At 72.5% G+C, this 57,671-nt stretch carries 49 protein-coding genes and 2 pseudogenes (2 of these 51 cut by a window edge); 20 read left to right on the top strand and 31 right to left on the bottom strand.

From position 1 onward, the window contains the following. Both BSL84_RS30520 and BSL84_RS30525 read left to right on the top strand, forming a co-directional pair. Positions 1-391, top strand: the 3' portion of a protein-coding gene (locus BSL84_RS30520) for a phosphoketolase (protein WP_075971673.1). The gene continues 2,009 nt to the left of window position 1, outside the view; the window shows 391 of its 2,400 coding nt (coding positions 2,010-2,400); its start codon lies off the left edge, out of view; it ends in the stop codon at positions 389-391. 240 nt (positions 392-631) lie between these two features. Continuing rightward, positions 632-2,356, top strand: coding sequence for a GAF domain-containing sensor histidine kinase (locus BSL84_RS30525; RefSeq protein ID WP_030026755.1), 1,725 nt, complete (start codon positions 632-634; stop codon positions 2,354-2,356). Positions 2,357-2,525: 169 nt separating this feature from the next. Here BSL84_RS30525 and BSL84_RS30530 read toward each other — a convergent pair whose 3' ends face one another. Continuing rightward, positions 2,526-2,990 carry a pyridoxamine 5'-phosphate oxidase family protein gene (locus BSL84_RS30530; RefSeq protein ID WP_030026754.1) on the bottom strand — a complete coding sequence of 155 codons (465 nt, stop codon included), beginning with the start codon at positions 2,988-2,990 and terminating at the stop codon, positions 2,526-2,528. A 280-nt stretch (positions 2,991-3,270) separates the two neighbouring features. On the opposite strand from BSL84_RS30530, the gene BSL84_RS30535 reads away from it, so the two are divergent. Continuing rightward, entirely contained in the window at positions 3,271-3,996 is a 726-nt protein-coding gene (locus BSL84_RS30535) for a response regulator (RefSeq protein WP_030026752.1), read from the top strand. A 261-nt stretch (positions 3,997-4,257) separates the two neighbouring features. Here BSL84_RS30535 and BSL84_RS30540 read toward each other — a convergent pair whose 3' ends face one another. Further along, the gene (locus tag BSL84_RS30540; RefSeq protein WP_045321127.1) at positions 4,258-5,130 is read right to left on the bottom strand and encodes a universal stress protein; all 873 of its coding nucleotides are present in this window, start codon (positions 5,128-5,130) and stop codon (positions 4,258-4,260) included. A 279-nt stretch (positions 5,131-5,409) separates the two neighbouring features. Continuing rightward, entirely contained in the window at positions 5,410-6,054 is a 645-nt protein-coding gene (locus BSL84_RS30545; RefSeq protein WP_075971674.1) for a carbonic anhydrase, read from the bottom strand. A gap of 528 nt (positions 6,055-6,582) precedes the next feature. Between BSL84_RS30545 and BSL84_RS30550 the strand changes: the two genes are divergently transcribed. Further along, on the top strand, positions 6,583-8,208 hold the full coding sequence (locus BSL84_RS30550; protein ID WP_075971675.1) for a sigma-70 family RNA polymerase sigma factor: 1,626 nt from the start codon (positions 6,583-6,585) through the stop codon (positions 8,206-8,208). 59 nt (positions 8,209-8,267) lie between these two features. Here BSL84_RS30550 and BSL84_RS30555 read toward each other — a convergent pair whose 3' ends face one another. Both BSL84_RS30555 and BSL84_RS30560 read right to left on the bottom strand, forming a co-directional pair. Beyond that, positions 8,268-9,167: an inorganic polyphosphate kinase gene (locus tag BSL84_RS30555; RefSeq protein WP_030026747.1), complete on the bottom strand. Its 900-nt coding sequence runs from the start codon at positions 9,165-9,167 to the stop codon at positions 8,268-8,270. Continuing rightward, positions 9,164-10,177 carry an SPFH domain-containing protein gene (locus tag BSL84_RS30560; protein ID WP_045321125.1) on the bottom strand — a complete coding sequence of 338 codons (1,014 nt, stop codon included), beginning with the start codon at positions 10,175-10,177 and terminating at the stop codon, positions 9,164-9,166. The genes BSL84_RS30555 and BSL84_RS30560 overlap by 4 nt, the downstream gene beginning before the upstream one ends. A 331-nt stretch (positions 10,178-10,508) precedes the next feature. On the opposite strand from BSL84_RS30560, the gene BSL84_RS30565 reads away from it, so the two are divergent. Both BSL84_RS30565 and BSL84_RS30570 read left to right on the top strand, forming a co-directional pair. After that, positions 10,509-10,907 (top strand): cofilin family protein, encoded by a 399-nt coding sequence (locus tag BSL84_RS30565; protein WP_030037322.1) that lies wholly within the window; start codon positions 10,509-10,511, stop codon positions 10,905-10,907. Positions 10,908-11,212: 305 nt separating this feature from the next. Next, the gene (locus BSL84_RS30570; RefSeq protein WP_030037321.1) at positions 11,213-11,626 is read left to right on the top strand and encodes a CBS domain-containing protein; all 414 of its coding nucleotides are present in this window, start codon (positions 11,213-11,215) and stop codon (positions 11,624-11,626) included. Positions 11,627-11,726: 100 nt separating this feature from the next. Here the strand turns inward: BSL84_RS30570 and BSL84_RS30575 are convergent, their stop codons facing one another. The 4 genes from BSL84_RS30575 to BSL84_RS30590 all read right to left on the bottom strand — a co-directional run bounded on the left by BSL84_RS30575 (position 11,727) and on the right by BSL84_RS30590 (position 14,743). Beyond that, positions 11,727-12,251 carry a hypothetical protein gene (locus BSL84_RS30575; protein WP_045321118.1) on the bottom strand — a complete coding sequence of 175 codons (525 nt, stop codon included), beginning with the start codon at positions 12,249-12,251 and terminating at the stop codon, positions 11,727-11,729. Between the two features lie 204 nt (positions 12,252-12,455). Beyond that, on the bottom strand, positions 12,456-13,016 hold the full coding sequence (locus BSL84_RS30580; RefSeq protein WP_045321117.1) for a hemerythrin domain-containing protein: 561 nt from the start codon (positions 13,014-13,016) through the stop codon (positions 12,456-12,458). Positions 13,017-13,160: 144 nt separating this feature from the next. Then, positions 13,161-14,054, bottom strand: a complete 894-nt coding sequence (locus BSL84_RS30585) for an SDR family oxidoreductase (protein WP_045321116.1) — start codon at positions 14,052-14,054, stop codon at positions 13,161-13,163. Positions 14,055-14,266: 212 nt separating this feature from the next. Then, complete coding sequence (locus tag BSL84_RS30590) at positions 14,267-14,743, bottom strand: cupin domain-containing protein (protein WP_030037314.1); 477 nt, start codon at positions 14,741-14,743, stop codon at positions 14,267-14,269. A 258-nt stretch (positions 14,744-15,001) separates the two neighbouring features. Between BSL84_RS30590 and BSL84_RS30595 the strand changes: the two genes are divergently transcribed. Beyond that, positions 15,002-15,277: an isoamylase early set domain-containing protein gene (locus BSL84_RS30595; RefSeq protein WP_030037312.1), complete on the top strand. Its 276-nt coding sequence runs from the start codon at positions 15,002-15,004 to the stop codon at positions 15,275-15,277. 308 nt (positions 15,278-15,585) lie between these two features. Continuing rightward, on the top strand, positions 15,586-17,718 hold the full coding sequence (locus BSL84_RS30600; protein ID WP_075971676.1) for a SpoIIE family protein phosphatase: 2,133 nt from the start codon (positions 15,586-15,588) through the stop codon (positions 17,716-17,718). A 48-nt stretch (positions 17,719-17,766) separates the two neighbouring features. On the opposite strand, the gene BSL84_RS30605 is transcribed toward BSL84_RS30600, so the two are convergent. Beyond that, positions 17,767-18,252, bottom strand: a complete 486-nt coding sequence (locus BSL84_RS30605; RefSeq protein WP_030030855.1) for a hypothetical protein — start codon at positions 18,250-18,252, stop codon at positions 17,767-17,769. A 216-nt stretch (positions 18,253-18,468) separates the two neighbouring features. Here BSL84_RS30605 and BSL84_RS30610 point away from each other — a divergent pair, with 216 nt between their 5' ends. Beyond that, complete coding sequence (locus BSL84_RS30610; protein ID WP_075971677.1) at positions 18,469-19,590, top strand: hypothetical protein; 1,122 nt, start codon at positions 18,469-18,471, stop codon at positions 19,588-19,590. Between the two features lie 45 nt (positions 19,591-19,635). On the opposite strand, the gene BSL84_RS30615 is transcribed toward BSL84_RS30610, so the two are convergent. Both BSL84_RS30615 and BSL84_RS30620 read right to left on the bottom strand, forming a co-directional pair. Then, positions 19,636-20,733 carry an SPFH domain-containing protein gene (locus BSL84_RS30615; protein WP_079273356.1) on the bottom strand — a complete coding sequence of 366 codons (1,098 nt, stop codon included), beginning with the start codon at positions 20,731-20,733 and terminating at the stop codon, positions 19,636-19,638. A gap of 3 nt (positions 20,734-20,736) precedes the next feature. Further along, positions 20,737-21,168: an NfeD family protein gene (locus BSL84_RS30620; RefSeq protein WP_030032102.1), complete on the bottom strand. Its 432-nt coding sequence runs from the start codon at positions 21,166-21,168 to the stop codon at positions 20,737-20,739. A 285-nt stretch (positions 21,169-21,453) separates the two neighbouring features. Between BSL84_RS30620 and BSL84_RS30625 the strand changes: the two genes are divergently transcribed. Continuing rightward, entirely contained in the window at positions 21,454-23,427 is a 1,974-nt protein-coding gene (locus tag BSL84_RS30625; protein WP_075971678.1) for a copper resistance CopC/CopD family protein, read from the top strand. Positions 23,428-23,515: 88 nt separating this feature from the next. Here BSL84_RS30625 and BSL84_RS30630 read toward each other — a convergent pair whose 3' ends face one another. Then, complete coding sequence (locus BSL84_RS30630) at positions 23,516-24,325, bottom strand: DUF1775 domain-containing protein (protein ID WP_234363568.1); 810 nt, start codon at positions 24,323-24,325, stop codon at positions 23,516-23,518. A 152-nt stretch (positions 24,326-24,477) separates the two neighbouring features. After that, positions 24,478-25,416, bottom strand: a complete 939-nt coding sequence (locus tag BSL84_RS30635; RefSeq protein ID WP_159393593.1) for a glycoside hydrolase family 16 protein — start codon at positions 25,414-25,416, stop codon at positions 24,478-24,480. Positions 25,417-25,779: 363 nt separating this feature from the next. Between BSL84_RS30635 and BSL84_RS30640 the strand changes: the two genes are divergently transcribed. From BSL84_RS30640 to BSL84_RS30650, 3 genes are read left to right on the top strand one after another with little or no spacing between them, the layout of a single operon-like run. Further along, positions 25,780-26,280 (top strand): hypothetical protein, encoded by a 501-nt coding sequence (locus tag BSL84_RS30640; RefSeq protein WP_075971681.1) that lies wholly within the window; start codon positions 25,780-25,782, stop codon positions 26,278-26,280. Between the two features lie 30 nt (positions 26,281-26,310). Continuing rightward, on the top strand, positions 26,311-28,467 hold the full coding sequence (locus tag BSL84_RS30645) for a bifunctional polysaccharide deacetylase/glycosyltransferase family 2 protein (RefSeq protein WP_030027967.1): 2,157 nt from the start codon (positions 26,311-26,313) through the stop codon (positions 28,465-28,467). 59 nt (positions 28,468-28,526) lie between these two features. Further along, positions 28,527-29,765, top strand: coding sequence for an acyltransferase family protein (locus BSL84_RS30650; RefSeq protein WP_075972322.1), 1,239 nt, complete (start codon positions 28,527-28,529; stop codon positions 29,763-29,765). A 33-nt stretch (positions 29,766-29,798) separates the two neighbouring features. Here the strand turns inward: BSL84_RS30650 and BSL84_RS30655 are convergent, their stop codons facing one another. From BSL84_RS30655 to BSL84_RS30665, 3 genes are all read right to left on the bottom strand, one after another. Then, entirely contained in the window at positions 29,799-30,488 is a 690-nt protein-coding gene (locus tag BSL84_RS30655; protein WP_037661591.1) for an N-acetylmuramoyl-L-alanine amidase, read from the bottom strand. Positions 30,489-30,687: 199 nt separating this feature from the next. Then, on the bottom strand, positions 30,688-31,281 hold the full coding sequence (locus tag BSL84_RS30660; protein WP_045321110.1) for a DM13 domain-containing protein: 594 nt from the start codon (positions 31,279-31,281) through the stop codon (positions 30,688-30,690). Between the two features lie 115 nt (positions 31,282-31,396). Next, on the bottom strand, positions 31,397-32,347 hold the full coding sequence (locus BSL84_RS30665) for a 5'-nucleotidase (protein ID WP_030027962.1): 951 nt from the start codon (positions 32,345-32,347) through the stop codon (positions 31,397-31,399). 236 nt (positions 32,348-32,583) lie between these two features. Between BSL84_RS30665 and BSL84_RS30670 the strand changes: the two genes are divergently transcribed. Beyond that, the gene (locus BSL84_RS30670; protein WP_234363570.1) at positions 32,584-32,922 is read left to right on the top strand and encodes a hypothetical protein; all 339 of its coding nucleotides are present in this window, start codon (positions 32,584-32,586) and stop codon (positions 32,920-32,922) included. An 8-nt stretch (positions 32,923-32,930) separates the two neighbouring features. Here the strand turns inward: BSL84_RS30670 and BSL84_RS30675 are convergent, their stop codons facing one another. The 9 genes and pseudogenes from BSL84_RS30675 to BSL84_RS30715 all read right to left on the bottom strand — a co-directional run bounded on the left by BSL84_RS30675 (position 32,931) and on the right by BSL84_RS30715 (position 47,887). After that, a complete protein-coding gene (locus BSL84_RS30675; protein WP_075971682.1) occupies positions 32,931-35,828 on the bottom strand; it encodes an NHLP bacteriocin export ABC transporter permease/ATPase subunit in 2,898 nt (965 codons plus the stop codon). Between the two features lies 1 nt (position 35,829). After that, the gene (locus tag BSL84_RS30680) at positions 35,830-38,115 is read right to left on the bottom strand and encodes an NHLP family bacteriocin export ABC transporter peptidase/permease/ATPase subunit (RefSeq protein WP_199838769.1); all 2,286 of its coding nucleotides are present in this window, start codon (positions 38,113-38,115) and stop codon (positions 35,830-35,832) included. After that, on the bottom strand, positions 38,112-38,918 hold the full coding sequence (locus BSL84_RS30685; protein WP_075971684.1) for an HlyD family efflux transporter periplasmic adaptor subunit: 807 nt from the start codon (positions 38,916-38,918) through the stop codon (positions 38,112-38,114). Before BSL84_RS30685 ends, BSL84_RS30680 begins: the two co-directional genes overlap by 4 nt. A 101-nt stretch (positions 38,919-39,019) precedes the next feature. Further along, positions 39,020-39,259 (bottom strand): hypothetical protein, encoded by a 240-nt coding sequence (locus BSL84_RS30690; protein WP_030037367.1) that lies wholly within the window; start codon positions 39,257-39,259, stop codon positions 39,020-39,022. Between the two features lie 441 nt (positions 39,260-39,700). Continuing rightward, positions 39,701-41,710 (bottom strand): DNA helicase RecQ, encoded by a 2,010-nt coding sequence (gene recQ / locus BSL84_RS30695; RefSeq protein WP_075971685.1) that lies wholly within the window; start codon positions 41,708-41,710, stop codon positions 39,701-39,703. An 804-nt stretch (positions 41,711-42,514) separates the two neighbouring features. After that, a pseudogene (locus BSL84_RS37845) lies at positions 42,515-42,757 on the bottom strand (hypothetical protein); the annotation flags it as partial. A 421-nt stretch (positions 42,758-43,178) separates the two neighbouring features. Then, positions 43,179-44,030 carry a class I SAM-dependent methyltransferase gene (locus BSL84_RS30705; protein ID WP_075972324.1) on the bottom strand — a complete coding sequence of 284 codons (852 nt, stop codon included), beginning with the start codon at positions 44,028-44,030 and terminating at the stop codon, positions 43,179-43,181. Between the two features lie 52 nt (positions 44,031-44,082). After that, a complete protein-coding gene (locus BSL84_RS30710; RefSeq protein WP_075971687.1) occupies positions 44,083-46,548 on the bottom strand; it encodes an ATP-binding SpoIIE family protein phosphatase in 2,466 nt (821 codons plus the stop codon). Positions 46,549-46,711: 163 nt separating this feature from the next. Further along, on the bottom strand, positions 46,712-47,887 hold the full coding sequence (locus BSL84_RS30715) for a hypothetical protein (RefSeq protein WP_075971688.1): 1,176 nt from the start codon (positions 47,885-47,887) through the stop codon (positions 46,712-46,714). A 200-nt stretch (positions 47,888-48,087) separates the two neighbouring features. On the opposite strand from BSL84_RS30715, the pseudogene BSL84_RS30720 reads away from it, so the two are divergent. The 3 genes and pseudogenes from BSL84_RS30720 (at position 48,088) to BSL84_RS30730 (ending at position 50,731) form a co-directional block, all read left to right on the top strand. Next, positions 48,088-49,063 (top strand): annotated as a pseudogene (locus tag BSL84_RS30720) (phosphotransferase family protein). Between the two features lie 101 nt (positions 49,064-49,164). Next, positions 49,165-50,094, top strand: a complete 930-nt coding sequence (locus BSL84_RS30725; RefSeq protein ID WP_078848813.1) for a phosphatase PAP2 family protein — start codon at positions 49,165-49,167, stop codon at positions 50,092-50,094. A 184-nt stretch (positions 50,095-50,278) separates the two neighbouring features. Then, positions 50,279-50,731, top strand: coding sequence for a flavodoxin domain-containing protein (locus BSL84_RS30730; RefSeq protein ID WP_075971690.1), 453 nt, complete (start codon positions 50,279-50,281; stop codon positions 50,729-50,731). Positions 50,732-50,767: 36 nt separating this feature from the next. Here BSL84_RS30730 and BSL84_RS30735 read toward each other — a convergent pair whose 3' ends face one another. Continuing rightward, on the bottom strand, positions 50,768-51,511 hold the full coding sequence (locus tag BSL84_RS30735) for a class I SAM-dependent methyltransferase (protein WP_045321100.1): 744 nt from the start codon (positions 51,509-51,511) through the stop codon (positions 50,768-50,770). 427 nt (positions 51,512-51,938) lie between these two features. After that, the gene (locus BSL84_RS37850) at positions 51,939-52,319 is read right to left on the bottom strand and encodes a transposase (protein WP_420718805.1); all 381 of its coding nucleotides are present in this window, start codon (positions 52,317-52,319) and stop codon (positions 51,939-51,941) included. An 18-nt stretch (positions 52,320-52,337) separates the two neighbouring features. Between BSL84_RS37850 and BSL84_RS30745 the strand changes: the two genes are divergently transcribed. Beyond that, positions 52,338-53,030 (top strand): hypothetical protein, encoded by a 693-nt coding sequence (locus tag BSL84_RS30745; RefSeq protein ID WP_075971691.1) that lies wholly within the window; start codon positions 52,338-52,340, stop codon positions 53,028-53,030. 434 nt (positions 53,031-53,464) lie between these two features. Here BSL84_RS30745 and BSL84_RS30750 read toward each other — a convergent pair whose 3' ends face one another. Continuing rightward, entirely contained in the window at positions 53,465-53,704 is a 240-nt protein-coding gene (locus tag BSL84_RS30750; RefSeq protein ID WP_051873068.1) for a hypothetical protein, read from the bottom strand. Between the two features lie 816 nt (positions 53,705-54,520). Between BSL84_RS30750 and BSL84_RS30755 the strand changes: the two genes are divergently transcribed. Continuing rightward, positions 54,521-54,937: a hypothetical protein gene (locus BSL84_RS30755; protein WP_075971692.1), complete on the top strand. Its 417-nt coding sequence runs from the start codon at positions 54,521-54,523 to the stop codon at positions 54,935-54,937. A 73-nt stretch (positions 54,938-55,010) separates the two neighbouring features. Here the strand turns inward: BSL84_RS30755 and BSL84_RS37855 are convergent, their stop codons facing one another. Next, complete coding sequence (locus tag BSL84_RS37855) at positions 55,011-55,184, bottom strand: DUF6233 domain-containing protein (RefSeq protein WP_420718797.1); 174 nt, start codon at positions 55,182-55,184, stop codon at positions 55,011-55,013. Between the two features lie 402 nt (positions 55,185-55,586). Between BSL84_RS37855 and BSL84_RS30760 the strand changes: the two genes are divergently transcribed. Then, entirely contained in the window at positions 55,587-56,711 is a 1,125-nt protein-coding gene (locus tag BSL84_RS30760; RefSeq protein ID WP_079273358.1) for a hypothetical protein, read from the top strand. Positions 56,712-57,303: 592 nt separating this feature from the next. On the opposite strand, the gene BSL84_RS30765 is transcribed toward BSL84_RS30760, so the two are convergent. Beyond that, positions 57,304-57,671 carry the 3' portion of a hypothetical protein gene (locus BSL84_RS30765; protein WP_159393594.1) on the bottom strand. 79 nt of this gene lie beyond the right edge of the window, so only the last 368 of its 447 coding nucleotides appear in the window; its start codon lies off the right edge, out of view; its stop codon occupies positions 57,304-57,306.

Raw genomic sequence — 57,671 nt, forward strand, 5'->3', positions numbered from 1 at the left:
CGAGGAGCACCCGCACGGCATGACCGACCGGGAGTACGACGCCCTGTTCACCCGGGACAAGCCGGTGATCTTCGCTTACCACGGCTACCCCTGGCTCGTTCACCGTCTCGCCTACCGCCGCGCCGGCCATCCGAACCTGCACGTACGCGGCTACAAGGAGGTGGGCACCACCACGACCCCCTTCGACATGGTCGTACGCAACGACCTCGACCGCTACCGCCTCGTCATGGACGTGATCGACCGCGTGCCCGGCCTGGCTGTACGAGCTGTGGGCGTGCGCCAGGCCATGGCCGACGCCCGCACCCGCCACCACGCCTTCATCCGCGAACACGGCACCGACCTACCCGAGGTCACCGATTGGAGCTGGAACAACGGCCGGCAGTCGGCATGATCCCCTCGTCGGCGTCGTACACCACTGGATGTCTCGACAGGCCGCCGAGGCCCCCTGGCGCAGCCTCCCCCGACGCGCGGCACGTACGGGAGCCGTCGCCGCCTGCCCGCGTACAGCGCAGCAGTCCCGCCGCCAGAATCAGGCCGGGCCCCGGCCACTGCCCTTGATCTACGCTCGGGGCCGTCCGCTCGGCCGTTAGGCTGTCATGGTAAGGGCGGATGATCGACGGAGGAGGCGCAGTTGGGCGTGGAAGAGCCGCTGTCGCGGATGCCCCAGATGCGGCTCGACGAGCTGCTGGAGGAACTGCAGGCGCGCATCAACGCGGCGCGCGGCACCCGGGACCGGGTACACAGCCTGTTGGAGGCGGTCGTCTCGGTCGGCCGCGAACTGGACCTCTCCCAGGTGCTGCGGCGCATCGTGGAAGCCGCCGCGCTGCTCGTCGACGCCCAGTACGCGGCGCTTGGAGTGATCGGGCCGGACGGCCGGACCCTGTCGCAGTTCCTCACCGTCGGCCTCACCGAGGAGGAGATCGCGGAGATCGGCCCGCTGCCGGCCGGACACGGCATCCTGGGTGAACTCATCCGCAAACCCGAGCCGCTGCGCCTGACGGACCTCGGCGCCCATGAGGCGTCCTACGGTTTCCCTGCCCACCACCCGCCCATGCGCACCTTCCTGGGCGTGCCCATCCGGGTGCGCGACGAGGTCTTCGGCAATCTCTATCTGACCGACAAGCACGGGGGTGTGGACTTCGATGCCGAGGACGAGTCGGTGATCTCCACGCTGTCCGTCGCCGCCGGTGTCGCCATCGACAACGCGCGCCTGTACGAGGCGTCGCAGCGGCAGCAGCGCTGGCTCCGGGCAAGCGCGGAGATCACCAACAGCCTCCTCTCCGGCAGCCCGCGGCTGGCGGTGCTGGAGCTCATCGCCTGCCGCGCCCAGGAGATCACGGGGGCTGCGCTCGCTGACGTCTCCGTGCCCGTCGCCGGGACGGACGGCCTGATCGTGGAACTGGCCGTCGGAGCGGATGACACCACCCGCAACGGGTTGATGGTCCCGGTCGAGGGCACCCTTTCCGGCGCCGCGTACAAGTCCGGCGCGCCTGTGACCACCGTCGGCCTCGCGCAGGACGACCGGTACGCCGCCGGCCCCCGCCGCTTCGACGGGCTGGGCCCTGCGGTAGCCGTGCCCCTGGGCACAGCCGCCAAGGACACCCGCGGTGTCCTGTTGCTGGCCCGGCAGCAGGGAGACCCGGCTTTCACCGAAGCAGAGCTGGATCCGCTGCTGGCCTTCGCCGGACAGGCGGCGCTCGCCCTGGAGCTGGCCGAGCGCCGCAGCGACGCCGAGCAGCTCGCCCTTCTGGAGGACCGCGACCGCATCGCCCGTGACCTCCACGACCTGGCCATCCAGCGGCTGTTCGCGACCGGCATGACCCTGCAGAGCGCGGCGCGACTCGTGCAGCACGAGGGCGCCGCCGAACGGGTTTCGCGGGCCGTCGGGGACCTCGACGAAACCATCAAGATCATTCGCTCCACCATCTTCGGCCTGCGCACCCGCGAGGAGGACACCGGGCCGAGCCTGCGTGCACGGGTCGCCCGCACCGTCGGCGAGATGGCGACCACGCTCGGATTCCCACCCCGTTTGAGCATGGAGGGCCTGCTCGACACGGACGTACCGCCGCAGGTGGCCGATCATGTCACGGCAGCCCTGACCGAAACGCTCAGCAACGCCGCCCGCCACGCCCGCGCCACCCGGGTCGAGGTCACCCTCCAGGCCACCTCCGAAGAGGTCGTCCTCACCGTCACGGACAACGGCTGTGGCATCCCCGCCGACGGCAGGCGCAGCGGCCTGAGCAATCTTGAGGAGCGGGCGCGCAGCGTGGGCGGCGCCCTGGAGATCGTCTGCCCCGAGGAGGGAGGCAGCCGGGTGGTGTGGCGCGCGCCTCTTGTCTCCGGCCCCGCTGGGTGACCGCCGGTTCCTCAGCCGGAGCGCATCCGATCCTCCCGGGTGGGACGGCGGACGGTGGCCGGTCTGCCGCCATCCTTCTGAGGGGGCACCGTGCAGCGGGTGCCCGCAGTCCCGGTGCTCGGGGCGTGTGCCGTCGCGGAACTCGGCAATCCGCGCGACAGGCAGGCCCCTAAACGGTGAACTGCATGCCCGTCACCAGGTCCGGCCGGATGCGCAACGCGGTTGGTGTGGAGGGGTGTTGCGCCCACGGGCGCAGACGGGCGGTGAAACGCGCGAGTTCCCTCTCCTCGGTGACCCGGCGGGCATATCCGGTGACCACAACGCTCCAGCCGAGGTGCGTCTCGGGGTCGATGACGTCAGCCTCGTAGGCCACCACGACACCTGCGGCCTGGGTGGGCGTCACGATGGAGGCGAGCGTGGCGCCGCCGTGCAACTGGATGATGATGTCATCGCCGTCCATGACATGGTTGACCGGGCGGATGGCCGGCAGTGCCTGATGCGTGAAGACGATGCGCCCGAACGAGATACTGCCGAGCAGCCGCAGGGCCTCGGCACGGCCGAGCTGTCCCATTCGTCGCGGCGCCACCGCCTCACGGTGGTCGTCCACCGTGGCACGCGCGGCTTCGTCCTTCATCGTGCTCACCTTCTGCTCCGGCTCGGCCCCGGACGGCTTCGCCGCCTCCGGCCAGCGTCTCCCCTCCCACGCTCGCCCGGTAGGGCCGAACGGACCCTCTCGGCCGTGCCGGTTGCCGGCGGTTCGGAAGACCGGATCAGCCTCGACGCGCGCAACGGTCTACAGGTCCAGTCCCCGGCTGTATGAGGGCCATCCGGCCCTGGGCTACGGTCCCGCTCGCGCGGCAGGATGCGTGGGGAGCCCCCAGGGGCGGGAGAACTCGGCGAACACGGAGTGTGTGATGACGGACAGCAGCGGCACCCTCACCGAGAAGGAGCCGGTCAGGGTCTTCCTTCTCGACGACCACGAGGTGGTGCGTCGCGGCGTGCACGACCTCCTGGACGCCGAGCCCGATCTGACGGTGGTGGGTGAGGCGGGCACAGCGGAGCAGGCGCTGGTACGGGTGCCCGCACTGCGCCCGCAGGTCGCCATCCTCGACGTGCGGCTGCCGGACGGGGACGGAGTGAGCGTGTGCCGGGAGCTTCGCTCCCGTATGCCCGACCTGGCCTGTCTGATGCTGACGTCCTTCGACGACGAGGAGGCGCTGCTCGACGCGATCATGGCCGGTGCGTCCGGCTACGTCCTCAAGCAGATCACGGGCACGGATTTGGTCACTGCGGTGCGTACGGTCGCCTCCGGCCAGTCCATGCTGGACCCCGGCGCCACGGCACGGGTGATGGCCCGGCTTCGTGGCGGAGCGCCCCATGAAGAGCGGTCGCAGGGCCTGCCCGGCCTGACGGACCGGGAGCGGGAGATCCTCGCGCTGGTGGGGGAGGGACTGACCAACCGGGAGATCGGCAAGAAGCTGTACTTGGCGGAGAAGACGGTCAAGAACAACATCTCCCGGCTTCTGGCCAAGCTGGGCGTGGAGCGTAGGGTGCAGGCCGCCGTCATCGCCACCCAGGCACTGGCTGCCCGTGAGGGCCAGGGCGGTCCGGCCGAAGGGGAAGGCCGGCCACGAGGCTGACGCCGGTCCCACACACGTGGATGCGGACTCGTCAGACAGCCGCTGCCTGGTGCTCCGCCGGAGCTGAGCAGGGCCCGCGGTCGGCATCTCCCGAGGTACGAAGAACGCGAAGGGGCCCGGCAACAGGATGCCGGGTCCCTTCGCGCTACGGTTCCGGCGGCGTGTCACCCTCACGAGAATGCCTGACGGGCTTGTCTCTCACCCGGAGGGCGTCTGCTCGGCGGCCCGGGCGGTGCCGTTCGTCCCCGCCACGACGAGCTGTCAGTCGTGCGGTACCACGGCAACGGGGCAGGGGGCATGGTGCAGGGCGGCGTGGGCGACCGACCCGATGCGGGTACCGACGGGCGCGCGGCGCGTCCGTCGGCCGACCACGAGTAGCTGCGCGTCCGACAGGGTGGACAGCAGCACCTGTCCCGCGCTGCCGATCTCGACGTGCTCCGTCACCGGGACGTCGGGAAACCGTGCTCGCCACGGGGCGAGTGCCTCCGCCAGGGCCTTCTTCTCAAACGGCTCCAGCCCGCCGGCCTGGTCCACGAGGAGCAGTGAACCGGGGCTGTAGGTGAAGACCGGCGGCAGGGTCCAGGCTCGTACCGCACGCAGGGCCGCGCCGCGTGCGGCCGCCTCCTCGAAGGCGAAGCCGAGCACCGCGTCGCCGTCCTCCGGCGTGCCCTGCTGGCCGACGACGATCTCGCCGCCCTCAGCCCGGGGCGTCTGGCCGTCGACGGCGCGCACGGACACCACGGGCCGTTTTGCCGCGGCGATCACCTGCTGGCCATAGGAGCCGAGGAGGAAGCCGACGAACGCCCCGTGCCCCCGCGAACCCAGCACCAGCATCTCGGCCGCTTCGGCCTCCCTCAGCAGTACCGTGACCGCGGTGTCCTGGACCACTTCGGCGGTGACCGTGAGAGCCGGGTGGCGGTCGGCGACGTGTGTCTCGGCCGCGCGGAGCACGGCGCGGGCGGACGTGGCCTGCGTCTCCCGGTCCTGGACGACGGGGACGTCCAGGGGCTGCCACAGCCAGGCGTGCACGATACGCAGCGGCACACCGCGCAGTTCGGCTTCGCGTGCCGCCCACTCCGCAGCTGCGAGGCTTTCCGCGGAGCCGTCCACGCCTACGGTGATGGCGCTGGTCATGAGGGTGCCTCCATACGGTCGACGGGCATGGCCGCTTCGGCCGTGCTTCATGTCCTCAGCCTGCGGGAGGAGGAGGCGGTCCGCCGAGGGCCCATCGGCCCTGTCTCCCCGGCCGTTCGGCCACGGTGTCGTGGCCGGCCGGCCGGTGATGGGCCGCCGCGAGGCCTCCTGGCCCACGGCAGGGACCTCCGGCCCCCTGCGCGCACCGTCCCGGCCGATCACCGACCGGCCTCGGCGGAGGACCGATGGCCACTCCGATCTTCTGGGTGAGCGGGGCGGTCAGGACGTGGTGGGAGCCGCGACGTCGAGGCCGCGGGCGGCGACGAACTGGGCGCTGCCGTCGGCCAGGCGGTAGGACAGGCCCACCACGCCGAGGCGACCGTCAGCCACTCGCTCGGCCAGGACGCGGGAGCGTTCCAGCAGCAGGTCCACGGTGTGCTCGATGTGCTCGGCCAGGATCTCCTCGGCGCTCACGCGGCCGACGGCGCGGGCTGCCAGCACGCTTGGGGTCACCCGTTCCACGACGTCCCGGACGAAGCCGCCCGGCGTCTGTCCGTTCTCCAGGGCGGAGCAGGCGGCGGCGACGGCGCCGCACGAGTCGTGGCCGAGGACGACGACCAGCGGCGCGTTGAGGACGGCCACGCCGAACTCGATCGAGCCAAGCACCTCGGTGCCGGCGACGTGGCCGGCAGTGCGGACCACGAACAGGTCACCGAGGCCGCGGTCGAAGATGATCTCGGCGGCCAGCCGGGAGTCGGAGCATCCGAACAGCACGGCGAAGGGCTGCTGGGACGGTGCGGTTTCGGTACGGCGGGCGGCGTCCTGGTTGGGGTGTTCGGGGCCCCCGGCGACGAATCGCTGGTTGCCGGCCATGAGCAGCTCGAAGGCGTCGCGGGGCGTCGGCGTCTGGATCTTCTCGGTCATGGCGGCAGACTACGAGGCGCCAGCAGCCGTCGACCGCCTGACCCGCCCCTTACGGAGCCGGGCGATGCCGCCGGTGTACGCGCGACGCGCAGGCCTCGGGCGGCGCGGCGTCGAACGCGGGCGGTTCGTCGGGCGTGCTGCACAGCGCTCGGAGCGGACGGCGGCGATGTAGAGCCCACCCGAACTTGCCGAGGCTGCCCGCCGGGTGATGGCGCGCGTCGATGTCGGCATCCCGCGGGCCGAAGGACGGGCGGCGGATCTGGCCGGCGCGTCCGCGCCGGGGGTGAAGCGGCCCTGGGGTTGCGCTCGCGGGGGAGCAGAGGGCGGATCCTAGCGGCCCTGACCAGGGATTGTCGTGACGTTAGCGGATCCGGAGCGACAGGCTCAACTTTCTCCCCGGACGTTTGCCTGCGGCCCGGCGAGCGTGCACACTTGCGCGAATTCCGGTCGGGCGCAGCGTCGCACCCTCATGACGGATGTGCCCAGGACCGACGCCCGGGCCGTCAGCAACCCACACAGGAGTACGTGTTGAGCAGACCTGGTACCGCCCGGAGACAGGACCTCGGAGCGCTCAGCGACGGGGAGCTGTGTGCCCTGCTGCGCGGGCACACCTCGGACTCCGACAGGGCGGTCAGCGACGTGATGGACGAGGTGTTCGCCCGCCACCATGCGCCAGTGCTCGCGTACGCCCGTACGTGCTGCCGGGACCTCTCCACCGCTCAGGATCTCGTCGCCGAGGCCTTCGCCCGCACCTACCGCGCCATCGCCTGGGGTGCCGGGCCCGAGTACGCCTGGCGGCCGTACCTGCTGTCCTGTGTGCGCAGACTGGCGGCCGCCTGGGCGCGGGAGGCCTCCCGTACGCGGCTGTCGGACGATTTCGAGGAATGGGCCGCCCAGCTATCGGACGGTGAGGACGTCGAGGACGCCGTCTGCGCGGCGGAGGAGGGATCGCTGGTCCTGCAGGCCTACCGGTCGCTGCCGGAGCGCTGGCAGGCGGTGCTGTGGCACTCCGTCGTCGAGCACGAGCCGGCGGCCGAGACCGCGGCGCGCCTGGGCATATCGGCGGGAGGCGTCGGTTCCCTCGCCGCGCGGGCACGGGAGGGCCTACGGGAGGCGTACCTGCGCGCCCATCTGGACGGCAGCGCGAGCGACGAGTGCAAGCACTACGGCGGGCAGATCGCCGCCAGGCTGCGCCGGCCGGGCACACGCCTGCCCCGGGACCTCGGCCGCCACCTCCAGGGGTGCGCCGGCTGCGCGCGGGCCGAGCGGGACCTGCGCGATGTCAACGGCCGTCTGGGTGTGCTGCTGCTGGGCGGCATCCTGCTGTGGAACCCCGCCTCGTTCCTGTCGGCCCTGGGCGGGGGCGGTACGCAGCTCGCCGCCGCGGGCACGCTCAGCGGTACGCAGTTCGCCGGCGCCAAGGCGGGTGCGGTGAAGTGGGCCGCCGCGGCGGCCCTGGCGGGGGCGGCGGCCACCGTCGTCCTGCTGCCGTCCGACTCCGAGGACAGGGGGTCCGGGCCGCAGGCCGCGGCTCCCACCAGTACGGCCGCGGTACCGCGCGGCCCTCTCCCGGACGCCACACCGATCGCGGCCATCGGGTCGGCGGCCTTCGCCACCGCCCCTGCCGCAAGGCCCCCCAGGCCTTCCTCCTCGGCCTCCGCGGCGCCGCCCGCTCCGTCGCCCTCGACGGAGAACACCGCTGCCGGCGCCGCCCTCGTCAACGTGGCCTCGGGGCTTTGTGTCGGCGTGAGCGGCGGTTCGGGCGGAGACCCGGTGCGGCTTGAGCCGTGCACCGGGAAGGCCGGTCAGAAGTGGGAGCGGCTGCCCGCCTCGCAGAACGCGCACCAGCTCCGCAACGCGGGAACCGGTACCTGCCTCGACGGGACCTCCGGAGGCGGAAACTCCGTCGCGGTCACCCTGCGCGCCTGCCGGACCGGCGGGGACCGGGCGACGCAGCTCTGGCGGTTCGAGCGGGACAGGTACCCCGGCGCGTACCGCGTCTGGTTCGTGCCGAAGGTTCCGCAGAGCCACTACGCCGACCACCTGCTGGGCCCGCTGAACTGGCCGAAGGCCGACCCGCCGCGTCCGGGGTCGGCGATGGTGCAGATGCCCAACTACTACGACTCGGCCAACCTGCTCTTCGCCCTGAGGTGACCTCGCCCCCACGACTCGGGCGGCGTGTGCGGGGTGGGGCGTACGGCCGGGCGGCCGGTTCACGCCACCAGGCGCAGGGACGTCTCCGCGATGCCCAGCCGGACGCTCTGGCCCCACGTCAGTTCCAGGGCGTCGGACTCCATTCCGTCTCCGAAGACCACGATGCGGTCGGATTCCACGGTCAGCCGCAGTCCTTGTCCGCGCCCGAGCTCACCGGTGACCCTCGTCGTGCCGGTGGCGGGTGAGGGCCAGGCTTCGCGGACGAACCACAGGAGCCGTTCCTCGCAGGGCGCGGGCAGTGCCGCGGTGCTGCCGCGCTCCAGCCAGAGGGAGCGCAGCCAGCCGGTGGCGCCCGTGCCGGTGCCCACCAGCACCCCGGAGGACGCCTGCGATTCGCCCTGGTCCCGCTCGCCGTCGGAACCCAGGCGGTAGCGGGCCGTCTGGTGGCCGGGCGGGCCCAGGTAGATCTCGTTCAGCGCGAGGAGGCGCTGGGCGTCGTCGGTGACGGCCTCGACCATGGTGAGTTCGTCCGTCCGGCCGCCGGTGGCGGTGGCGGCCCGCAGCAGGGCGGCCGTGTCGGTGCAGCGGTGGCGGACCAGGACCCCGGGGTTGCGTTCCGGGTCGGTGTCGACGCCCACCACCGGCTGGCCGTGGAGGTACTTCGCGGTGTTGGCGACCAGGCCGTCCTGGCCGACCACGACGATCACGTCCTCCGGGGCGAAGAGGAAGCGGTCGAGGTCGCCGCGTTCCACCCGGGAGCTGCGCCAGGTCAGCGGTACCGCCGCCGCCACCTCGCGCAGTGCCCGGCGGGTGCGGTCGTGGCGGCGGACCATCTCGTCGATCGAGCGGCCGCGGCTGGAGAGGAAGAACGCGGCCTGCCCGTGCGTGCCGTGCCGGGCGAGGAGTTCCTCGTACTCGGTCCTGCGGTGCACGATCACCGCGCGCGGGGCGAGGCTCACGCCGCCGTCCCGCCGTCCGGGCGGCCGAGCCTGGTGAGGAGCGAGGTGAGGACGTCGGGGGAGAGGGTGATGCTCTCGATCCGCGGCAGGTTCTCCGCCAGGCGGGTCGCGGCCAGGGCGTGCAGGGTGTCCGGGTGCGTTTCACCGTGCACGCGCAGCCAGGCGGCCTGGGCCTCGGCGCGTGCCGCTCCGGTCTCGCGCGCCGCCTCGGCCTCCGCCCGGGCGATGCGGACCTTGCGGGCGGCTTCGGCCTCGGTCCGCACGCCGTCCGCGGCCGCCTGCTCCTCGGCTTCGCGGCGGGCGTTGATGCCGCGCTGGTCGACCAGCTGTTCCTCGCGCCGGGCCAGTTCGATCCGGCTGGCCAGTTCGTTCTCGGCGATGGCGCGTTCACGCTCGACGGCGACGGCCCTGCGTTCGTAGGTGGACCGGTCCGCTTCCTGCTGGATCAGCTCCCGGGCGGGCGTGCGCAGGGCGCGTTCCACCTCGGCCTCGGGACGGATCGCGACGACCCGTACGGCCACCACCTCGATGCCGGTGGCCGGGAGCCGCGGTTCGGCGGCGAGGCCCTCGTCGACGCGTCGGCGTACGGAGGCGACACCGTCGACCAGGGCGTCGGCCAGCGGGATGCGGGCCAGTACGTCCAGGGTGTGCTGCTGTGCGGTCTCGGTGAGGAGGGTGGCGATCTGCTCCAGGGGCGCGCCGCGCCAGCTTCCGGTGTCCGGGTCGACGGAGAAGTCGAGCCGCTCGGCGGCCTGCGCCGGATCGATGATCCGGTAGGTGACGGTGGCCTGCACGGTGACGTCCTGGAAGTCGGCCGTACGGGCGTGGAAGGCCATGGCCAGTTCCCGGTCGTCCACGGGCACTTCGGACAGTGCCGCCGACAGGGACCGGTACCAGAAGCTGAGGCCCCGTCCGTCGTGGACGAGCCGGCCCCGCTTGTGGTGGCGGATGTGCGCGGTGGGCGCGGAGCGCAGGTGGCGCCAGCCCAGGCGCCGGGTGATGTCGGCCATGCCGAGCCCCCTTCTCTATTTCGTCAAAGCGACGATAACGAGGGTCCCTCATATCGTCAAGGTGACGAAAAAAATGGGCGCCCAGGAACGCAGCCCAGCGTGCGCCCGCCCTCCTCCGAGCCGCCACCGTGATCGAACGAACCGCCACCTGACCACCGGAGGAACGCCGCGCCAGGGGCCCGCGGCCTGCTGTTTACGCCCGGTTCCGCGCGGACAGACGCCCTTCAGCAGCCGTGCAGCAGGCACGACCCCGATCGCCGTCGTACCCCCATCGGTGACACGACGCTTGCCACCTGATGCCCAGGTCGAGGCCGGCACCGAGGTGAGCACCGTGAGCAGACCAACCGGCATGTCGGAACGCTCCGTGGCCGCCCTGCGGCATCTGAGGGAGAAGCGGGCGATCAACACGGTGACGCTGCGGCGCGCGGAAACAGCCGACCTGGTTCCCGAGGTCGAGGGCAACCTGACCCATGAGGAGCTGGTGCAGGCCCTGCCGGCGGACGAGCCGCGGCTGGTCGTGCACGAGCTGTCCTTCGCCAGCCCGGAAGGCACCCGCAAGCACGCGCAACTCCTCATCTTCTGGATGCCTTCGGCCGCCGGCGAGCAGGAGGAGACGTACACGGCCGGGTTCACGGCCCTGAAGGAGTACCTCTCCGACGTGCACATCCACCTCACCGCCCGGCGCGCGGCCCACCTCGCGTACGGGCGGCTGGTGGCCCTGGCCGGCTGAGCCCGTCCCAAGGCGTGTTGCGAAAGTGGCGGCGTCCGCCCGCAGGGCGGTGCTCGCGGTGTCCGGTGAGGTGCCTCGCGAGGCGGAGGGTCGCTCCCGTACCGGTCGTACGCGGGCGATCCCGACAACGCGGCGAGGTGCCGTGCCAGGCGCCGCGAGCCAGACGGACTTTCGCAAGACGCCGTAGGGCGTGTCGTCCTCCTGGCAACGCCGACGGCCTGCTTGAAGAGTCCGGCAGAGGGCAGGCGCCCCGGTGACAGGCCGCCGGGACGGCCCGGGGCCGACCGACTCTCGGGAGGAACACCATGACGACCGCACGCGAGATCATGACGCCCGACGCCACCTGTATCGGTGCCGACGACAGCATCCTGGACGCGGCGAAGAAGATGACCGACCTCGGCGTGGGCGCACTGCCGATCTGCGGCAGCGATCAACTCCTCAAGGGCATGCTCACCGACCGTGACATCGTCGTCAAGGTCCTCGGTGTCGGCAAGGACCCCTCCACCTGCAAGGCCGGCGAGTTCGCCCAGGGCGAGGCGGTCACCATCGGCGCCGACGACGATGCCGCCGAGATCCTGCGGACCATGGCCGAGCACAAGGTGCGCCGGCTGCCCGTGATCGACGGCCACACCCTGGTCGGTGTCGTCGCCCAGGCCGACGTGGCGCGCTCCCTGCCCGACCCGCAGGTCGGTGAACTCCTCGAAGCCCTCTCCAACTGACGCGAGTCGTTCCCGCTCAGGCGGGCGAACCGAGGCCCGGCCCGGCGCAACGGCTGCGCCGGGCCGGGCCCGCTCAGGACACCCCCAAGGGGGACAGCCCCTAGCCCAAAGCGGCGCTCTCGTTGTCCGGCTGGTCCAGCAGGTCCAGCAGCGGGCTCCGGTGGAGCGCCGCGACCGGTTCGAGCAGGTCGGGATGGCGCAGCAGGGGCGCGGCATCGTGTTCGCGGTCGCCGGGGCTGGTGAGGCGGGTGACCTCGCCGGCCTCGCCCCGCCCGACGCGGTGGTGGGCGGCGGTGGCGGTGGCGGGGTCCGCGAGGAGGCAGGCGGCCCAGCTGACGACGGTCTCGTCCACCCAGGTCCGCCAGCCGGCATCGGCTTCGGTTTCGGCTCCGCCGCCGTGATCGGAGCCCGTGACCCAGTCCAGCCGGGCGCTCCCGCCCGGGCCGAGGAGATGCAGCAGCTGGGCGTCGAGCGGCGTCGGATACCGCAAAGCGGCGGCCAGGGTGACGGCCTGCAGGGCCTGCGCCTCGGCCAGGGCCCGGCTGAAGGCACCCGGGCCGGGCGGGAAGGCGGTCAGCAGCCAGCGCGTGCCGGCGGCTATGACGGGGGCGAGATCGGCGGACACGGCGGCTTCCTCGGGGGCGGGCTCGCCCTGGCCCGTACGGGGCCCGCGAGCTGCGGCGCGAAGCTGCGCCGCTCCGCTCGTGGGCGACCAGGCTAGCCGCAATCCGCGGCCGGGCGGCATGACACACGTCACCGTCGCTCCGGCCGGGGCGGGCGGGTCCGGACCCGTTGCCTTGCCCGGGGCCCGCCCGCCCCGGGGCGGACGTCAGGACTTGCCGCGGCCCGTCACGAAGTCACGTACCCGGTCCACGAGACCGGCACCCGGTGCGAGGAGCTTGCTGGCCGTGGGGGTGCTCGGCGCCGCGGGGTGCGGCCGGGTGGGCGCCATGGCCTTGGCGCGGCGGATCTTGTCACCGAGGTCGTCGAGCTGCTGCGGGGTACAGGCTCGCTGCAGCATCGGGAAGAGATTGCTCTCCTCGTCCTGGAGGTGCGCGGCGACCTCGTCCATCAGCTGCTGCAGGAGCGGGCTGATCTGCGCGTCGTCGGTGCTCGTCTTCTCAAGCTGCTTGAGGATCTTCTCGACGCGGGTGTGGTCCTCGATCTCCTTGTCCGCCATCCGGTCGCCGCCGGGGACGTGCTCGCGTACCGCCGGGTAGAGGTACTGCTCCTCGGCGACCGAGTGCCGCACCAGCTCGATGGTGATCTCGTCGACGAGATCACGCAGTGCCTGCCCGCCGCCGGTCATGGCCTGGACGCGGCTGAACATCTCCTCCACCTCCCGGTGGTCGGCCATCAGCTCGTCGATCACGTTTCCGCCGTGTCCCATGTCGTCTCCGTACGTCTTCGGGGGTGGGGCCGCTCCGGCCCGATCCGATCGGTTCCCCGCCGGCCCCCGGGGCGCCCGGGCGTCCGTGGCGTCTCACCCGCCCGGGCGACGGGGCCGACGTCAGCCGCGGAGCCTGCTCGGGCCTTACGGCAGCGGTGTTCCGCCGGTGGCGTTGACGATCTCGCCGGTGATGTACGAAGCCTGGTCGGAGGCGAGGAAGACGTACGCGGGTGCCATTTCCGCCGGCTGCGCGGGCCGGCCCAGCGGTGACTGCTCGCCGAACTTGGTCGGGTCGGGCATCGTCGCCGGGATCAGCGGGGTCCACACCGGCCCGGGGGCGACGGCGTTGGCGCGGATGCCGCGCTCGGCGAGCATCTGGGCGAGGCTGTGGGTGAAGGAGATGATCGCGGATTTGGTCATCGCGTAGTCGAGGAGGTGCGGGCTGGGCTGGTAGCCCTGCACCGAGGCGGTGTTGATCACGGAGGCGCCGCGCGGCATGTGCGCGAGGGCGGCCTTGGTGAGCCAGAACATCCCGTACAGGTTCGTTTTCATCACCCGGTCGAACTGCTCGGTGGTGATCGCCTCGATCCCGTCCGGCTGGGCCATCTGGTAGGCGGCGTTGTTGACGAGCAGGTCGATACCGCCCAGCTCACCCACCGTCCTGTCGACGAGGGCGGTGCACTCGCCCTCGTCCCGGATGTCGCAGGCGACGGCCACCGCTGTGCGGTCGGCCTTCCGGATCAGACGGGCCGTCTCCTCGGCCTCCGCGGCTTCCTCGGGCAGGTGGGTGAAGACGACGTCGGCTCCCTCCCGGGCGAAGGCCAGGCAGACGGCGCGGCCGATCCCGGAGTCCCCTCCGGTGACCAGCGCCCTACGGCCGTCCAGCAGGCCATGCCCCTGATAGGTGTCCTCGCCGTGATCCGGGCGGGGATCCATGGCCTCGGTCGATCCGGGATGGTCCTGATCCTGCTCGGGAAACGGCGGACGGGGGTGCAGCCCCACAGGATCGGTGAGGCGGGCCTGGTCGCGGGAGGGCATCGGGGTCTCCTCGGGGTACGGCCGGAGCGGGTGTCGGGCGGAGGGCGAAGAGCGAAGGGCGCCGAGCGGCGGATACGGGGCGGTCCGTGATCCGGCTACCCGGATCATCTGCGCATATCCCCCCGCCTCTGCGGTACGGCGAATCCCGGGGTCCGGCCGCGCGGACCCGGCACCCACCTGCGCCCCCTAGCGTCGGGGGCGGCCGCCGCTGGTCACGCGTGCTCGTCCGAGGGCTGCTCGGCCGGCTGGACCGACCAGCTCGCCGGCTCGTCACCGCCCGAGTCCTCGTCGCGCTCCGCGTCGGCGGCCGTCGCGTGGATCCTGCCCGGTGCGTGATGGGCGGGCGCGTACACGGCGTAGAGCTGCAGGGGCTCGTCGCCGATGTTGGTGACGTTGTGCCAGGTGCCGGCGGGTACCAGGACCGCCCAGCCGTCCTCGACCACCTGGTCGAAGTCGAGCCGGTCCTTCGCGCGGCCCATCTGGACGCGGCCCCGGCCTGCGTCGAGGCGTAGGAACTGGTCGGTCTCCGGGTGCGCCTCCAGGCCGATGTCCTCACCCACCGGGATCGACATGAGGGTCAACTGCAGATACCTCCCGGACCAGGCCACGGCCCGGTAGTCCGGGTTCGCGAGGGTCGCCTTCTCAAGGTCGAAACTCTGCGGTTCCGGCCCGATGTCCTTGATGGTCACACTTCTCTCCCGCGAGTCTGCGTCGGTGTACACCAAGGCGCGCACGGGTGTCGGTCACCGGCCCCTGGCGCTGGTGCGGACGACCCCGAGTCCTACCGGCCAGGATGGCATCCGGCATGACGTTTCGCGCCATTTGCGGCACCTGGCGTGGTGGGCGAGTGACACCTGCACGCGGGCGGCCCGGTCGGCGTGCGGGGCGTGCGCGCACCGCCCACGATGGGCGACGCACCCATCCGCCTCCGCCCCTCAGGAGCACCCATGCTGGAGCGCACGCTGCGCAAGGACCACACCGAGGTCACCTTCGTCCTTCCCGTCGACAACCCGCCGGGGCCGGTCAGCGTGGTGGGCGACTTCAACGGCTGGCAGCCCGGCGTGCACATGCTCAAGGCCCGCAAGGACGGCAAGCGCGCCGTCACGGTCGAGCTGCCCAGCGAGACGACCCATTCCTTCCGCTACCTGGCCGCCGGGGACTACTGGTTCAACGACGAGAGCGCCGGCGATCAGGACGGCCGCAACAGCCGCCTCCACACCTGAGCCCGAGCCCGAGCCCGAGCCCGAGCCCGAGCCCGAGTCCGGGCGTGCCTCCGCCCCGCAGACCCGGCACGACGCTCCCGGTCACAGCTGCCGACCGCGCGTCCGGCCCGGCCGCGCCGTCACCGCACGGCGGGCATATGGTTGCCCTATGAGTGACGGCCGGTACGACTGGTGCGGCGCTCGAAGAGCGGAGCACGGGCGGGCAGCCGGCCGGCCGTGCCGCCGGGCGCCCCGGCGGCAGTGGGCCCGCAGCCGCCCCATGGGCCCGCGAACCGCCCCGACCCCTGCCGGCGGGTGGTGCTGAGGGCATGCGGCCGGCCGCGTCCGCCAGTGAAGCCGCCCGGCAGCTCGACGCCGCCGTCGCCGAAACGGTCCGGGCCACCGGAGCTTCCGTGGCACTCGTCTACCTCCTTCCGCCGGGTGAGCGGGTCCTGCACCTGGCGGTCGTCTCGGGAGCCCCGAGGCACATCACCGCTCCGTGGGCGCGGATCGACCTCGGCGCGCCCATCCCGGTGGCGGACGCCGTACGGGAACGGCGCCTGGTCTGGCTGGGCGGCCGGGAGGACGTCGCGCGACGCTATCCCAGGCTCGGCCTCGTGCTTCCCTACGACTTCATGCTCGCCGCGGCCCCGATCACCGACGGCACCGACGCCCCGGGCGGCCTCGTGCTGCTCTGGCCCGTCCTCCGCCCGCCCGACCTGAGCCCCGCCGAACGCGAGGCGATCGACGCCTTCGGCCGTACAGCGTGCGGGCTGCTGCGGCAGGCCGGCGACAACGGCCACCTCCTGCTGCCGGCGGACCCGCCCCGTGTGCTGCCCCCGCCCGCCTCCCGAGTCCCCGAACCGGACGAGGCACTGGCCGCGGCCGGCTTCGCCGAACGCCTGCCCCTGGGCTGCTGCGCCATGAACCTCGACGGCCGCATCACGTTCATCAACTCCGCCGCCGCCGACCTCGTGGGCGCCGGCGTCGCGGCCCTTCGCGGGGCCCGGCCCTGGGAGGTGCTCCCGTGGATGCGCGAGCCCGTGTTCGAGGACCAGTACCGGGCGGCGGTGGTCAGCCGCCAGCCCGCGTCCTTCACCGCCCTGCGCCCGCCGGACAGGTGGCTGACGTTCCGGCTCCACCCCGACGACTCCGGCATCAGCGTCCACATCACCCCCGCCGCAGGCCCGGAAGGGCACCACCCACGACGCGATCCGGTACCCGCCGCGGAGCCGGCCGGGGTGACGGCGCTCTACCACCTGATGCACCTCGCGGCCGCCCTGACCGAAGCCGCCGGAGTCCAGGAGGTCGTCGATCTCGTCGCCGACCAGATCGTGCCCGCCTTCGGCCCCCAGGCCCTGGCCGTACTGACAGCCGAGGACGGCAGGCTCCGCCACCTCGGTCACCGCGGACACGCCGCCGACCTGACGGACCGGCTCGACGGCCTTCCACTGACCGCCCACACCCCGACCGCGCGGGTCGTGAGCACCGGCAGGGCCGGCTTCTTCCCCACCTTCGCCGAGCTGCAACGCGAGTACCCCGCCGCGGTCCACCTCGACGACATGGCCTCCTGGGCCTTCCTGCCCCTGATCGCCTCCGACCGCGTCGTCGGCTCCCTCGTGCTCGCCTACGCCCGTCTCAACCCCTTCCCACCCGCCGAACGCGCCGTGCTGAGCTCACTGGCGGGCCTCGTCGCCCAGGCACTGGACCGCGCCCGCCTGTACGACACGAAACACGACCTGGCCCACACCCTGCAGTCGGTCCTTCTGCCGCACACCCTGCCCCGCGTCGAAGGCATCGACGTGGCCGTGCGCTACCTGCCCGCCGGCCGCGGCATGGACATCGGCGGAGACTTCTACGACCTCATCCGCCACGACGACACCACGGTGACCGTCGCGATCGGCGACGTCCAAGGCCACAGCATCACCGCCGCCGCCCTCATGGGACAGGTCCGCACCGCCGTCCACGCCCACGCCACCGTCGGCACGCCCCCCAGCGAAGTACTCGCGCGCACCAACCGCCTCCTGGTCGACCTCGACCCCGGGCTGTTCACCAGCTGCCTGATCGCCCAGATCGACCTCGTACGGCACCGCGCGCGCCTCGCCAACGCCGGACACCCCCCGCCCATCCTGTGCCACCCCGACGGACGCACCGAAATCCTCGACGTGCCACCGGGTCTGCTGCTCGGCATCGACGCCGACGCCGACTGTCCGACCACCGAGATCCAGCTGAGTCCCGGCAGCATGCTCGCCCTCTACACCGACGGACTCGTCGAAGTACCCGGCAGGGACATCGAGGACACCACAGCCGAACTGGCCCGCCAACTCAGCCGCCGCCTCGCCGGCGCCGAAGGCAGCACGATGAACGACGTGGCCGACGCCCTCATCGCGTACGCCACCGGATCCGCGCCCCGCCACGACGACATCGCCCTCCTCCTCGTCCAGGCTTCCCCCGAAGGGTGAGGACGGGGTGACGACGGAGACGCCGGCGGTCGGCGGCGCTCGCCAGGGTCACGCCAGGTCGGCCCGGCCCAGCCACGCGGGCTTCACCGGTATGCCGTCCTCGTCGCGGTCCACCTCGACGTCCACGTCCACGGCCACCTCAACGTCCACGTCCACGGCCACCTCCACGTCTGCGTCTGCGGCCACGGTGGCGGAGGCCGGGGCCGCCGGCTCCTGCCGGGCCGGAGCCACCTCGCCGTCCGCTTCCGACGGCGCGGGGCGGTCGGTGTCGTCCATGAGCTCGGCGACGGCGAAGCGCGTCGCGTGGGACTGCCACGCGCCGTCGATCACCAGCAGGAATCCGTCACCGCTACGGAAGAGACGGCGGCGCCTGGGGCTCCTGGGATGCTCCGGACTGTACGCCCGCGCCCGCCTCTCCAACTCCGCCAGAGCCGCCTCCCGCGAACCCTCCACGTGTGCCACCACGTAGGCCTCGGTGTGCTTGCGCTCTCCGAAACCCACCGTGGTCTCCAGAATGAGTCCCCACGTCGTCATGCCTGTTTCTTCCCCTTCGCAACGAGCCGTGCCTGGGCAGGTGAAACGACAGCCCGTCTCCCCCTGCGCGTGGTCGCGGCACACCGCACCGTACGTGCTAACGGAAGGCCGCTGCGCAGGGGCGCCGACCCGGTGCGCGCCTGCACCGGTGAGAATGATGTTCAAACAGGCACCGGCGTGAAGTGCCTTACGGGTCAGCGGGGGAGCGGAGGAACGGTGGAGAACTGGGCGCGGAGGCACCGCAGGTGGCTGTGGGCGTCGGTGTGCGCGCTGGCCGTGGTGACCGTCGTCGGGTTCGCGGTCCGGGCACCGGTGAAGGACTGGTGGCTGGCGCGCGAGGCGTGCGGGGGCGTGCTGCCCGGCGCTGATCTGGAGGCGGTGCGGTCGGGTGTCCGGCTCGGGGCGGAGGAGGAGTCCTTCGACGAGGAACGGGGCCGCTACCGGTGCGTGTTGGAGAGCGACAGGGGCCAGGTCGTCGTCGCCGTGGACACCTACCTGGGAGGCGCCGACCGGGACCGCCAGATGCGGTCCATCGGCAGTTCGAGTCCGCCGTACGCGGTCCTCCCGGGTGGGCTCCCCGGCTTCGAGGACGCCAACAGCCTCGTCTACCTCATGCCCGAATGCCCCGGCCGCGCCAAGGAGCCCTACGGGAAGCACCACCGGCTCCTGGTGGGTAGCTGGACGTACTTCGCCCACAGTCCCGCGGAGAAGGCGGCCATGCTGCGGCTGGCGGTGCGGATGACGAACGAGATGACCAAGAAGCTCGGCTGCGGCGGTGAACCGCTGCCCGCGCCCGACGAGGGCGCGGTACCGGACCGGGGCATGTACGTGCCCCGTGCGCAGGCGAAGGGCACCGCGTGCAACGCCCTGGCCGCCGCGCGCGTCCCGGAAGAGGGGGCGGACGGGCAGGTGCGGGTCGCCGTCGCCGACGGCGGGGTCGTCGGACGCTGCACCCTCTACGGCGCGGGGACCGCAAGCGCGGAGCGGGGCAGGCCGCTCGTCGAACTCACCAGCTGGCGTGGCGAATGGGCCGGCGACATGAGGGAGATGGGATCGGGTCCCGCCCCGCTGCCCTTGGGCCCCGGCGCGTCCCGCAAGCCCGCCCTCAGCGAGCACCGGGCGTGGGCGGTCGCCGAATGCGGCGGCGAAAACGTCGGGTTCGCGGCTCACTGGGCAGAGGACTACCACCACCGGGCGGGGCCGGACAGGTCCGGGCCTGCGACGGAGGCCGAGCGTCAGGAACAGCGGGTGCTGCTGGCCGAGTACGTGACGGCGTTCGCCAAGGACCAGGTGGAGCGCGGGAACTGCAAGGGATTGCAGGTGCCGCCGACAGCGTGACGCGCGCGGCGGCGCAGGTGTGCTCCCGCCATCGCCGGAATGCGGTCAGCGAGACCCGGGCGCCTCCCAGGACCCGGGGTCCGGCGTCGCATCGGTGCCGCGCTCCGCGGACTCGCCCCGCGCCGCGAGCGCGCCGGTGGCCTCGCTGTCGGCTTCCGCCGCGTCGGCGAGGGCCTCGGCGGCGGCCTCCGCCGCTTTCGCCGCGTCGTTCGCGGCCTGCACGGCCAGGTCGTCGGAGGACGCCTCGCGGGTGGCCGCGGACTGGGGGAGGGCCTGGCTGAAGGCACGTGTGACGTTCTGGAGGGCGGAGGTGACCTCGCCGGGTATCACCCAGAACGTGTTGCCCGGCCCCTGGGCCAGCTGGGGCAGCATCTGGAGGTACTGGTAGGCCAGCAGCTTGGGGTCGGGGTCGTTGCGGTGCACGGCCTGGAAGACCTCGTCGATGGCCCGTGACTGGCCCTCGGCCCGCAGGATCTCCGCCGTCCTGTTGCCTTCGGCGCGCAGGACGGCGGACTGCTTGTCGCCCTCCGCGGTGAGGATCTGCGACTGGCGCTGTCCCTCGGCCCCGAGAATGGCGGCCCGCTTGTCACGCTCCGCCCGCATCTGCTTCTCCATCGCGTCCTTGATGGACTGCGGCGGGTCGATCGCCTTGATCTCCACCCGGTTGACCCTGAGCCCCCACTTGCCGGTGGCCTCGTCGAGCACACCGCGGAGCTGGTTGTTGATGGTGTCGCGCGAGGTCAGTGTCTTCTCCAGGTCCATGGATCCGACGACGTTGCGCAGGGTGGTGACGGTCAGCTGCTCCACCGCCTGCAGGAAGTTGGCGATCTCGTAGGCCGCCGCGCGCGGGTCGGTGACCTGGAAGTACAGGACGGTGTCGATCTCGACGACCAGGTTGTCCTCCGTGATGACCGGCTGCGGTTTGAAGGAGACGACCTGCTCGCGCAGGTCGATCACCGGATGGACGCGGTCGATGTACGGGATGACGACGTTGAGCCCCGGCTTGAGGGTGCGGTGGTAGCGGCCCAGCCGTTCGACGTTGCGCGCGCGGGCCTGCGGAACGATGCGTACCGCCCGAACGACCGTGAACACTGCCAGCGCCGCCACGAGCAGGCCGACGATGAGGAACGCGGACACTTCCATGGATCACTCCCGCGGGTAGACCAGCGCTGTGGTGCCCTTGATCTCGATGACGTCGACGGTCGCGCCGGGAGGGATCACCTGCGTCTCGTCGTAGGCGCGCGCCGTCCACTCCTCACCGCCGATGCGGACCCTGCCCCCCAGCTTCGACACCTCCGACGTCACATAGGCGGCCGCGCCGACCAGCGCGTCGACGCCGAACCGCTCCTCGGTCCGCGGGGTCAGGCGGCGCAGGGCCACAGGGCGTACGAAGACCAGGCCCACCGTCGCGGCGACCGCGAACACCAGGAACTGCAGTGGCAGGGGCAGGCCAACGGCAGCGAACGCGGCGGTGACCAGCGCCGCGCCGCCCAGCAGCCCGAGCGCCGCGGTGAGGGTGGCGATCTCCGCCGCCCCCAGGACCAGAGCGGTGATCAGCCAGACCAGCCACGGCTCCATCTCCCAGCCCTCCCTCCCGCCCTCCCGGCGAATGCGACCACGCGCAGAAATTCTCCCTTTTACATCCCTTTACCCGTTTTGTTCGCCGGGAAGCACTCGGCGCCCTGTCCGCCCCCGGCGCTCTTTAGCGGAAACTGCGCAACAAACGCCGGGGGCGGTCCGGCGCGGCTATCGTCCACATCTCCGTGCGCGCACCGCCCGTCCGCGTGGACTCCGCCGCTGCCCCTGCGGCGGCCGAGCGCCGGGCAGGCGGGGCCGCTGAAGCAACTCGGAGGCTGCCTGCCCATGCGCCCAGTACCGCGTCCCGCCCGGATCTCGCTGACCGTACTGGCGCTGCTCGCCGCCGTCTGCGCCCTGCTCGTCGCGGGGGCGGGCTCGGCCTTCGCGCACGCGAGCCTCAGCGGCTCGGACCCCGCCGAGGGCAGCATCGTGAAGGAGGCGCCGCAGCACGTCACGCTCACCTTCACCGAGTCGGTGACCTTCTCCGAGGACTCGCTGAGAGTGCTGTCGCCGGAGAACCAGCGGGTCAACCCCGCCCCGGCGCAGCACGTGGACGGCAAGGGCAACACCGCCCGGGTGCGGTTGTCGGACAAGCTGTCCGAAGGCACGTACACGGTGGCATGGCGGGTGGTCTCCGCCGACGGCCACCCCATCTCCGGCGCGTTCGTCTTCTCCGTCGGCAAGCCCTCCGAGACGGCCGTCGTGGTGCCGGACGGCTCCCTGGACGACTCGGCGGTCGGCCGCCTGTACGGGTTCTTCCGCTACCTCGCCTACGGCGGGCTCGCCCTCCTCGTCGGCGCCGCCGCGTTCGTCGCCGTGTGCCTGCCCGGTGCCGGCGAGGTCCGGCCGGTACGAAGGCTGCTCGCGGGGGGATGGGCGGTACTGGCGGTGGCCACCCTGGCGCTGCTGTTGCTGCGCGGCCCGTACGAGACGGCCGGCCGCCTGACCTCGGTCCTCGACCTGTCCCAGCTCGGCCGAACCGTCGTCGGACGGTCCGGGACGGCCCTGGTCGTCCGGCTCGTGCTGCTCGCCGCGGCCGCTGTCCTGCTGCGGTGGTGCGCCGTGCGGGCGCGCGGCCGCGACGGCGCCGACGGCGCGGCCGGGCCGCAGGACCTCGGCAGGGGTGTCCGCTGGACCGGGGTGGCGCTCGCCGCGGGACTGGCCTCCACCTGGGCCGCCGCCGAGCACGCCTCCGCCGGCATCCAGGTGCCGCTGGCCATGCCCGTCGCCGTACTGCACCTGCTGGCCATGGGGGTCTGGCTGGGTGGCCTGATCACCCTGGGGGCCTTCCTGCGAAGCGACCGGTCTGCAGGGAGCCCGGTCTCGGCGCACGCGGTCGGCCGCTTCACCACGCTGGCCTTCGCCGCCGTCGCCGTGCTGGTCGGCACCGGGGTGTACCAGTCCTGGCGGCAGGTGGGGTCCTGGGCGGCGCTCACCAGCACGTCGTACGGAAAGACCCTGCTCGTGAAGGTCGCCGTCGTGATCGTCGTCCTGTTGGCGGCGTCGTTCTCTCGCCGCTGGACCGCCCGCCTCGTTCACGACGGCGCCGCCGCCCGGGACGCCGAGACGCCCGAGGCGCTGACGGTGCCACGGCCCGAGAGGGTGAAGGCGGCCGTCGGGGCACCGGCCGCCCACGCGGCGGGCGATGCGGGCGGCGCGGCCGGACCCCCGCCGCCCGGGGCCGACGCGCGACAGCACGGCGAGCGGGACGGTGAGCAGGATGGCGAGCGCCACGGCGAGGGGCACGTCGAGCAGCGCCGACTGCGCCGTATGGTCGCCGTCGAGGCGGTGCTCGGCGTCGTGGTCCTGGCGTTGTCCACCCTGCTCACCGGCACCCAGCCCAGCCGTGCCGCGGGCGAGAGCGCGGCGGCAGCGGCAGCGGCGGCGCAGGAGCCGCAGGCCAAGGTGGCGACCGTGCCCTTCGACATGGGAACGGCGGGCCACCAGGGCACCGTACAGGTCACCCTGGCACCGGGCCGCGTCGGGGAGAACACCGTCGAGGCCGTGGTGTTCACCGCCGACGGCGGTATCGCCACCGTTCCCGAACTGCGCCTGACCCTCACCCAGGAGGCCCTGGGAATCGGCCCGATCGACGCCCAACTCAAGAACCAGAAGGGGTTCTGGGCCGCCTACGACCTGCAACTGCCCATGCCCGGCGAGTGGACCCTTGACATCACGGTGCGTACGACCGAGATCGACCAGGTGACGGTACGCGGCAAGGTCGACATCGCGCCGCTGACGAGGCGGCCCGCGGCGTAGGCCACCCGAGGACCGGTACCGTCGACGGGACAGCGCCGGGGCGGGTGTTCGGGGCACGCGTCCCGAACACCCGCCCCGGCTCCCGGTGTCAGGACGGCCGGCCGCGGCGCGCCCACCAGACGGCGCCCGCACCGCCGAGCGCGACGACGGCCGCGACCACGGCCGCGAAGACGCCGGTGCCGCCACCCGATTCCGCCGCGTTCGCCTGCCGCACGTCCGGGGTCGGCCGCGGCGCCGACGCGGCCGGGGACGACGGCTGGGCGGCCGGAGCACTCGGAGCGCTGGACGCCACCTCCGGGGCAGACGGGCTCGCGGCCAACGGCTTCGCGCCGGGCGCCGCCGGCTGCAGCTTCAGCAGCGGGGCCGGGTTGTCCACCTTCCGGCCGTCCGTCGGCACTTCGATCCACCGCGAGACCGTGCCGTCGCCGTACGACTCCAGCGTCTTGAAGGCCAGGGACTGCGCGTCGGGCAGTTGGCGCACCCTGATGCTGTACTCGGCGTCGGTACCGGTCGCCAGCGCCGCACCCCCGACGTTGTACCCGTCGGGGGTGGCGGTCAGGTTCCAGCCCTCGGGCGCCTCCACGAGGGCCACGGCGTCGGGAGCGATGCCCTGGGGGAGGACGACGCGCAGCCCGGTGATGCCCGCGGTGTCCGACTCGGCCTCGGAGGTGAAGGACAGAGTGACGTTCTCGGCGAGGGCGCGCGGGTCGGAGGCGGAGACCCCGGCGTGGGCGGCCGCCGGGCCGGCCGCGATGCCCAGCAGCAGCACCGAGCCGACCGCGGCGAGCCCGAGGCGGCGCAGCGGGAGCTGACGGAGCGGGACAACGTCGTACGCGAGGTGGTGGCGCGAGGCGTGCATCGTGGCGGAACCCTCTCTGGGCAGGGGAGCTGCGGACACGAGCGCGTCCCCGCACGGGCGTCCTTCGAACCCGGCCCATCATCGCCCGACGACGCCCGCCGTGATCCGCAACTGTCAGGGGAGGAGCAGTTTTTCCGGACCGGGCGTCCGCGTCCGGCCCGGGTGAACTCCTGTGCCCTGCCCTGCCGTGCTCAGGCCTTCGGCACGGTGTTGACGTAGTCGGTTCCCGCGCTGTAGAAGCCGTCCACCGTCTTCTGGACATCCGCCGGGGAGACGGCCTCGTCCGCCTTGTAGTAGACCCAGTTGACCTTCATCTCCCAGGTGCGGGGACCGCCGGCGGCGGGAGTGTCGATGAACCAGTTGCTGAAGTGGACGTCCATCTTCTCGCGCGGGACGTACTTGCCGGAGCTGCTGAACACCTCCTTGCCGTCAAGGGAGTAGCTCACCTTTCCGTCCATGGCGGTGATCATCAGGGTGTGCCACCCCTCAAGGCGCTGCTTGAGCGTGTGGTTGACCCGGTCCGGCGGATCGGCCTTGTACCAGCTGACGTTGTCGAGTCGCGGACCCGCCGTCCCCCAGCCGCCGTTCGGCAGGTACTCGAAGTCGAGCTCGCTGTATTCGGCCGAGTCGTCCGAGGGGGATATCGGGAAGAAGGTCTGGACGACGTGGTCGCCGTTGCGGCCGCTCGTGGGCCTGTCGCTGAAGTGGACCCGAGCGGCATAGGTTCCCGTGAAGAGGTTCTTGCCGGTGCCCTGCACCTCGACCTGCCTGGTGCCCTGCATGGTGCCGTCGGTGGAGGACTGCAGCCGCAGCACCCGGCCGCCCTGTGCGGTCGCGTCGGAGGGGAAGCCGGCGCCGTCGGCGGACCAGCTGTCCTTGATCCCCGGGCCGCCCCCGCCGGTACGCACCTCCCAGCCGTGGGCCGCGAGCGCGGGGTCGTCCGGGCCGCTGTAGTGGAAGCTGTCGAACAGGGTTCCCGGCGGACCGGACGGGCTCGGCGAGACGCTGGGGGCAGGCGCGGCGGCGTCCTCGCCGGGCCCGCCGGAACACGCGGCGAGCACGCACAGGACGGCGGGCAGCGTGAGCGCGGTCCACACGCGGCGACGAGGGGTGCGGCGGGGCTGGCTCACACGGGCTCCTTGGGGCGTAGAGGCGGTACCTGGACACGCCCTCTGCATGGGGGATCGTCCGCCGGGCGTACCGGCGAGGCGTCATCCTAAGACGCGTTCCGGCCTCCCCGGTGACCCACCGGTGGCCGTCGGACGGCCCCCGGACGGCCCCCGCAGGCGGCCCGTGCACGCCCTGGCCGGTACCCGGCAGCGGGCGGGCAGCCGCTACTAAGCGGTATGACAAATTCCGTTTCGATCTGGTCACGACCCTCGAACAGATCGGGCGATATACCGATATCGACCCCAACTCGCCCTCAGCTGGTGCACTAGCGTTCGCCCTGCGATCCCGCGGTCTACGTACCCTGCAATGAAAGGCCTCGCAAGGTGCGCCCAGCCACGACGTCCGTCCAGCGCGGATCGGTACCCCCGGCAGAGCCCGGCACGACCGAGTCCGGCTTCGAGGACCCCCTCCCCGCACCGGTCTTCGTCGACCAGTCGGGGCTGCGCGGCCGGCTGCTGCGCGGTGTCGGCTGGCCGGTCTCCGTGATCGGCGCGATCCTCGCGGTCGCCATGGGCAGCAGCCTGATCGGCGTACAGGCGGACGCCCCGGCGATGGGGATACCCGCCCAGCCCTCCCGCCCGCCCGTGCCGTCGCCCTCGCCGGCCCAGGCGTCCCCGCAGGCCCCGGCGTCCTCACCACGGGCGGTCGCGCGGTCCGCCGCTCCCGGTAGGAAGGCAACCCCGGCCGCCAAGTCCTCGGGCACCCCGCCGAGAACCGCGACCGCCCCGACGAGGACGGCCGGCACCGCGCCGAAACCCGCGAACACCGCGAACACCGCGCAGCGCGGGGCGAAGCCCTCGGACCGGCCGGCCAAGCAACCCTGATCACCCGCACCACCCTCACCAGGAGCGTCATTGTCCCGCCACCAGCGCCGCCGGCAGTCCCCGCTGAGGCCGCGCCGACTGGCCGCGCCGCCCCTGCGCTTCTTCATGCCGCTGTCCCTGCTCGCCTGTCTGCTCGCCCTGCTCGTCCTGCGCGGCCTCGCCACCAACGAGGCGTTCCACGACTCCCGGATCGCGATCTCGGTCGACAAGGGAACCGTGCCGGCCAACCTGCTCAAGGGCGGTCCGATCATCGACGCACGGGGTGCCAGGAACGAGCACCCGGTGAGCTATCACGTCCCCGACCGCACCGCGGTCCTGAGCTTCGACGACGGCCCCTCGCCGGAGTGGACTCCGAAGATCCTCAAGGTGCTCGCGTCCCGGAACGTCCGGGCGGACTTCTTCGTCACCGGCGCCATGACCACCCGCCACCCGGAGCTGATCCGGCAGATCGTCGCGGGCGGCCACGAACTCGGCGTGCACACCTTCACCCACCCCGACCTGGTGTACCAGTCCCACGCCCGCACCAGCTGGGAGCTGGCGCAGACGCAGCTGGCGCTGGCCGGGGTGGCCGGCGTCCACAGCGCGCTGTTCCGCCCGCCGTACTCCTCCGACGCCACCGCGATGGACGACTGGAACTACCCGGTCATCAAGTACGTGGGGGCGCGCGGCTACCTCACCGCGTTCATCGACCGCGACACCGACGACTGGCGGCGCCCCGGCGTGGACCGGATCGTCAAGGCGGCGATGCCGGCCAAACCCGGTGCGGGCGCGCTCATCCTGCTGCACGACGCGGGCGGCGACCGTACCCAGACCGTCGCCGCGCTCGAACAGATCATCGACCGGCTGCAGGCGCAGGGCTACCGCTTCACCACCATCTCCGACGCGCTCGGCGCCTCCAGCGCGACCGTGCCGGTGCACGGGTTCCAGCTGTGGGCGGGCAAGGGGTTCATCTGGGCCACCCAGGCCGCCGTGCTCACCCTGCCGGTGCTGGTCGGGCTGCTGGCTCTCGTCGGCTTCCTCAACTTCGGGCGGTTCGCGCTGATGCTCGTCCTCGCGCCGATCCACGCCCGCCGCTCCAAACGGCGGGACGCCTGGGGCGCGCCCGTCACCGAGCCGGTCACCGTCCTCGTACCGGCCTACAACGAACGCGAGTGCATAGCCAACACCCTCCACTCACTCGCCGCCAGTGACCATCCCATCGAGGTCATCGTCATCGACGACGGCTCCACGGACGGCACCGCGGACATCGTGGAGGAGCTGGCCCTCCCGTACGTCCGGCTGATCCGCCAGGCCAACGGCGGCAAGTCCAGCGCGCTCAACACCGGCATCGCGGCCGCCTCGTACGACATCGTCGTGATGATGGACGGGGACACCGTCTTCGAGCCGTCCACCGTCCGCGAACTGGTCCAGCCGTTCGGCGATCCGGCGATCGGCGCGGTCGCCGGCAACGCCAAGGTCGGCAACCGCGAGAGCCTGATCGGGGCCTGGCAGCACATCGAGTACGTCCTCGGCCACAACCTGGACCGCCGGATGTACGACATGCTGGGCGTCATCCCGACCATCCCCGGCGCCGTCGGCGCCTTCCGCAAGGAAGCCCTGCGGCGGGTCGGCGGAATGAGCGACGACACCCTCGCCGAGGACACCGACATCACCATCGCGGTGCTCTGCGACGGCTGGCGGATCGTCTACGCCGAACACGCGCGCGCCTGGACCGAGGCACCCGCCAGCCTCCAGCAGCTCTGGTCCCAGCGGTACCGCTGGAGCTACGGCAGCATGCAGGCGATGTGGAAGCACCGCGGCGCCGTGACCTCCCGCGGCCCGGCCGGGCGCTTCGGCCGCCTCGGACTGCCGCTCGTCGTGCTCTTCGGCGTGGTCGCCCCGCTGCTGGCGCCGCTGGTCGACCTGTTCCTGCTGTACGGCGTGCTGTTCGGGGACGCCCCGATCACCCTCACCAGCTGGGGCGGCTTCATCCTGCTCCAGGCCGGGCTGTCCTGGTACGCCTTCCGGCTCGACGGGGAGAAGCCCTGGCACCTGATCAGCCTGCCGATCCAGCAGCTGGTCTACCGGCAGCTGATGTACATCGTCCTGCTGCAGTCCGCGATCACGGCGATGACCGGTGGCCGGCTGCGCTGGCAGAAACTGAGGCGCACCGGCGAGGTCGCCGCGCCGGTGGAGGCCCGACGGTGACCGCATCCTTCGACCTGGGGCGCACCCGGGACACCGTGCAGCTGCGCGTTCCGGCCGCACTGCGAGCCGAACCGTCGCGGGCGCCCGAGTGGGGCCCGGAGCCGGAGCCGCAGACGCAGGCGCCGCACGGGCAGGAACCGGCACCTGCCGCACGCAAGGCCGGCCGGGACCGCTACTTCGACCTGCTGCGCGCGCTGGCGCTGGGCCGCGTGGTGCTTTACCACAACTTCGGCTGGTTCTGGCTGCCGCTCGTCTTCCCGTCGATGGGCGTGATGTTCGCCCTGGCCGGGTCTCTGATGGCCCGCTCGCTCAGCCGTCCCGCCCTCGGTGTGATCCGCGGCCGACTGCGCCGGCTGCTGCCGCCGGTGTGGCTGTTCGGCGCCATCCTGGTCGCCCTCCAGATACTCGACGGCTGGGGCCCGCAGTCCGACGGCCACCCCACGTGGTGGTGGTCCAAGCTGGCCTTCTGGATCCTGCCGCTGAGCACCCCGCCGTACGGGGAGGGGCTGGCCGGCTTCCAGCACGTCGAGGCGACCTGGGCCCTGCAGATCACCGTCCCGCTCTGGTACCTCCGCGCGTACCTCTGGTACGTCCTGCTCACGCCGCTGCTGCTGCGGGCACTGCGACGCCTTCCGGTGGTGACGCTGTCGGCCCCGCTCGCGATGGTGATCGTCATGAACACGGTCTTCGCGGACCAGGAGTTCGTCTACAGCAGGGTCTGGGAGAACGCCAACGACTTCGCCACCTTCGGCGCCTGCTGGATCCTCGGCATGGCCCACCAGGAGGGGCTGCTCAGGAAGATCCCGCAGTACGTGCTGCCGTCCGTCGCGCCGCTGATCATGGTGGCGGGCTTCTGGTACCTGCAGACCCGCCCGGTCGACCCGACCGTGGCGACCGACATCGAGGCCTGGCCGATCGCCCAGGCCCTGTGGTCCTTCGGCTTCGTCGCCATCCTGCTCCACGTCAGCCCGTCCTGGGAGCGGTGGCCCAGGCCGCTGGAGCGCTGGAACGGCCTGGTCGGCCTGCTCAACGCACGAGCCGTCAGCTTCTACCTCTGGCACCAGGTCGCGCTGGTGGCGGCCGTGCCGCTGATCGACCCGCTCTGGAGCGTCCCCTTCTTCTACGACAACCTCAGGTGGCTGCTGGCCAGCCAGTGGTTCACCCTCCTGGTGGCGATCCCGCTGCTCGCGCTGCTGGTCCTGGCCTTCGGCTGGGTCGAGGACGTGGCGGCCAAACGCCCGCCCCGCCTCTTCCCCTACCCCCGCCGCCCCCGCGGCAGACGCCGCGCCACCGCCTGACCGGCGGCCCGCACACCGGCGAAGGCGTCCGGCCTACCGGGGGTACCTCGTGCGGGCCGCTGTGAGGATCTCGCCCGTCTGGGCGGAGCGGAGGGGGCCCGGGCAGGAGTGGCCGCCCCAGGCCCGGCCGCCCATGCGGTGGACGCCCAGCCCACGGCCGAGGGGAGTCGTGGCGGGCTCCAGCGGCCAGCCGTGCTGGGCCATGCCCCAGGCGTAGATCCGGGCGACGGAGTCCACCTGCTGTGCGGTGAGCGGCCGGTTCGCGAAACCGGAGGTCTCCACCGAGAGCCACGACGGGTTGCCGGTGCCCTGCGCCCAGGCCCGGTCGTGCGCGGAGACGTACTGCTCGATCTCGCCGGACTGCGAGACCCAGAAGTGCGCGGAGGACTGCACGGAGGGGTCGCTGAAGTGGGAGTGGAGGGAGTTCTCGCCCTCCTGCACGTGCAGGACCAGGCCGCGCATCTCACGGAGCCCGCCGGGGGTGAAGTTCACCGAAAGGGGCTTGCGGGTGGCGTCCGGCATCCACGCCTGTCGCCCGGGCTCGGGAGGCGCCGCTGCGGGTGGCTCCGCCCTGCCCTCGTCCTGCGGTTCGGCGAGGCGGACGGGCGAGGGGTCCTCGCCCCGGTCCACTACGCCGAAGGCGGTGGCGACGAGTCCGCTGCTGATGCAGACCATCGCGGTACGGCGGGACAGGGGCCGGGGCTTCGGTTTGCGGTGGGTCACGCGAGCGGCGCCCTGGCTGCGGCTCGTCGGGAACGGAGCATCGGAGGGTCCCCCTGCTGGACTGGCGTTCTCCAGCGGAATGCTTCCCGACCATTAGTGTCGGAATGGGACCGGATGATGACCGTTTCGTGACGGCCGAGCGGGCGCGGGCCCGTCGCGGGTCAGGATCAGGCGGAGTCAGGCCGCGGTCAGGCCGCGGTCAGGCCGCGGTCAGGGCCGCCGCGCCGAAGGAGACGTCGAAGCGGTCGCACCAGATGGTGACGCTGGTGTAGTCGGCCGGCTTCACGTCGGCCGGGATCTCGTAGTTCTGGTCGCCCTTGTTGCCCTTGAGCTTGCCCAGGCTCACGTACTTCCCGTCGTCGAAGACGCGCCAGCCGGCGACGCCCTCCTTCACCGGCGCATCGGTCAGCCAGACACGCAGGTCCGGGCCGTTGCTGGTGTCGAGTCCTTCCAGCCGGAGGGTGTGGGACCCGTCGGGCAGGCGGATCAGCTTCGCCGTGCCGGTGGTGGCGTGCTCGTGGCTGATCAGGCTGCCCTGCGCGAGGACCTGCGGGCCCGACGCGCCGGCGGCGGCGCCAGAGGAGCCCGACGTGCCCGAAGCGTTCGCCGAGCCCGCGGGGTCCGGGGATCCCGTGGGGCGCTGGGGCGCGGCCGCCGTCGGCAGTGCCTCGCGGACGGTCTCGTCCTGCCACAGCTTCCACGGCTGGAACCAGTACGAGCCGACGCCCAGTACCACCGCAGCCGCGACCAGCGCTCCGGCCCACACCCGGCCGCGCCGCTTCACATCCACCACTTGCCTGCCCCACTTCGTCCACCGGTCCGCTCACCGGACCGCTCACGCCATTCAACGCGGCGGCCGGCCCTGATGCCATGCCCGGGCCGATGACGAAGTCCTTACGTCGAACCGGTCACCCGGGCCCCGGCCCCGGAGGGGTGTTGACGACGCCGAACGGTACGTGGACGCTCGGGGTGGCGGGGGCGGTGCCGTTCAGGTGGGAGACCTGGTCGTCGAAGAAGATGTGCGGATCGAGGACGCTCATCACAGCCGCCTTGTCGATGCCGCCGAGGAAGAACGCGTCGTTGACCCGCAGCCCCCACCGCTTGAGGCTCCTGACGGCGCGTTCGTGCGCGGGCGCGTCCCGGGCGGTGACCAGGGACACCCGCAGCCGCAGCCGGTAGCCGGGGTCCGCGCGGCGTCTCTCCTCCTCGCGGCGCTGGATGCGGTTGATCCCGGCGAGGAACTCGCTCAGGGGGCCCGGGTCGTGCGGGGTCGTGGCGTTGAGGACCTCGTGCGCGCGGAAGCCGTCGATGCCGGCGTCCTGGAAGATCCGCTCGGAGGCGTCGCCCGCCAGCACGCCGTCGAAGTCGAAGGCGATACGGAGTTCCTGGTCGCCCTCGTCGTCGACCCGGGCCGTCTGCAGCACATGCCCCGCGGGCAGTCCGTCGGCCACCGCCTGGCGCACGTCGCTCCCGTCCGCCGACAGGAACAGGGACATGTTCAGGGCCCGCATGAACCGGTGTGCCGACCGGCCCTGGCGGAAGACGGCCCGGCTGATGGGCAGGCCGTGCGCGGCGATGGAGCGCATGACCCGCAGACCGCTGTCCGGGTCGTTGCGGGAGAGGATGATGACCTCGACCAGCGGGTCGGACGGGTCCGGGGCGAGGTCGTTCAACGACAGCAGGCGCCGGACGAAGGGGAAGGCCACACCCTTGGCCAGGACGTCGTCCGCGTGGGCCTCCTGGTGGGCCCGGTAGGCGTCCTCGCCCTGCTCCCGGAACACCGCGTCGCAGTCGGCCAGGTCGAACAGGGCGCTGGAGGCGATCCCGATCACCAGGCGGTCGGACAGGTCGTACCTCATGGCGCCCTCCTGCCGGCACACGAGCGACATCAGGATGATCATCACCCGTTCGTACCCACCGAAAATACATGCCGTCCGCGTGGCCCCACCGGCCGCCGGCTCGTGAGGGGGCGCTGCCCGCCGTACGGTGGTCAAGGCGACCGGGATCGGCACGCACGGCCATGACGCCGCGTCGGCTCTCAGGCGTGTCCGCGCCTCCGGTCGGGTGACCGCACAGCGAGAGCAGGTGCATCCCCTTGCGCACGACACCCCGTACCACCCACCGCACAGCAACGCGCCACCGCACAGGCACGCGCCCCCGCTCAGGCACGCGCACGTCGACCCGCGTCGCCGGTGTCCTCACCGGCCTGGCCCTCGCCCTGGGCGGCGGCGCGGCCTTCGCCGCCCCCGCGGACGTGACCGCCTGCGTCGACCAGGTCGAACGCGAACTCCAGGGCGGCGAGGCCCCGGACTCCGTCCGCATGGCCTGCTACGTCGGCCTCACCGGCGACGTCGAGCAGTGCGTGTCGGGCCTCACCGCGAGCGGCGTCACGAACGGCACCGCGGTCGGCGCCTGCCGGGTGGCCCCGCAGTAGTCCCGCCGTCAGTGGAGCTGGCGGCGGACCAGGCTGTGGAAGAGGCCGTCGGGGTCGGCGAGGAGATCGGCCGGTGGGCCCTGCTGGACGATCCGGCCGTCCGCCATGGCGATGACGCGGTCGGCATCCATGATCGTGGACAGGCGGTGGGCGATCACGACGCGGGTGGTCCGCAGGGCACGCGTGGACTCGATGACCACGCGCTGGGCCTCGTTGTCCAGTGCGCTGGTGGCCTCGTCGAGGAACAGGACGCGCGGCTTGCGGATGAGGGCCTGGGCGATCATCAGCCGTTGCCGCTGGCCGCCCGAGACGGTGCCCCCGCCGTCGGACAGGACGGTGTGCATGCCCATCGGCATGGCCTTGACGTCCTCCGCGAGGCCCGCCAGTGCCGCGGCCTCCCACACCTCTTCGAGAGTGAACGACCCGGCGCCGCGGATGCAGTCGAGGAGTGAGCCGGACAGGGGCTGGGCGTTCTGCAGGACCACTCCGCACTGGCGGCGCACGGCCGCCCGGTCGAGCGCCGCCAGGTCCTGGCCGTCGTAGAGCACGCTGCCCGAGGCGGGCTCGTCGAAGCCGATGAGCAGCCGCAGCAGCGTCGACTTGCCGCAGCCGCTGGCTCCGACGATCGCGACGAACTCGCCCGGTGCGATGCGCAGGCTGACGTCGTCGAGTACGAGCGGGCCGTCGTCCGCATAACGGTAGGACAGGTTCCTCGCTTCGAGGACGCCCGTCAGCTCTCCGGGTGCGGTACTGGAGCGGGCCACCTCAGGGGTCTCCCGCAGGACCGGCGCGATCTGCTCGAACATCGGCAGCACCGACGCGGCCGAGACGAGTGCCCCGGTCAGCTGTGTCACGGACGACAGCAGCATCGTCAGCGCGGTGCTGAAGGTGAGGAACTCGCCGGCGGACAGGGAGCCGCGGGCCGGCCCCGCCAGCAGCACGAACACCGCCATCGTGCACAGCGGCAGTTGGACGGCTCCGAGGACCGTGCTGATGTTCTGTATCCGGCCGATGCGCTGGTGGAGGTCGCGGGTCCGGGCGAACTCCCGCGCCCAGGCCGCGTACGCGAAGCTCTCGGCCGCCGCCACGCGGAGCTTGGGCAGGCCGCGCAGCGTCTGGAAGGCCTGGTTGGCCAGCCGGTGGCCGAGCCTGTTCAACCGGCGCTCGTAGCGCAGCTGCCACAGCCCCAGGAACAGGAAGACCCCCGCGAAGACGGCCGGCACGGCCAGCGCCGCCATCGCCAGCGGCACGCTGTGGACGAACAGCAGCACCAGGCTCACCACTCCGACCGTGCACGCCTGTACGCACACCGGGCCGATGCCGGACAGGACGCGCCGGACGGCGCTGACACCCATCGCAGCACCGGCCAGTTCGCCGGTGGAGCGGCCCGCGAAGAAGGTGGCCGGCAGCCGCAGCAGCCGGTCCCACACCGCCGGCTGCAAGGTCGCCTCGATACGGCCCTCCATGCGCAGGAGGGAGGTGTTCTGCAGCAGCATGAAGACCGCCGCGACGACGCCGGCCGCGACCAGCGCCAGCCCGGTCTGCACGATGAGGCCGTTCTCGGCCTGCGGGACGTACCGCCCGAGGACCTGTCCCGTGGCGATCGGCACCAGCGCGGCCAGGACCACCGAGACCAGTCCGCCCAGCAGCAGCCGGCGCAGCTCGGGGAGGGTGCCCCGAACGCCGAAGCGGAGCAGGGCGGGCAGGCCCACCGGCCCGTCGGGCAGGGGGCGGTACAGCATGACGGCGCGCGGTTCGAAGGCGGCCGCGCCGGCCTTCCCGATCCGCTCGCGCCGGCCGCCGGCGGGGTCGACCGCCTCGTAGCGGCCGCGCCGCCACAGCAGCGCGACGGGCGTGCCGTCCTTCGCACGCCGCCCCACCAGCGGCCCGCTGTTCTCCCGCCACCAGCGCCCGCCGAGCCGGACCGGGCGGATGCGGATCCGCGAGGCGAGCGCGATGCGTTCGACGGGGTCCAGCTGCTCCGCCGCGGCGCCGGCCCCGGCCGGCGGGGTGAGGGTGATGCCGGCCGCGTCGGCGACGACGCGGCACGCGGCGAAGGCCGCGTCGACGCTCGCGCCCCGGTAAGGCTCCCTGCGGGAACGGGCGATGGACGCGAGCAGGGTCCGGTCCGCATCGGTGCGGGCCTCGCGGCCCGCCGCGATCCCGGCGGCCGTACGGTCCTCGTGCGCGCGCTCCAGCTGTTCGATCCAGCCGTCCAGGGCGTACAGCAGCCGGTACTGCTGGTCGACCATGCCCTGCCACATCGCCGCGTCGACAAGGAGGGTGCCGACCGCCTCCGCCTCGTACAGGGCGCCGTACCGGACGCTGCCGGGGGCGATCCGCATCCACAGGATGTCGTCGTCGGCGCCGCCGTGGCCGGCGCGGGCGGCATCCTCCAGCGGTGCCTCGTAGAGCACGCGCAGACCGCGGCCGATGCCGCGTGCGAAGGCGTCCTCCAGCGGGCTGGGCCGACCGGCGGGGGCGGCGCCGTACTCCCCGGCACCGTACTCTGCCCCGCCGTACTCCCCGGCACCGTAGTCCCCGGCGCTGTAGTCCCCGTTCTGCGGATAGTCGGTGCGGTACAGCTCGCGCAGCTCGATGCGGCGCAGCCGGCATCCCGGGACGGGCCGCCCGGCGAGGGTGTGCGCGGGGCCTTCGGCAGGCCCGAGCAGCAGCGCGCCCGGCTCCAGCCGGCCCAGGAAGTGCCAGTGCCCGGCCTGCGCGGCGTCCACGGCGAACAGGTCCAACCCGCCCTCGACGACCAGCCACAGCACGAGCGGACCCTCCAGGGACAGGCTGCGCACACCCGTGCAGTCGACGGGTGTCCCCAGGGCGCCCAGGGCGGCGACGACCGGGTCGGCCGCGGCGGTGGCGGGGGAGCCGTCGGCGGAGTGCGGGTACGTCACCTCAGTGCTCCCTGACCAGTGAGGCGTACGCGCCCCGCGCGGCGACCAGTTGCTCGTGCCGGCCGCGTTCCACGACCGTGCCCCGGTCGAGCACGACGATCTCGTCGCTGTCGCGCACCGTGCTCAGCCGGTGGGCGATGACCACGCAGGCACAGCCGCGGCGGCGCAGGTTGTCGATGACGACCTGCTCGGTCACCGCGTCCAGGGCGCTGGTCACCTCGTCGAGCACCAGCACGCTGGGGCGCCGCACCAGCGCCCGGGCGATCTCCAGGCGCTGGCGCTGGCCGCCGGAGAAGTTGCGGCCGTCCTGCTCCACGCGGCTGTGGATGCCGCCGGGGCGGCGGGCCACCACCTCGTAGACGGCGGCGTCCTCCAGGGCGGCGACGACGGCCTCGTCCGCGATGGTGGGGTCCCACAGCGCGACGTTGTCGCGGACGGTGCCTTCGAAGAGGAAGACGTCCTGGTCGACGAAGGAGACCGACGCGGCGAGCGCACCGCGCGGGATGTCCTCCAGCCGCATCCCGTCGATGCGGACGGCACCCGCCCAGGGGGTGTGCAGGCCGGAAATCAGCCGGGAGACGGTGGACTTGCCGCTGCCGGAGCCGCCGACGAGCGCGACCTGCTGCCCGGGTCCGACCGACAGGGAGAACCCCTCCAACAGCGGCGCGTCCAGCGGGCTGTAGCCGAAGGTGACGCCGTCCAGCTCCACATGCCCCTTCAGGCGGCGGGTGGAGGCGGCGGGCTCGCGCCGGGCGTGGACCGGGTCGACGGGGAAGTTCTCGACGTCCCCCAGGCGGGCGACGTCGGCCGCGAAGTCCTGGATCCGGCCGGCGACTCCGCCCAGCCGGGCGATCGGCGCGGTGAAGCTGGTCACCAGGGCCTGGAAGGCGACGAGCAGCCCCACCGTGAGATGGCCCTCCACCGCCCGCAGGCCGCCGATCGTCAGGATCAGCGCGCTGTTGAACGCCGCCAGCGTGGGCGCGACGACCGCCAGCCACGCGCCCGGCACGCCGAGCCGCTGCTGGACGTCGAGGGTGACCGCGTGCTGTCCCGCCCAGCGGCGGAAGTAGCCGTTCTCGCCGCCGGTCGCCTTCATCGTCTCGATGAGCTGGAGGCCGCCGTACGAGGTGTTGGTCAGCCGGGCGCTCTCGGCACGCAGCTTGCGCGTACCGGTGGCCCGTACGCGGATGGCGATCCGCAGGGCGGCCAGGTTGAGCAGCGCCACGGCCACTCCGACGAGCGTGAGCTGCGGATCGTACGTCCACAGCAGCACCGCGTAGAGCACGACCACGACCGTGTCCACGGCCGCGGCGGACAGGTCACGGGCGAGGGTCTCGGCGACCGTGTCGTTGGACTGCAGGCGCTGGACCAGATCGGCGGGGTTGCGCTGGGAGTAGAAGGCGACGGGAAGTCTGAGCAGGTGGCGGAAGAAGCGGGCGCTGCCCAGGGTCGAGGAGATGACGCGCCCGCGCAGCAGATTGGCCTGGAGCAGCGCGGTGAGGGTCGCGGTGAGTACGAGGGCGACGGCCATCGCGGCGAACAGCACACCCAGCAGGGACGTCTGCTGCCCGATCAGGAACATGTCGATGTAAGTGCGGCTCAGGGCCGGCACCGACGCGCCGACCGCCACCAGCAGGAGGCTGCACACCACGGCGGCGGCCATGGTGCCCGAAGTGCCCCGCAGACGGGCCGGCATGCCGCCCAGGGCTCCCGGCCTGCGGCCGCCCCGGCGGAAGCCGTCACCGGGCTCGAAGGTGAGGACGACTCCGGTGAAGCTGGAGTCGAACTCGTCCATGGGGACGAAGCGACGGCCCTTGCCCGGGTCGTTGACGTACACGCCCCGGCGTCCGAACCGCCGGGCCGTGCCCTCGTAGACGACGTAGTGGTTGAACTCCCAGAACAGGACGGCCGGGCCGCGCACCTCGGCGAGCGCGGACAGGTCCATCTGCATCCCCTTGGCCTTCAGCCCGTACCCGCGGGCGGCCCTGAGGAGGTTGCCGGCGCGGGAGCCGTCGCGGGAGACCCCGCAGGCGATGCGCAGTTCTTCGAGGGGGACGAAGCGGCCGTGGTGGCCGAGGACCATGGCCAGTGCGGCGGCGCCGCACTCCACGGCCTCCATCTGCAGCACGGTGGGGGTGCGCACGGGACGGGGGGTACGTCCCCTGGGGGAGGGAGTGCGGGCGGGTCCGCGGCGGGCGCCGCGCTTGGGTTCGGGGCGGTGGCGCCTGCGTCCGGCGGGCGGGAGGTGCGGAGCACGCGCCCGGGCCGCGGCGTGCGGCGCGGTCATGGCAGCAGCCAGTCGACGGGACGCTGCGCGGCCAGGTGCACCGCGCCGGTGACGGGCGTCCGCGAGTCGACGGCGTACGGGGGCCCGTCCGCGGAGGACCACCGGTAGCCGGACGCGGTGGAGGAGGAGCGTTCGAGGCGCACGACCACGGCCACCGGACTGCCGTTACGGGAGAACTGCTCGGCGAGGTTGCCGTCGGCGAGGAAGCCGGCGATCTGCCCCCGGGTGAGGGGTGCGCGGCCGACGGCGGCGACGCGTCCGCGGAGCATGCCGAACCGCTGCCGCGGGACGGACTGGACGCTCAGGTCGACGGCGGCGCCCACGGGAACCGCCGCGCCGCTGCCGCCCGGCACGTACAACACCGCCACCAGCGGGTCCTGCGGACCCTGCGCACGCTCCAGGGTGGCCACGTCCGCACCCGTGGCGACGACCGAGCCGACCTTCGCCACCAGCGTGGTCAGCCGTCCCGCGGTCACCACGCGCACCGGCCGTTCTCCCTGCTCCGTACGGACGTTGAGCAGGGGGGTGCCGGCGGCCAGCATCTGGCCCTCCTCGGCGAGGACGCCCGTCACCTGCCCGGCGACCGGCGTCTGCAGTACGTAGCTGCCCTCGGCCCGGGTGAGGATGCCGGGCGCGCTCAGCTTGGACGACACGGTGCCCGTGCAGGCCCAGTAGCCCGCGGCCGCCATCACGACGACCGTCACGGCGAGGACGAGCCGCCCCTGCGGGCGCGCGAAGCGGACGGGCAGGTCGAGTTCTTCGGGCGATTGCAGCTTGGAAAGAGCCTTTTGGCGAAACTGCACGGACTTGTTTCCTTCGACTGCATTCGAATCGGTGGGGCGCGGGGACAGCCGTGAGCCCCGGAGCCGTGGGGGAAGCTCCGGGGCTCACCGGGTTTTCCCGGTCAGAGACCGGCGCGGCCGGCGTTCACCGAGACGCCGGTGATGCCCGTGACGAGCCCGGGGACGTGGGAGACGATGCCCGTCGCGGCCTGGACGGTGTCGAGGGAGCCCACGACACCCACGATGCTGGTGACATCGCTGGTCACGGCGCCGGCCAGGCCGCCGGACACACTGATGACACCGCCGGAGACGGCGTCCAGCTCGGTGTCGTCGATCTCACGGGTCTCGATGTCGTTACGCATGGAGCGCACCTTTCAATGGGGGGAGGAATTCATCGCCGCTGCCGGTTTCCGGTGGTGCGACGCGAGAGATGAAAGCACGCGAACAGGCTGGTCATCCAATCCCGTTGACCACTCGTCACCGGTGGGGGAGTGCCTTTGGCGACGGACGTGCAGCTTGATTCACGAAATGGTGGCGACTTCTTCACGAGATCGAGTAACAGATATGGACCACCCCTTGCCGGCACGGAGCGGAACGGGACATTCCGGCCGCAAATGGAGGGGTCCCTCCGGGCAGGCGGCGGGGTGGGGGCGGCCGCCTGTCGGGATCGCGCACACGATGTGCAGGTTTGCGGAGGGCGCGGGGCGTCAGGGCGCCGTCACACACGGTGCGTGAACGGCCGAGGGGCCGGGCCGTCGGGATCGACGACCCGGCCCCCCGGCCGGCTGCGGTGTGCGTACTGCCTACTGCCAGTCCTCGTCCCAGGGCGGCGGCTCCATTCCCTCCGGGTCGAAGGGAGGCTCCTCGGGGTCGGGACCGGCAGGAGCCGCGGTGGACGCGGCGGTAACGGCGGCCGCGCCGGGAGCGCCGCCACCGGCCGTACCGCTTCCGTCCGTGTCTCCGCCGCATCGCGCCAGCGTCCCGAGAACCCCGTCGGCGTACTTGGCGAGCTTGGCCTCGCCGACGCCGCCGATGGTGCCCAGCTCCTCCACCGTGGCCGGCAGCCGCGTGGCGATCTCCCGCAGCGTCGCGTCGTGGAAGACGACATAGGCCGGGACGCCCTGCTCCTTCGCCGTCTCGGCCCGCCAGGCGCGCAGGGCCAGGAAGAACGGCTCGGCCGCCGCCGGCAGGTCGACCGGTACCCGGCTGCCCTTGCCCGAGCGCGACCCGGACTCCTTGCGGGAGGGGGCGGCGGGCGCCTTCTCCTTCCGCATCGGGACGCTGCGGCGTCCCCCCAGCACCTCGCCGCTGTCCTCCGTCAGCACCAGCGTCCCGTAGTCGCCCTCCACCGCCAGCAGCCGCTGCGCCAGCAGCTGGCGCACCACGCCCCGCCACTCCGCGGTCCCCAGGTCCGCGCCCACGCCGAACACCGACAGCGCGTCATGGTCGAACTGGATGACCTTGGCCGTCTTCTTGCCCTGGAGGATGTCGATGATCTGGCCGGCACCGAACTTCTGCCGCCGCTCCTTCGCCAGCCGCCACACCGTCGACAGCAGCTTCTGCGCGGCGACCGTCCCGTCCCAGGACTCGGCCGGCGCCAGACACGTGTCGCAGTTGCCGCACGGGGTGCCCGTCTGGCCGAAGTACGCCAGCAGCCGCACCCGGCGGCACTCGACCGTCTCGCACAGCGCCAGCATGGCGTCCAGGTGCATGCCCAGCGAGCGCCGGTGCGCCTCGTCCCCTTCGGAGCCGTCGATGAGCTTGCGCTGCTGGACCACGTCCTGCAGGCCGTACGCCAGCCATGCCGTGGCGGGCTCGCCGTCACGGCCGGCGCGACCGGTCTCCTGGTAGTAGCCCTCCACCGACTTCGGAAGGTCCAGGTGCGCCACGAAACGCACGTCCGGCTTGTCGATGCCCATGCCGAAGGCGATCGTGGCGACCACCACGACCCCTTCCTCCCGCAGGAAGCGCGCCTGGTTCGCGGCGCGCGCCCGGGCGTCCATCCCCGCGTGGTACGCCACGGCGTCGATGCCGTGCTCCACCAGCGAGGCCGCGGTCTTCTCCACCGACGCCCTGGACAGGCAGTACACGACCCCGGCGTCCCCGGCGTGCTCGGTCCGGATCAGGTCCAGCAGCTGCTTGAGCGGGTTGTTCTTCGCGACGATGCGGTACTGGATGTTCGGCCGGTCGAAGCTGGCGACGAAGTGCCGGGCGTCCTCCAGACCGAGCCGCGCCACGATCTCCGCGTGGGTCGCCTCCGTGGCCGTCGCCGTCAGCGCGATCCGCGGCACCTTCGGCCAGCGCTCGTGCAGCATGGACAGCGCGAGGTAGTCGGGCCGGAAGTCGTGGCCCCACTGCGCGACGCAGTGCGCCTCGTCGATCGCGAAGACCGACACCCTGCCCCGGTCGAGGAGCCGCTGGGCGCTCTCGGTGCGCAGCCGCTCGGGGGCCAGGTAGAGCAGGTCCAGCTCGTCGGCGAGAAAGGCCTGCTCGACGGCCTGCCGCTCGTACGGGTCCTGCGTGGAATTGAGGAATCCGGCCCGGACCCCGAGCGCGTTCAACGCGTTCACCTGGTCCTGCATGAGCGCGATCAGCGGCGAGATCACGACGCCCGTACCCTCCCTGACCAGCGCCGGGATCTGGTAGCAGAGCGACTTGCCGCCGCCGGTCGGCATCAGCACGAGTGCGTCCCCGCCGCTGACCACCTGCTCGATGATCTCCGCCTGCTCGCCGCGGAAGGAGTCGTATCCGAACACGCGGTGCAGTACCTGCAGAGCGTCGGAGGTATCGGGGGAAGTGTCCGGAAGGGCCATCCGAGAAGCCTAACGGCACCCGCCGACACGCCGGGTCCGTCCACCGGAGTCCGCACGGGGAGGTGCCGTGGCGGGGTACGGCCCGCCGTACCCCGCCACGGCACCTGCGACCCGCGAACGGGCTCGTCCGGGAGGTCAGTTCACGCGTTCGATGCGGGCTCGGCGGATGAGGTTCTTGCCGGGTTCGCGTACTTGGTCGAAGGCGGAGTTGTTGAGGAGGACGCAGCTGCCGGAGGGTCCGTTGACGGTGACGGTGGTGGACTGGTTGTTGTCCAGGTTGGTGACCTTGAGCTTGGTTCCGACGGGGAAGTTCCCGCTGGTGGCGGCCGGGGGGCCGGCTTCGCCGGAGAGGGTGACGGTGGAGCCGGGGCAGACGACTTCTCCGGTGGCCGGGGGTGCCTGTCCGGCGCCGGGTGCCGTGGAGGGGGCGGCGGGTGCGGCGGGTGCGGCGCCGTTGGCGGGGGCGCCGCCGCCGTCGACGCGTTCGATGCGGGCTCGGCGGATGAGGTTCTTGCCGGGTTCGCGTACTTGGTCGAAGGCGGAGTTGTTGAGGAGGACGCAGCTGCCGGAGGGTCCGTTGACGGTGACGGTGGTGGACTGGTTGTTGTCGAGGTTGGTGACCTTGAGCTTGGTTCCGACGGGGAAGTTCCCGCTGGTGGCGGCCGGGGGGCCGGCTTCGCCGGAGAGGGTGACGGTGGAGCCGGGGCAGACGACTTCTCCGGTGGCCGGGGGTGCCTGTCCGGCGCCGGGTGCCGTGGAGGGGGCGGCGGGTGCGGCGCCGTTGGCGGGGGCGCCGCCGCCGTCGACGCGTTCGATGCGGGCTCGGCGGATGAGGTTCTTGCCGGGTTCGCGTACTTGGTCGAAGGCGGAGTTGTTGAGGAGGACGCAGCTGCCGGAGGGTCCGTTGACGGTGACGGTGGTGGACTGGTTGTTGTCCAGGTTGGTGACCTTGAGCTTGGTTCCGACGGGGAAGTTCCCGCTGGTCGCCGCCGGCGGACCCGCCTCACCCGACAGCGTCACCGTCGACCCCGGGCACACGACGTCGGGAGCGGCGGCATTGCCGGTCGCCACCGTCACGACGACCCCTCCGGTGACCAGGGCTCCCGTGGTGACAGAGAGCACGAGCTTCTTCGTAAGACTCATCGTCCGTTTCCGGGACATTGACACTCCTCGATCCGATGGGCGCTGCCTCCCCTGCGTCCTGCATACGCCCGCCGCCACCAGCGGGTTCGGTTCTTGTCGCCGTCTTACAAATCCGGCGGTGCGAGGGCCCGAGGGTGCCGTCCGCCGCCTGCCGCGGCGTACCCGGAGCACCCCGCCGCGTACGAAGGCGCAGGTGGCAGCCCCCTGCGCGGATGCCCGTCGACGCGAACGGCGCGCCGACGGCCCCGGACGGACCGCTCGAAAGCGGACGCCGGGGCCGCCGGCTCCTTAAGGTTGCCTTGATCCGGCCTTAAACCTCCGGGCATCAGGCGCGGACCGCCCGGATGATCCAGACCGCCGACGCGAACAGCACCCCTTCGTCGGTCTCGTGGGCGGTGAGCGTGGCCCTCAGATCCTCGATCGCACGACGCCGGTCCCCCTCGTCGAGACCGTCGAGCATCCAGCCGAGCAGGCCCAGCGTGAACCGCTCCGCGTCGGCCGCGTCCTCACCGAACCACATCGCCTCACCGTGCGGCTCCAGCCCGACGTCCGTGAAACCGGCGGCGCCCAGCACACCCCGTACGCGCTCGGGATCGGCCAGCGAGAACGGCCCCGGAGCGCCGGGCGGCGGCCCGGCCATCGGACGCCCCGCGGCCAGAGCCTGCGTGAAGGCGAGGAACCACTCGTTGCCCGCCGCCTCCTGCCAGACCAGCTGTACGAGGCGTCCGCCGGGGCGCAGGGCACCGCCGACGTTGCGGAAGGCGGCGACCGGATCGGCGAAGAACATCGTCCCGGTGCGGCTGACGGCCACGTCGAACGACGCCGCCGGGAAGGCGTGGACCTGGGCGTCCGCCTGCACGAACTCGATGTTGTGCACACCCTCGGTGGCCGCCCGCCGCCGTGCCACGCCCAGCATCGCCGCCGACAGGTCCACACCCAGCGCGTGGCCGCCGCTCGCCCGCCGGGCGACCGCGCGGGTGGTCTCACCGGTGCCGCAGCCGACGTCCAGCACCCGGTCGGCGGGGTACACGTCGGCCGCGTCCAGGAAGGGCTTCCGGTAGGCGCGGACCGCGCGGTCGAACCGGTCGGCGTGCTCCGCCCAGTACGCGCCCTCCTGCCCGTCCCAGGCACGTGCCTGCTCGGCGTTCGCGGGATCGACCCGATCGGTTCTGCTCACGGCCGCCACCTCCCGTGGTCGCGCAACCGGACCGCCGGCCGACGCCGGTCCGTCAGACGAGGGGCAGGTTCTGTTCGGACCAGACGGTCTTGCCTCCCATGGTGTAGCGGCTTCCCCAGCGGTGCGACAGCTGGGCGACGATGTACAGGCCGCGGCCGCCCTCCTCGGAGCTCCGTGCGCGCCGCATCCTCGGCTGAGTGTTGCTGGAGTCCGAGACCTCGCACGTCAGGGTGTCCGCCCGGATCAGGCGCAGCCGGACGGGGCCGCCGGCGTGGCGGATGGCGTTGGTGACCAGCTCGCTGACGATGAGCTCCGTGCTGAACGACAGCTCGTCGAGGTCCCAGGCCGTCAGCTGGGCCAGGACGAGATGGCGGGCCTCGGAGACGACCGCGGGCTCGGCGTCGAGCAGCCACGTCGCGATGGCCGACGTGTCCACCACCCGGGTACGCGCCAGCAGCAGGGTGACGTCGTCCCTCAGCCTGCCCGGCGGCAACCCCTCCACGATGTCGTGCCGGGCCTGCCGCAGCGGTCTGCCGAGCACGTCCGAGCGCAGCAGCCGTTCCGCCAGGTCGCGCATGCCCTCGTCGACGTCCCCCTCCCCGCGCTCGATCAGGCCGTCGGTGTACAGGGCGAGGACGCTCCCCGGCGGCAGATCGAGTTCGACCGGCTCGAAGGGCCACCCGCCCACCCCCAGGGGCGGGCCGGGGCTCAGCTCGACGTACTCCACGGTCCCGTCCGGGCCGACCACCGCCGGCGGCGGGTGGCCCGCGCTCGCCATGACGCAGGTACGGGTGACGGGGTCGTACACGGCGTACAGGCAGGTGGCCCCGGCCGGGCCGGCGGGCAGCGGGACGCCCCCGTCGTCGTCGTCCGCGTCGTCGCTCTCGGCCTCGGCCGCGACCGGCACGACCATGTCGTCCACGTGCGCCAGCAGCTCCTCCGGCTCCAGTTCCAGGTCCGCCATGGCCCGTACGGCGCTGCGCAGCCGCCCCATCATGGCCGTGGCGTGCAGCCCGTGGCCGGCGACGTCCCCGACCACCAGGGCGACCCGGGCCGACGACAGGGGGATGACGTCGAACCAGTCGCCGCCCACTCCGCTGTCCGCGTCGGCGGGCAGGTACAGGCCGGCGGCCTCCACCGCGGGCTTCTCCGAGGTGGCCGGCGGCAGCAGGCTGCGCTGCAGGCCCACGGCGGTGCGGCGTTCCTTGGTGTAGCGCCGGGCGTTGTCGACGGCGACGGCCGCGCGCGCGGCGATCTCCTCCAGCAGCGCCAGGTCGTCCTCCTCCAGAGCAGGGCCGTCCCCGGTGCGCCAGAGCATGAGCCGGCCGAAGGTGATGCCCCGGGCGCACAGCGGGGCCGTCATCGCCGAACGCGCACCCGGGACGGTCGAGGCCCACTCCGGGACCGTGTCGCCCCCCGGCTGTGCCGGCCGGTCGCCGATGCCGGTGACCAGCTCTCCCCGGTGCGCCCGCTGCGCGGACGCGGAGGACGGCGCCGCGAACCGGGTCGTCGTCCCCGTCCGCAGCGCCTCCGTCCGCGGCCCGGCGACGGCCATCCGGATCAGGTGCAGGGGCAGGGGCCCGTCCGCCGCCGGCTCCCCGCCGGTGAGCACGGTCTCGGCGAGGTCCACCGCGGCGCAGTCGCCGAGCGTGGGCGCCAGGACCTTCACCAGGTCCTCGACGGTGCGCAGGACGGACAGCGAACCGCCGAGCGCCTCGGTCGCGCGGTAGAGGAGGTCCAGGCGGCCGCGCGAGCGCTCGTGGTCGGTGACGTCGGTGAACACCGCCGCCACACCCATCGGCTGGTCGTCGGGCTCCTGGAGCCGGAACGCCTGGATGGTCACGATCCGGCCGCCCCGCGGATCGTCCAGGGTGCGCACGGCCGTGTTGAAGCCGGCCAGGGGCGTCCCGCTGTCCAGGACCTCCCGCAGCCGGGCCTCGATGGTGCGTGCGTCCTCGGCCCACAGGAAGTCGCCCAGCCGCCGGCCGTACAGCTCGACGGGCACCCCGGTGTAAGGCAGCAGGTGCGTGTTCGTGCGCAGCAGGCGCAGGTCCCCGTCGAAGACGGCCAGGCCGACCCGGCCCTGGAGGAACAGTTCCCTCGTGAAGGCGTGGTCCTGCCGCCACCGGGCGACCAGCTCCAGGGGGGCGCCGACCACGAGGCACCGGACCGGCGCCGCGCCCGGTGCGCCGTCGTGCAGCGGGACGACGCGGAAGCCGATCTCCAGCTCGCCGCCCGAGCCGTGCCGCAGCGTGACCCGGCCCTCCCAGCCCTCCCGGTCCTCCCGGTCCGCTCGCCGTTCCCGGCCCCGCCTGCCCTGGGCCAGGACCTCCTCCCAGGCGCCCGCGTCCGCGAGGAGGTCCCGTGCGGGCCGGCCGCACACGTCCGCCGACCGGCGCTCCAGCAGGGCTTCGGCGGCCGGTGTCCAGGCGAGGACCGTCCCGGCACCGTCCAGCACGGCCGCGGCCGTGTGCGTGGCGGCGAAGGGGTAGTCCTGGTTGCTCTCGCTGGCGCGCATGCGTGCCCATTTCGTCCGCCGGTCCCGCTGTCCCCATGCTGGCCGATGTCCGGGGCGGCAGCCACAGGCGTTGCGCCGTCCGGGACCGCTCCGGGCGTCACTGCCAGTGTCCCGCGAACACACCGCCGGCGCCGCACGCCCGCCGGGGATTTCGGGACAGCCCTCAGGGGGCAGCCCTCAGGAGGGTGACCGCCTCGGCGAAGTCGGCGTAGGCGGGCTCGAAGGTCCGCGCGGCGACGAGGTACATCGACCGGTCCGTCAGGGCCCGGGCAAGGCGTGCGGGGTCGTCGGACAGGCGGCGGGCGAGGGCCACGCCCTCGTCGAAGTACGGCTTGAAGCGCTCCGCGAACCGGTGGTGACGGTTGCCCTCGGCCACCGCGGCCCGGATGCTGATCCTGCGCTGGACGTCGACCAGTTCGGGCAGCCGTCCCGCCTCGCGCAGTGCCCGCGCCTCCGCTTCCAGCGCCGGCAGCGTGTGGAGGAAGGCGTCCCGGGTGGGGCTCCACCGCTCGACATCGGTGCCGAAGGGCAGCATCGGGGAATCGGCGCTCGCAGCCGGTTCGTCGCCCCGGCCCGACAGGGTGAACAGGGTGACCCACCATCCGAGGATGCAGCTCCAGTTCCTCGGTTCGCCGTTCGCCGCCAACTCCTTCAGCACGGCCAGGGCTTCCTGACGGTGGGCAGCGGCGTCCGCCCCGTCCCCGGCGGCCTCACGCATCCGGGAGTGGTGCACCAGCTCCCAGGTGAGGATGGCCAGTGCCGTGCCCTGCTCGGCGGTCCTGCGACGGGTCCGGTCGAGGAGCTCGCGGAAGACGGCCGATGCCGCGTCGTGGCGCCCGGCGCCCTCCAGGTTCGCCGCCCACTCGACCATGTCCCAGAAGGACGGCTCCGACGTGTCGCCCCGGACTGCCTTCCCGTTGAGTTCGGCGGCCTCCCCGAAGCGCCCCTCCTCCGCAAGGGCGTTCGCCAGCGGCCCGCTCTTTCCCAGCTCGGCCATCTCCTCGCACGCCGCGTGTCCTTCCGCCCGGCGGCCGAGGGCGAACAGGGCCCGCTGGTGGGTTTCCAGGGCCTTGCACAGGCGTTCCGCCCGGGTCGGCACACCGGCATCGATGCTCCGGGCGGCTCCGACCGCCTCGGTGGTCAGTGCCAGCTTCGCCGTCGGTTCCGGGCTGCGGTAGCTCATCCAGACGAGCGCGTCGACCAGCTTCGGCAGATACGCCTTCGGGCTCACCTCCGCCAGCACCCGGTACGCGCCGGCCTCTTCGAACAGGCTCAGCCGCCCGGAACCCAGCAGCAGCACGCGGGCCCGCAGTACGGCGTCGTGATCGATCTCCCCCATGTTCCCCCAGTCTCCGGGTGATGCACGAAGGAGATTCTGGGAGTTGGCGGGCGGACCGGACAAGCCTCGCGAAGTGTGCTTTCCGTCCTACGAAAAAGGCCTCTGACCTGTCATGATGTACGTGCCCTCACCCTTCCGCCGACCACGCGGCCCACCCGGCGCGCTGACGGCCTCGGCGGGCGGACCGATAGCCTGCCCCCGTGAACGGACCAACCGAGGCCGCCGGCAAGGGACTTGAAGGCAAGGACTGGGCGGCCACACGCTCCTGGGTGGAGAAGGGGCTGGCCGACGGGGAGCACATCGAGCAGGTCGTACGGCTGCGCGGCGGCTGGACCTCCCAGATGCGCCGACTGGACCTCGCCGGCCCGGACGGTCGGCGCTCGCTCGTCCTGCGCTCCTTCGTCAAGCCCTTCTACGTCCGGCACGCGGAAGGCCTGTTGACCCGGGAGGCGGCCGTCCTGCGTCGGCTGCGCGGGACCGCCGTACCAGCGGCCACGCTCGCGGCCGTGGACGCGACCGCGCGGTACTGCGATCATCCGTCCCTGCTGATGTCCCTGCTGCCGGGGACCGTGCGCCTGGACGACGAGGACGCCGACGACCGCACCGCACTGCTGGCCCGCCAACTCGTGGCCGTCCACCGGCTGCCGACGACCGCGTCGCAACGCCCTCGGCCCTATCAGGCGTGGACCTCGCCCGAGTGGGTGGTGCTGCCCGCCGCCACCGAACGGCCTGAGCTCTGGCGGCGGGCCGTCGACGCCATCCGCCGTGACCCGCCGGTACACCAGGGTTGCTTCCTGCACCGGGACTTCCATCCCGGCAACGTCCTCTTCGCAGGCGTCGGCGGTGCCCTCCGCGTCAGCGGCATCGTCGACTGGGTGGAGACCTCCTGGGGGCCGGCCGACCTGGACGTGGCCCACTGCTCGACGGCTCTCGCCCTCCTGCACGGGGTCCCCGCAGGCATGCGCTTCGCCGACCGGTACGTCGCCGCCGGGGGCACCCTGGCCGGCGGGACCGCCCATCTGTACTGGCGGCTGCTGGACGCGCTGGGCTTCGCGCCCGACGCGGAGAAGGTCGCCGGTCCCCTGGCGGGAGCTGGGCCGTGCCGACCTGACAGCAGATGTCCTGGCTCGCAGGCTGGAGGCGTACGTAGAGGCCCTGTTCGAGCGCTACGCCTGAACCGGCACGGAGGGGGGCGGGCCCCCGGGCGGCCGGACCTCCGGTTGCCGCACCATGCCTCGGTTCCATGTTCACCCGGACGGACCTATACCTTCGGCGGTATGGAATCGAACAAACGGTATGGGTGGGGTCGGCGCTCCGCGGCAGCGGTCGTCGTGAGTGGAGCCGGGGTGGCGGGCGTGGCATGGGCGGCGCCCGGCGGGACGGCGGGTGCGGACGGGGCGGTGCACGTCACGGCGGGTCTCTCCGCCCGGGCGTACCGGGCGGTGAACGCGGAGGCAACGGACGGGCCCGCGTGGTTGGCAGGCGTGCTGGAGGCGGCGAGCGAGGGCACGGTGCTGCTGCTCGGCCTGCTGCTGGTCTGGGCGGCATGGAGCGCGCTGCGCCGCAAGGACGTGGCGGGCCTGGCCGGGGCGGCCGTCGCGGCCGCCGGAACCGTCGTCGCCTACGGGGTCAGCGAGACGCTCAAGGTCATCCTCGACGAGGAACGCCCCTGCCGCGCCCTGCCGGGTGTCCGGGCGCTCGTGGAGTGCCCCGAGCCGGGTGACTGGTCGTTCCCCAGCAACCACTCCACCCTCGCCGTCGCACTGGCCGTCGGTGTGACCCTCGTCCGCCCTCGGCTCGCCTTCCTCGCCCTGCCGGTCGGCGCGGCGGCCGCCGCGCTGCGGGTGCTGGTCGGCGTGCACTATCCGCACGACGTCCTGGCGGGCACGGTGCTCGGCACGACGACCGCGGTGACACTGATGCTCCTGCTGCGGACCCCTGCCGAACAGGTGGTCGGACGGCTCGGACCGTTCCGCGACCAGGCCGGTCCCGTGCGCGACCACGGCCGCCACAGGCGGACGGCCGACGCCCGGACGCACCAGGGCCGAGCTGACGTGCGCACCCGCCGTTTCGAGGCCGCCGAGCACGCCCCGCTCCCGGCGGGCCGGGGCCCCGACGCCGGCGAGGGCCGCGCGACGGCCACCCACCCGGGCCCCCGCACCCCCGGAGGCGAGACGCGCGACGAACGGGGCCGCGGCCTGCGGTGAGGGCCGCGATCGCGCGGACACCCCCGCCGATCACGGCGCCCGCGCCGACCGGCACCACCCTCCCGACGAACGGCCCCGCCCACAGGCCGGTGCCGGCATCCGGACCAAGTCCGGGATCCGGGACCGTCACATCCGGCGGGGCCGTCCGGTCTCAGCTGCAGGACCGCGAAGGAAAGGGAGACCGATGAAGACTCTGCTCGTGTGCACGTCCGTGTCCCACGGCAACACCCGGCGGGTGGCGGCGGCGATGGCCGAGGTGCTCGCGGCGCGCGTGGTCGCGCCGCACGAGGTGACGGCCGCGGAGGTGGCGGCCCACGACCTGGTGGGCTTCGGCTCCGGCGTCTTCTCGCAGCGGATGCACCCGGACCTGCTCGCCTTCGTGCGCGCCCTGCCGACGGCATCGGGGCGGGCCTTCGTGTTCGCCACGAGCGGCCTGCCGGAGATCCCGTTCGCGCCGTACACCCGGCCGCTCGTACGGCTCCTCCAAGGCAGGGGGTACGCCGTCGAGGACACCTTCACCTGCCGGGCCTTCGACACGTGGGCACCGTTCCGGCTGGTCGGTGGCATCCGCAAGCACCGGCCCGACGCGGGCGACCTGTCCGCCGCCCGCGCCTTCGCCACCCGCCTCAGGGGCTGAATCCGCTGCCGCCGCGGTCCGGGCCCGCCGCCGGCGTCAGGCCCGGCAGCGCAGCATCTCAAGCGGCGGATTGGCGTGGAAGTCCGCCCAGAAGTCCGCGTCGAAGTCGCGCTTCCCGGCCTCCGACACCGTCAGCGGCACCCACGCCAACTCGCTGAACCCGGCTGCCCGCAGGCACTTCTCGTACACCTCGCGGCGCGGCAGGTTGGCGACGAACGAGACCGGCGGGTCGAGCAGCGCCGTCGTCCGCACCTGCGGCCCGGTCTCGACCTCCGCGCCGGTGAGCTCGCTGCGGAAGCCGTACCTCTCCGGGGTGGGCCCGTCGAAGCGGAAGTCGGGCGACTGGTTGAGGAGGAAGAGCGCACCGCCGGGCTTCAGGCTGCGGTGCAGGGCGCGGCACATCCGCTCGGTGGTGGCGATGTCCGGCGCGTAGTTCAGGAGTTGGACCGCCAGGGCGATGTCGAAGCGCTGCCCGAGGGGCCGCAGGTCGGCGACGTCGCCGACCTCGTAGCGCACCCCCAGCGGATCATGCTCCTCCAACTGCTGTGCCACGGCCACCATTTCGCCGGAGATGTCGATGCCGAGCACCTCGGAGGCGCCGCGCCGCCTGAACTCCCGGCTGTAGAAGCCGGTTCCGGACGCGAGGTCGAGGACCGTCCTGCCGCGTACGTCCCCGACCAGGCCCAGGAAGCTGGGCACCACCACGTACTGCTCCAGGGGCAGGGCCTTGAACCCCTCGTAGGCCTCGCCGATTTCGTCGTACTGCTGCTGCGCGCTCATGCTGATGTCCTCCCCGTTCCGACAGGCTTCGGCCACGGCCCCCTTCCGGGGCGTGCCGCGGCTTGTGCTTGGAAGTCTCTACGGGGCCGGGCGGCTGTCCGTACTGGCAGAACCGACGAAGATCCGGACACCGTCCCGGCAGGTCTACGGCCCGCGGTCGGCGGCGGGGCCGGCTCGCCGCACGACAGACCACCCGGGCTCCCTGTCATCACACGCCAGTGGTCATGGGGCGGGAACCCAGGGGGTGTCGTGTCGTTGTGAGGGTGGGACGCACCCCGCTCTGGGAACTTCCATCCGTTCCCCCGGGTCTGCCCGGGGCGGGCCCGGGCCCTGGTCGCCTGCGGCCCCGCGTGGAGGCGGAAGGCGACCAGGGCAAATGAGATCGGCAGTCCCCGTCCCCAGGGGTTGCGCTCAGGTTAGGTCTGGCTCAGCCCGTGCCGATATGGCGTGCTCGGGTGAGGCCCGGGGCCCAGAGCGCTCTGGGGGCAGCAGTACCCCCGGGCCGCCCCATCCCTGCCGACCGCCTGATCTCCTTCTTGGTCCTGCCGGCGGGGGTTTGCCGGGCCACGTAGTCGCGGGTGCGAGGATCGCATGCCATGCGGAGGAGGGCTATCCGGGAGAGAGCCGCGTTGGCTGCCCGGTCACCGCCTCGGGAGAGGCGGTGACGGATGGTTTTGCCGCTGGAGGCGGGGACGGGTGCAACGCCGCAGAGGGCCGCGAAGGCTGCTTCCGTGCCCACCGGAGCCCGCTTACGGGGATCAATGTCAGTGGCCGGCGGCAGGATGGACGCGTACCACTGATCCAGCATCACCACGAGGGGTATCCCATGTCCGTTGCCGTGTCCGACACCGCGTCCGTCCGCTTCCCCACCGGCTGGTGCGCCACCGACCTGGGCCGGTTCCGCCCTTGTGACTCCACCTACGAGGTCTACCCGCTGGACAGCCTGCCGCCGCTGGACGCCGTGGGACTCGACGGCGGGTTCGGGTGGCTGAACGGCGCATGCGGCGGTCCGTCGGAGTACGCGGCACACCTGGCGGTCCTCGAAGGGGAGCTGGCGGCGGCCGGACTCACGCTGCCCCCGGACTTCGCCGCGTTCTACCGCGACGAGCGACTGTGCCGCGCCCTCGACGAGGTGTCGGTGACGGCCTGTTGGACCGATCTGTCCCCGGTCCTGCGCAGCCCGGCCGAGGAGGGCGCCCGTCTCGTGCGGTTCCTGCGGGATCAGCAGGACTGCGTCATCTGGTACCTGTACCTGCGGCCGTCGGGGGAGTCGTTCGTGGTCTGCTCGCACCTGGAGCTGGAGTCCGCCGAGGCCTGGGCGGCGCAGGAGGGGGCGGACGGGTTCCGGGAGGCTGCCGCCGGCTCGCTCATACGGTACGCCGGCTCCTTCGAGGAGTTCGCGTACCGCTTCGTCGTGGAGAACGAGCTGTGGATGCAGCTCAACTCCGCCGACTCGCAGGGACGGCTCGCTCCCCGCCTCCAGGCGTACGCCGACCACTACGCGGCCACCGTCGCCTGACCTGCCGGACCGGCCTGCGCGGGCGGCGACCGTCGTCGGCGTTCACCCTGCCGGCCACCGGCGCCGAGCGCACAGACGTGGTGCCGTTCGCCGCCGCCTGGGGCGAACGCCACAGGGCTGTGAAATGGCTGGCCGCGGGAGGCGGCGACCGCATCGTCGACACCCGGAGAAGGGCAAGGGCGGCACCGTCCCCGTGGGTGAAGGACACGCTCATCGACGAGGGAACGCCGCTGCCTTTGCGACGGCCTGCCGCCGACTGTCGCCAGGCCGGGGCGAGCCCCCAGCGAGACCGACCGCCACGACTGCCAGGTTCCATTTCCGTTGCCCCCGTTCCTTTCCATCCTCACCCCCTGTCCTGGGGATTCGCCGCTCGGACCGGCACGGCAGATGGCGCAGGCCGTCGGCATTCGCGACGAGGCGGGTTGATCCCGCCCTCAGCCACCGCCCTGAAAGGCCCACAGCGCGAAAGCCACCGCGTACAGCACGAAGGTCGCCAGGTGCGCGTACGCCAGGGCCACGAAGGTGCCGACTCCGCCCAGGACCAGGCCGCGGACCTTCGCCCCCGGGCGGGACGGCGGCCACCAGGAGGCTGCCACCAGTGCGGCCGGAACGACGTAGGGCAGGGCCAGCCACGCCGGGCCGTGAACGATCGGCGACGAGCGGTATGCCCACACACCGCCCAGTGTCGCCGCCGCGGTAAACAGGGAGGGGGCCAGCCACCACGGCGGGGCCAGGAGCCGCGCAGTCGGAGGCCTCGGGGCAGAAGTCGCATTCATGGGGCCCATTGCACCGTCCGGGGCGCACCGTGCACATGGGCGCACCTACTCAGGCCGCCCTGTCCGCGTACCCATCACAGTGCTGCGGGGCCGATCTCTCGGCCTCCAGCGTGCGCCTGCTATTCGGGGATGGCACCAGCACTTGGACGGGCACGGGCACGGGCCCCGGCACAGGCGGCCCATAACCTCTGAAGCCGGCCCCTACCGGGTTTGTGCAAGATCGAAACGCCTGAGCCTGTGCATCTGCGCAGGCTCAGCAACAAGCGATGCAGCACCTCTCCACGTCCGGTACGGGCTGGTCTTACCTGCCCGGCGCCCGCCGGGCGCAGACAGGAGGCAGCCCGCGCCGCAGAGTCGGCGCGCCCGCGTCGTGCTTGGGCCTTGATGACGTAGAAGAAGTTGATGCGCAGGTAAGCGGCTCAGTCGGGGCGGCGCCGCGGGAGCTGGTCGCGCGCCGCTCCTTCACACCGCGGGGAAGTCGGTCCAGGATGAGATTGTTTCCCGGCGAGTACGCGGGAGCTCGCAGGGTGGCTGTCAGAACTCGTCGGGGTTAGCCAGTCGTTCGTCCCCGTCGCCCTCGTCTGGGACAATGTCCGGCGCCGGGACACCACCGAGGCGGTCATCGGCGCGGTCACCGGAACCCTGCGCCGCCCGCTGCTGCTCGTCCTCCGAGGTCGTGTCAGGCCTCGGGTCGGTGCGCTTAGAGTGCTCCGCATGGACATGCGAAGGATCGTCGCGGTGCTGGCCGAGGAAGCTGAGCACCAGATCCTCGACCAGGTGTGGGAGCTGGGGCCGACCGAGTGCGCACTCGTCCGTGAGGTCGAGGCCGGCCTGCGTGACGTTGTCGGTCCGCCGGACGTCCAGGAGGCGCTGCCGCCGATCAAGCGGCTCGAACATCTGCGGGAAACGCTGGCTGTCCTGGCGATCTCCCTCGCGCGTACCCACGGCCGCATGGCCTGGTTCCTCTCCGGTGCTCTGAACGCGCTCGAACCGGTCCTGCGCTGGCGTGCGCTGCCCGCTGACCGTGGTGGCACCTTCGGCACTGTCCTCGCGAGCACCGAGGAGTACATGGAGGCGGAGGACGCCGTCCGCCGACTCCAGGACGTCCTCGCGCGCATCAGCCGCCGCTGACCTGCACGGCCGCTTCACAAGGGGACGAGAGGGAGACCACCGCCCCGAGGCCGCCCAAAGCTGGGTCACACCATCAGGCTCCCCCTCGTCCGTCAGTCCACGGCCAAGGACCGTAGGAGGGGGCTTCGGCGGCGTCGCACACCGTGCACGCCGTAGCGCCCGGCCGCGTGAGGACGCCGAGTGCCTGCAGGGTGCCGAGCGGCTGCACACGCTCGGTCGGGAGCGGGCAGCCCTCGGAGTGCATCATGGCGGGGCCGACCGCGGTATGCGCATCGAGTCGCCACAACCACCGGGCCGCCCCGACGGGGCGGCCGAGCGGGGCCGGCCGAGATGCCGCCCAGGCCGACACCGGGCAGCGGACGCAGCTGCGCGGCGGTGCCCCGCGTGCTGTACTCGGCGGCCTTCACCTCGCACGCCACTGGTGAGGAGGCGGTGTTCCGACCGTGCACCATTGCGCGGTGCTCACGGCTCAGTCCCCGAACAAGTGCGACAGCAAGCGGCCAAGATCCAACGCCTGCCGGCGGTCGTCGCCCGAGCTCACGCCGCCTGCCGGGAAAGCGATCGTCTGGGCGCTCGGGTGATCTGTGTAGATCGCAGGAGTGGACGGCCTCGTGACATCGGCGGTCGTACCGGTCACTATCCTGCCGGGATGACCGCGCATTCGTCCCCTCCGCTGACCCTGGAAACCGCCAGAGATCTTCAGCGCATACTCCGAGCCGAGATCGGGCCGGGCCTCAGCGAGGGGGAACTCGACGCGGTCGAGGCACGGTTCGGCTTCACCTTCTCGGCGGATCACAGGGTCTTCCTCGCCGCCGGGCTCCCACACGGGTCACGAAGCTGGCCAGACTGGCGCAACGGCGACCCTGAGGACCTGGCCGAGCGGCTCTCCCGACCGGTCGAGGGCGTGCTCTTCGACGTCCAGCACAACGGCTTCTGGCATCCCTCCTGGAGCCAGAAGCCCGCAGAGACATCCGACGCGCTGCAGATCGCACGGTCCGAGTTGGCGACCGCACCGCAGCTGGTCCCCATCTACAGCCACCGCTACCTGCCTGGCACAGCAGGCGAATGCGGGCACCCCGTGCTCTCCGTCCACCAGACCGACGTCATCTTCTACGGCAACGACCTCTCCGACTACGTACGGTACGAGTTCACCGGCCGGGCGAGCAGTCTCCCGGCCCGCGCCACTGTCGGTTTCTGGTCGTACTTCGTCAACGGCGGCCCCGGCATCGACGTCACCGCGCCAACGCCGCACAGCCCTTACGCCGTCAGCGGGCAGGAGGCGATCGAGTATCTGCGGATGCTGGCCCTGGAGCGCCTGATCGGCCGACCGCACCACCCGTACCAACTGATCGAAGCAGGGGTCACGGCACTGGTTCTCGGCGTCGAGACGGAGTCGCTTGCGCTGCTCGCCGGCCTGTCGCGCACCGAGCACGAGAGCGCCGATGCGCTCTTCGACCAAGTACTGGGCGAACTCGGTCTGCCCGAGGGCTTTCCCGGCGATGACACCGATATCCCGGGGGAGGCGGCACGCTGGGAGCTCGTGCGCTGGTGGCTCCGGCTGATCGTGAACGGGAGTATGGCCCCCGGCGCCGGCGGTGACGTGATCACGTACGAGGGCTGGGGCGCACTGGCACGGCCCCAGTCCCTTCAGCCGCTTGTCGACAAGGTCGATGCCTACAACGAATCGGACGCGATCCAGCGCACAACACGCGAGCAGGCGATCGTCACGGAGGCCGAACGGTTGCTCGCCGGCCCCTGGCCACCGCCGGACTGACTGGACGGCCGGGTTTCAGAATGCTGAACGACCCAACCTTGCTGATGCACCGCCGATGCCCTTCCCCCGGAGAATCACTGCCTGACCCTGCGCCTGCTCATGGCGGAGGTCGAGCAGACCTGAGTGGTTGCTCCGGCTCGGGCCGTCGGACGGGGGTTCCCCTGGCCGGTGGCGTCAGGGTGGTGGGCGCTGTCGCGCGTTCGAGTGTCGTTCGGCGAGTCGGTGATGTGGCCTGCCCGGCAGCGGACGGGGATGGGCGGGCCACGTCCCACCCACCCACGCCTTGGGGATTGAGTACATGACCATGGCGTTGCCCGCGCCGCCTATTACCGCGCCTGGCAGGACTACGTCGCCGGCGACGACGCTGCCGCCGCCGCGAACAGCATGATGCCGCAACGCACCGCACCACCGGCACCGCACCACACCGGGCGCCGACAGGGGCAGAACGGCACGGCTCTTCGCCGCCGCCCCCCGCTCCGGCGCCGTCGGCGATCGACACCGCGCAACGGAGCCACGCCCTTGCGCGGTGTTCTGTTCGCCGGCCGCGCCCACGCTCCACGCCGGGCCGCAGTGCTGCCGGGCGTCCAGTGGCCTACGGCATGATCGGACGGTTGGCCGACGTGTACTCCTCCGCGACGGAGAAGACGCTGGCACAGCGCGGGCATTCCGCGTTGCCAAACAGGTGGGTGATTCCGTTGGCGAGCTCCTCCTGGCCGATCGCGGACAGCGATCTGATGCATCCATCGGCCGGTTCCGGTGAGTTCCACGGGGGCCACCGGACGCAGGTCGCGTCGAATCTCTTCGCCCCCGCCCCGCCGTACACCTTCGAGTAGCAGCCGTAGAGGACGGGCATACGGTGGCGCGCCCCCGCCCCGGACTCCAGACCTGATACCACCACGAGGAAGAGGTCCGGTGCCGTCCCATTCGAGCGGGCCGACTGAACACGGGCCGGCTCGCTGG

This window comes from Streptomyces sp. TN58 (assembly GCF_001941845.1).
In the GTDB taxonomy this organism is placed as follows: domain Bacteria; phylum Actinomycetota; class Actinomycetes; order Streptomycetales; family Streptomycetaceae; genus Streptomyces.

Coding starts and splice junctions, on each gene's coding strand:
- BSL84_RS30530 (WP_030026754.1), bottom strand. CDS start 2,990: ATGAAGGACGAAGCCGCGCGTGCCACGGTGGACGACCACCGTGAGGCG.
- BSL84_RS30535 (WP_030026752.1), top strand. CDS start 3,271: ATGACGGACAGCAGCGGCACCCTCACCGAGAAGGAGCCGGTCAGGGTC.
- BSL84_RS30540 (WP_045321127.1), bottom strand. CDS start 5,130: ATGACCAGCGCCATCACCGTAGGCGTGGACGGCTCCGCGGAAAGCCTC.
- BSL84_RS30545 (WP_075971674.1), bottom strand. CDS start 6,054: ATGACCGAGAAGATCCAGACGCCGACGCCCCGCGACGCCTTCGAGCTG.
- BSL84_RS30560 (WP_045321125.1), bottom strand. CDS start 10,177: ATGGCCGACATCACCCGGCGCCTGGGCTGGCGCCACCTGCGCTCCGCG.
- BSL84_RS30570 (WP_030037321.1), top strand. CDS start 11,213: ATGACGACCGCACGCGAGATCATGACGCCCGACGCCACCTGTATCGGT.
- BSL84_RS30580 (WP_045321117.1), bottom strand. CDS start 13,016: ATGGGACACGGCGGAAACGTGATCGACGAGCTGATGGCCGACCACCGG.
- BSL84_RS30585 (WP_045321116.1), bottom strand. CDS start 14,054: ATGCCCTCCCGCGACCAGGCCCGCCTCACCGATCCTGTGGGGCTGCAC.
- BSL84_RS30595 (WP_030037312.1), top strand. CDS start 15,002: ATGCTGGAGCGCACGCTGCGCAAGGACCACACCGAGGTCACCTTCGTC.
- BSL84_RS30600 (WP_075971676.1), top strand. CDS start 15,586: ATGCGGCCGGCCGCGTCCGCCAGTGAAGCCGCCCGGCAGCTCGACGCC.
- BSL84_RS30605 (WP_030030855.1), bottom strand. CDS start 18,252: ATGACGACGTGGGGACTCATTCTGGAGACCACGGTGGGTTTCGGAGAG.
- BSL84_RS30615 (WP_079273356.1), bottom strand. CDS start 20,733: ATGGAAGTGTCCGCGTTCCTCATCGTCGGCCTGCTCGTGGCGGCGCTG.
- BSL84_RS30620 (WP_030032102.1), bottom strand. CDS start 21,168: ATGGAGCCGTGGCTGGTCTGGCTGATCACCGCTCTGGTCCTGGGGGCG.
- BSL84_RS30625 (WP_075971678.1), top strand. CDS start 21,454: ATGCGCCCAGTACCGCGTCCCGCCCGGATCTCGCTGACCGTACTGGCG.
- BSL84_RS30665 (WP_030027962.1), bottom strand. CDS start 32,347: ATGAGGTACGACCTGTCCGACCGCCTGGTGATCGGGATCGCCTCCAGC.
- BSL84_RS30680 (WP_199838769.1), bottom strand. CDS start 38,115: ATGACCGCGCCGCACGCCGCGGCCCGGGCGCGTGCTCCGCACCTCCCG.
- BSL84_RS30690 (WP_030037367.1), bottom strand. CDS start 39,259: ATGCGTAACGACATCGAGACCCGTGAGATCGACGACACCGAGCTGGAC.
- recQ (WP_075971685.1), bottom strand. CDS start 41,710: ATGGCCCTTCCGGACACTTCCCCCGATACCTCCGACGCTCTGCAGGTA.
- BSL84_RS30710 (WP_075971687.1), bottom strand. CDS start 46,548: ATGCGCGCCAGCGAGAGCAACCAGGACTACCCCTTCGCCGCCACGCAC.
- BSL84_RS30715 (WP_075971688.1), bottom strand. CDS start 47,887: ATGGGGGAGATCGATCACGACGCCGTACTGCGGGCCCGCGTGCTGCTG.
- BSL84_RS30725 (WP_078848813.1), top strand. CDS start 49,165: ATGGAATCGAACAAACGGTATGGGTGGGGTCGGCGCTCCGCGGCAGCG.
- BSL84_RS30730 (WP_075971690.1), top strand. CDS start 50,279: ATGAAGACTCTGCTCGTGTGCACGTCCGTGTCCCACGGCAACACCCGG.
- BSL84_RS30735 (WP_045321100.1), bottom strand. CDS start 51,511: ATGAGCGCGCAGCAGCAGTACGACGAAATCGGCGAGGCCTACGAGGGG.
- BSL84_RS37850 (WP_420718805.1), bottom strand. CDS start 52,319: ATGCTGGATCAGTGGTACGCGTCCATCCTGCCGCCGGCCACTGACATT.
- BSL84_RS30745 (WP_075971691.1), top strand. CDS start 52,338: ATGTCCGTTGCCGTGTCCGACACCGCGTCCGTCCGCTTCCCCACCGGC.
- BSL84_RS30755 (WP_075971692.1), top strand. CDS start 54,521: ATGGACATGCGAAGGATCGTCGCGGTGCTGGCCGAGGAAGCTGAGCAC.
- BSL84_RS37855 (WP_420718797.1), bottom strand. CDS start 55,184: ATGATGCACTCCGAGGGCTGCCCGCTCCCGACCGAGCGTGTGCAGCCG.
- BSL84_RS30760 (WP_079273358.1), top strand. CDS start 55,587: ATGACCGCGCATTCGTCCCCTCCGCTGACCCTGGAAACCGCCAGAGAT.